The sequence below is a fragment of the Pseudomonas sp. Marseille-QA0332 genome (genome assembly GCF_054950175.1).
In genome coordinates this window covers 784934-841642 of the sequence record NZ_CM143106.1, presented here as the reverse complement: position 1 = coordinate 841642, position 56709 = coordinate 784934, and the positions used below count along the sequence as shown (strand labels likewise).

Genomic DNA, 56709 nt, shown 5'->3' with positions numbered 1-56709 from the left:
GTCCGCCCGGTCGACACTTCGTCATCAATCATGACGAGCGACCTCGCGCCTCGCATCATTTCAGCCAACCCCGGTTCGCTCGGCTCGTGGATCAGATGCAGATCGGCATGGCTATGCTCTTCCTCGAATCGTGCAAGCACCCGGTGGCCGACTGGATGGCGGGTACTCACGATGTACAGGGTGTCTGCGCGAGTTTCGCTGTACGCGCGATGCACGCCGGCACCCAGCCCTACCGCGGTCTCGGCCATGCCGACCATCAGGACCGGGCCCGGCAAATCCGCCGGGATCTTGGCCGCGAGCGTTTTGTAGGTGAACTGCATGACTGATGGCCTGACGGGAACATGCTTGCCCAGCACTCGCGAAACGAACAGAAAGGCTCGCTTTGGATTGCGACGTTCGGCAAAGCCAAACAGAGACTCGGCTGGCATCGACGCGGCCTGAACAGTTACTTCGAGCAGCCCGCGCTTCAACGCAGCACTCAATGTGGCCGGCCCATGCATCGCTATAGATTGCTTCATGCATCAGCCCTGCGAACAAGAACACTCAACTCACGCCGTGCATCGCCATATTCCACGATGAACCTCATCTATTTGCGCGCCTTACTTTTTGCATGACGGTCTTCCTGCGCGATTCAGTAAGGTTACGGATGAACCTTGAAGTTTCTTTAATTAGGACGCGCCACATACGAACGTCATCAAGCGCCTCATGCAAATGCCGTGACGGTGATCGATGCCTCGTCCCGCACTGCACTCACCTGGATTCATTTTCATACACCTGCCTGCCATGAAAGATGAAGGCGAGACTAGGCTCAGATCCACTCGCATGCAACAGCCCAAAAGGCCCGGAGATAACTTTCGGAAACGGACTACAGCTAACAAGGAAAATCCGTCGCACAAAAAGGATATTTCCTTATTTAATCTTAATCCTTAAAACTGTAACGAACTTCTTCACACCAGTCCGAAACCTGGCTCGTCCTGAAAATTTACTGTCAGGACTGCACCCCATGCGAGCCTGACCCAAAATGGAGCCAGCACCTCTACAACGATCGAACAGCCACGTCGCTCCGGTCTCGGCACGATGTGAGAAAGCCAAGCATCTGCAGCACGGATCGGGAGCGCTTCGAACACGAGAACGAAGATCGGCGTGATCGAGCGAATGTCCCGGATGTCGTCGGGTACCAGAAGTGGTGGAATGGAAAATGCCGGCCATGGCTGGACAGCGTGTCGCTGCTCATCAGGCCGGAGCAGGAGGTGAGCCGCTAGCGCAGCCCCACCCTGTCGACGAAGGCAAGGTCGACCTCACCAGCTCTATCAGGAGGCACTGTTGGAACGAAGTCCACGCAAACCGATCCGACACCGCTATGGGCGGCTTCGGCCTAGGACATCTTCCCATCCAGTCCTTGCAGCTTCCGAGCTTCACAAGTATTAATACCGGTTTTCTTGGCTGGTACAGAGGGATCATGCAGGTATTACTCACGATTTTCACCGTCGGTATAATGCCGATACCGTTAATCGCACTGGCCGTCTGGGCGCATCGACACAACGGGAAAAAGTGGCGCTCAAAGATTGATGCAGAGCTGCAGGAAGCCTTGCATGGACTGGGAGTCGATGACTACACATTGATCGTTGACAAACTGACCGCGCCAAGCACCGACACGACAGCTGATGTCTACCGCATTCTGCACAACAGTGAGGGCCGATACTTTTTGTTCATCAAGATCGGCAGTAGCCCTGGCGTGCTGAGGCCGCTGTCCAAGGACCGCGCATTGCTGGCAGCCCAGCTGAATGAATGAGCTGGATGAGCCCGGCCGGAACACCAGCGCCAGCTCGTCCTCCCCAGTACATCTCTAACCGAGTTCAGGACTTGAGCACGTCTTCAGCCGAAAGGCTTCCAGTGACCTGTGTAAGGAAGACCGAAAGGCGCTGCTGGATCACAAGAACGGCAGTATCACCAGTCATTATTCAGGCGCCGAACTCGGCCATCTGATCGAGGCTGCAAACATGGTATCAGCAACCGGTTCGCGTGGACCGGTTCTGACAATTCTGAAGAGGAAGCAGGCGTAACAATTGGAGAAGTCACGCAAAAGTCACGCACATGAAAAAGGCCATCCCTTGCGGAAATGGCCTAAGTCATTGAGGAATATGGTCGGGACGGAGTGATTCGAACACTCGACCCCTTGCACCCCATGCGCATATTTAATGTATTTCCGTGGAATACAATGTCTCGCCAAGGATCGCCTACAAGCTAGTAAATATAGGGCTTACAGGCTATATCATGTTCCATTGAGGCTCACCAGCATCCACCTCTAGCCAGGCGATTCGGTGGGGCAAAAGTGGGGCAAAATTCCAAGGTCATCGACCTTGGCTGGGGGTAGACATTGGCGAAGATCACCGCGAAGCAACTGGAAGCACTCATCCCCGACGATGATGGCAAAACGCTGCGCGAAGAGGGTGGCCTGACTGCAAAAGTTCGTGCTGGTGTGCGGGGCGTTACAGCGCTGTTCCGTTATGAGTTCAAAATGGGCGGAGTCAAACGTGATCACCGCCTAGGCAGTTGGCCAAAAAAATCGCTTGCGCAAATTCGTGCTGAGCGAGACGAAGTGAGAGCAAGCGTTACTAAAGGTATTGAACCCGCTGCCGCCCGAAAGGCCGCTAAGATCGAGGCGCAAGCGGCGATCACCGCAACCATTGCCGAAGCCGAACGTCAGGCTGCAGAAAGCAAGACTGTCACCGACCTTTTTGAAGAGTGGATGCGCGACGGGGTATCTCGTCAGGACGGTAACGCCGAGCTTCGCCGCAGCTTCTCCAAAGATGTGCTACCGGCTATCGGCGATAGACCACTGCGAACCCTGACTGAAAAAGATCTGCTTAATCTCCTGCGCTCGATCAAGGCTCGCGGGCTAAACCGTACCGTAGTTATCCGCAGCAAGGACATAGGTCAAATGCTGCGATGGGCCGAGAAACGTAAACCTTGGCGTACTTTGATGGTCGACGGCAACCCCGCCGACCTCGTTGACGTCAGCAAACTTCTCGATCATGACTACCAGGAGCAGCGCGATCGGCTTTTATCCAGCGGCGAAATCCAAGAGCTGCAGCAGATTTTCGAGCGCCTTGCGCGAGATTATGCTGCGCTGCCCGCTGGACAAAAATATTCCGGCATCCGACCTGTGAACTCCCGCGTGCAATGCGCAGTCTGGATATGCCTTAGCACACTCTGTCGCATTGGCGAACTTCTGAAATCCGAATGGCGACATGTAGATCTGGAAAAAGGCACTTGGTTCATCCCAGCAGAAGCTACTAAAGGGCATAGGGGTAAACGGCAGGATCACCATATATTCCTTTCTAAATTCGCAGTGAACCAGTTCAAGCGCCTGAGAGAAAAAACCGGCCACACCCCCTTCTGCTTTCCCAGCAAGGATGAAAGCGGTCATGTAGATACCAAGACAGTCAGCAAGCTGATCGGAGACCGGCAATGCTGCTTCAAGAGTCGGAGCAAGCCCCTATCTGGCCGTCATCATGACGACTCACTGGTTCTCAGCCTAGGTAAAAGGGAGAATGGACTCCGCATGATTTGCGTCGCACAGGAGCGACCATGATGCAGGAGCTGGGAGTGACACTGGAGATCACTGACCGTTGTCAGAATCACTTGCTGGGAGGCTCAAAGGTACGCCGACACTACCTGCATTATGACTATGCCAAGGAAAAAATTGAGGCATGGAACAAACTAGGGGCGCATCTTGAAACTATCCTTTCAGATCCAACGTTCGAATCTAATTAAAAACTAACCAGGAGGAGAAAACGAGACTCACATCCGCCCTACGAGACATTGAAAATTAAGCTTTTTAGCTATCCCTTAAACAAGGATAGTGGAAAGATGGGGGCGACGTCCAATGCGGGCTTGCTGCGTTCCGTGTGGCTCGCTGGCGGAGATCACCGGGGCTCAGGCGTTGGCGTAAGCCCCTGCGGCCACCCATGCTGGGTGGCCAGATTCGAGCCCCGCGCGCTGGCCTAGACCGAGAGCAGCAGAAACTCGCGCTCCCAAGAACTGATTACGCGCTTGTAGTTTTCGTGCTCGGATATCCGCATCGGGCGACATCTGCTCCGCAACCTTTATAGTCGGCGCGAAAAAAGTTCTGGGGTTAGCGATGAGCACTGGCTGCACCATCTGCGTGCGGCCAGTCGCCCGCAGGACGGATCATGGGATGCGGCCGGCGCACCCCGACGCATGCCAGCCACCCAGCGAGCGAAACTGATTCGCTGGGTCGCGGTCCATCCTGGGGCCTGTTCGCCGGCCAAGCGCATGGCGGGCAGACAATCACTTGCGCTACTCAACCCGCTTCAATGGAGTCTGTTTTTGAGTTTTCAACTTCCACTCGAACTGCTGCGCCTGACTTCCACCCGCTGCGCAGCACGACACGCGGCCAAGTGTCTGGTGCTTGCGCTGGCGTTACCCGTTACGACAATGGCCGGCACCGAGTCGACGCCATGCGCGGAGCAAGTTGCTGGTCAGCCGGTGCAAGTCGACTCCATCTGCGTCGATCCTGACTATGCAAAGCCCGTCATCGACAAAGTCGTCGATCTGTCGTCGCCCCTGGAGTTTCGCCACGTGAGTGGGCACTTCGCAGGCACCGAGGTGACTTTCAACTTCTACCTTCCGCCAAAGCCGTTGTGGGCCGGGCGATTCTTCCATCATGTCTACCCGTTTACCGATGGCCTCGGTACCCAGCAGGAACTCACGTTCGCCTATGAAAGTGGCGCCTACCTGGTGAAGACTGGAGGGAGTTCGGGCTACAGGGCCGACGCTGCAGCCGCAAAATTTTCACGTCAGGTAGCCCGGGACTACTACGCCGGCAGCCGCCCGAAGGTCTATGGCTATGTCTACGGCGGAAGCGGTGGGTCCTACCAGACGATCGCCGCCATGGAAAACAGCGTGGGTGTGTGGGACGGCGCTGTGCCGTATGTGATTGGCACGCCCACTTCCATACCCAACAATTTCTTCGCTCGGGTATTTGCCAGGGTAGTGCTGTCGAACAAGGCAGCAGCCATTTCAGATGCGATGAAACCAGGAGGCTCGGGCGACCCCTATGGGGCCCTGAACGAGGTGGAACGCGCCGCGCTACGTGAGGTAAGCACGCTCGGCGTGCCTTTGAAGGGGTGGGCCGACCCTGCTTATCTGCTAGGGCTCGGAGATCCAAAAGGCCTGATGGGCTTTCGCGACACGGTGAAGCAATTCGATCCCGGATACGCGGCAGATTTCTGGTCCAAACCCGGTTATCTGGGCACAGAGAAGTCTCCGCTTGGTGAGCTCATGCGCAACGCCCTGGTGGAATACGTCACGCCGATCACAGCGCTTGCAGATGCGCCTGATAAAGTGCAGCTGCAGCAATTGCCAAAGCGTGGCTTCACACCTGAGTACGAGTACACCTTTCTCGATCGTAATCGCAACGCTCTCGCCGTGCTGCCGGCAACGCTGGATGTCGGCACACGCGTACTGACGGTCGATGCTGACGCGGCCAAGCTCGGCGAAGTGCTCTCAAAGGCGCGCTTCGTCCGTATGGATAACCGCTGGGCGCTGGCGCTGGCGGCGCTGCACCGCCATCAGGTGCCCGCCGACAAGAGCTTTGCTGCCTGGAACCAATACCGCCGCGCGGATGGTACTGCCGTTTATCCGCAGCGAAGCGAAATCGGCCCGATGATCAGCCAGGGCGCGGCGGGCGGCGGCCCCTTCACTGGCGACTTCAAGGGCAAGATGATCATCGTCGGCAACCTGCTTGATCTCGATGCTTACCCTTGGGATGCAGATTGGTATGCAGGCAGGGTCAAGCAGCACCTGGGCGAGCATGCCAACTCTCGATTCAGGGTCTGGTACAACGAAAATGCCGACCACCACGACGGAAGTGTCATCGTTTCCGGCAAGACTCGGACCCATGAGATCCACCTGGTCAGCTATGTCGGGATGCTGGAGCAGGCCCTCCGGGACCTCAGCGCCTGGGTCGAAAGCGATACTGCACCGCCAGCGTCCACCAGCTACTCAGTCGTACAGGGCCAGGTCGAAATCGCAGCGCAGACGAGGCAACGGCACGGCATTCAGCCGGCCGTGCGTCTGGCCGTGGCAGGCCGGAGCGCCGTGAAGGTGGCGCCAGGGCAAGCCCTGACCCTGCAAGGCACGATCAATACGCCGCCTGGCACCGGCCAGCTGGTGGCCGTCGAATGGAGTGCCGACGGCAGCGACGAATTCGTCGCCAAATCCGTGCCGGCTTCTTCCCATGACCAGACCGAAGTCACGAATACGCTCCGATATGACGTGCCGGGGATCTACTATCCGGTACTGAGGGTCACCACCGAACGCTCGGGCAATGCTCGCACTTCAGTGGCACGGGTGCAGAACCTGGCAAGGGTTCGGGTGGAAGTCAGCCAGCGTGCGCAGGGTAGCGATTAGCGCCCCTGGAGCAGATGCTGTTCAAGCTTCGGCATCGATGGAAGCCTTGAAACGATCGGTACTACCTCCCAGCGCCGCCGCACGGGGCGGATCTGCTCGGCGTTGAACCTGTCGGCCGGGCCAGAAAAGATCAAAGCGCCGGTGAACACGTCCCCGGCGACGAACACCGGTGCGCAGATCCCGGCAGTACCGGGGTCGCGCTCGCCATATGACTCGGCCCAGTACTGCTCACGCCTCCCTCAGCACCCATCGGTTGGGCCGTGACCACGACGACATTATCAACGCCATCGCGGCGCGCGACCCTGATGCGGCGGAAGCCGCAGCGCATGAACACACGATGCTGTTCCAGCGGCGCTTCCTGGCCTACATGCAGCAGAACCTTACGGCCCGCATGTCCGTAGCGTGAGCGGGAGAACTGGCGTAATGGCAGGCACAATGTGATGCGGCTCGTCGAGATCGACAGCCGCATCACTTGGCTTGAGCGCCACTTGGCCCGCGGTACGTGCAATGCTCAAAGCACTACATGTAAGCCAACAAATCTCCGCTGGAATTTGGAACCGCCGGGTTCCGTAACCACCGAACAACTTCCGCACTTAAAATCAGTGAAGCAGTGCATCACGGTTTCATGACATCACCCTCGTATAACATCTCGTAATGCTGTTGATTACTGGCCCTGAACGGCCCGAACCCGTTCTGCAAGAATGCGGAAGCCAAGTTTCCAATAGCCATCATGACGAACAAGATTGTCGCGAAGCGGGCAATTTTATTCTTCCTGCCTGGTAACGGCATCTTCTCTCGCTGAGGCTCCAGCGCGTAACAGGCCAGCGCCAAAAGGCAGAACATGATCGCCATCATGAAGAACACGAAAGTCCAGTTATACATGTGGAAGCCTAGAATGGCCGATCCTGTTGGACGCGTACCTGGCAATGCTTTGGCAAACATGAACAACAGGCTGATCAGGCTACCAATCAAGGCGCCAAATGCCGACAATACGTAGTTCCAAGGATGCGTACCAAAACGCAGGTTAAGAAATAACCCAGACCCCAACAGCAAGAAAGCGACCCGAATCAGGTTACACAATGCACACGGCAATTCGTGGAGAACGATTTGGAAGTAAAAGGCGGCCAACAGCAGCAGGCTGATCGCCAGAAGGCCGAGTTCATCGAGCCTGAGTAAAATGGCACAGGTATTCGATCTTTTCATTACCAGGCCCCCAGCTTTTGCAGATCGGGGATATGATGGCTGCCGTGAAATGTTGTCCAGCATACGACAAGCATTGCGCAGACACTCCACAGCGCCCTGGCGACCACTACATTTCGTCGTCCGCTTACAATTGCAAGCACGGCGAACAACACCGGAATAAACCCTATGAACATAAGAACCTCCTGTAGAAACACCTACAGAAGTTTTACACACTCACCACGATGAAAATATCGATGAGCTGCCAGATATCACCTGTGTAGCGACAGATCACTGGGTATGTTCGTAACCAAGGGTGCACATCCGCACCCTTGGCCCGAGCGAAGTCAGGCGGCCCCGTTCAGCCGTTCGAAACCACACGCCAGATCCTGGATCAGATCCTGGACATCTTCCAGACCAATCTGCAGGCGCAATGTGTAACCGCCTGGCTGCCACTGGGTGGCAGTTCGATAATCGGCGCAATTGAACGGGATGATCAAGCTCTCATAGCCTCCCCAGGAGAATCCCATGCCAAAGATCGACATATTATCCAACATTCTGGCCACATCGGCTTTGACGTAGCGTTGATCCAGGACGATCGAAAATAGCCCCGACGCGCCTTTGAAATCACGCTTCCAGTATTCGTGGCCCGGGCAACTGGGGAACGCAGGGTGCAACAACCTCGAAACCTCGGGACGCGATTGCAACCAGGTGGCAATCTCCATGGCACGCACCTCTGCCTCCCTCAAGCGAAGGTGCATGGTGCGCAGACCGCGTAGCGCCAAGAAACAATCTTCTGGCCCAGGCAGCATGGCCATCGCATCATACGCCTGGCGTAACGCTGGCCAGGTCTCGGCATTTGCGGAGATCATTCCCAGGAGCAAGTCCGAATGGCCGCCGAGATACTTTGTGCCCGCCTCCAGTGAAATGTCGACGCCATGTTCATGCGCTTGGAAAAACAGCGGCGTCGCCCAGGTGTTATCAATAATGGTCTTGATACCGTGCCTGCGCGCAACGCTGACAATTGCAGGCACATCCTGAACCTCGAAACTTTGCGAGCCGGGCGCCTCGAGAAAAATGACACTGGTATTGGGCTTGATCAGCCGTTCAATGTCGGCACCGATCATCGGGTCGTAGAAGCTGATTTCCACACCGTAACGTGCGAGTAAGTTGTCGCAGAAATTACGCGCAGGACGATAGGCGCAATCTGCGATAAGCACGTGATCGCCCGCCTTGGTCGTGGCAAAGAAGGCCAAGGCGATAGCGCCCAAGCCAGAAGGCGCCATCACCGTACCGGCAGCGCCTGTCAGTTGAGTCCAGGCATTTTCGAGGTTCTCGATGGTTGGAGACCCCGCGGTACCGTAGGAAAAGCGCGAGCGTTTGTGCTCGATGTCATCCACTGTCTTGTAGACAATGGTGGAACCCCTGTATATGGGCGCATTGACGAAACCAGCCTGCTCATCAGGGTCCCGTCCCAACATAGTCAGCTGGGTGCTTATATGGTGACGATTACCAATTTTATTCATAACGTTTACCAAACTACGCAAAAAATTGATTACTCACCTCTCAAGCAACTTGAGAAAAGGTGAGATACACAGTAAGACGCCAAAGAAGGCAATGTAGTAAATTCTCCAACTTTTGTATACGTTGAGGGCCGGAACCTTGTACACAAGGTAACACGGTATGAGGCAAGAAACGATGCCGTAGACCGGGGCACCCACCTGCTGCAGAAGCAATATCGAGAACTTGGTCATGACCCAGCACCAGAGCATGGCAACGATAGCCACTGCCACGGCAAATGTCAGAACCCGAGGAGAGATAGCTCGTGCATCCATGAACCGGTTGATGATGTTCACTGCCATGCCTTTGAGCACTTCTTGGAAGCCCAGGTAGATACCGAAGAAAGCTGTCATGATCGCAAAAACATTCAGCGCAATCGACATGGTGGCCACCACCTTTCCAGGCAAGACCTGCGAAGCAACTGCCAGTACTGACACATTGTTCTTCGCTGCTTCTACCGCCTGCTCATGACTCAACGAAAACGTAAAGGACAGGACGAAGAAAATCACCGAGGTTGCCAGGATAACATAAGCGATCCGACTGGCTCGAATGGCTTTGTAGACAGCCATCTGGCTATCAGCCTCGCGCTTCCTGTATGCAATGTTCATGGGGCTCAATACTTGTACAAACAAGATTGAAATCAATGTAAACGGCAACGTTAGAACAGCATCGCGTACGAGCACTGTAAAATCCGGCAGCGAATCAATGTTTGACAGCGTCCATTTAGGAATCATTGCCAAACCCAGCGCGATGACGATAAGCAACTTCATCACGACCATAGGACCCGATACCTTGAACAGGATCTTTTCGCCTTGAGCGGCTATCAGCACGAGACCGATCAACACTACCAGCGGGTACCAAGGCTCGTTTGCCAGGCTCTCGCTAGTAACCCCGTAGCTCTGCAAGTATGAGGCGCTGTCGAACGTAACGGCCAGTGAATAGGTAAACATACCTTTCAAAAGCATCAGAAAGTAAGCAACGCTGAGTACGAACCCCCAATTACTACCTAAGTAATGAGTAATGATCCCTGTATAATCGTCGCAATGGGCACTTTTTGAAAGCGTTTTCAGGTACAGCTCCTGCAACATATACAGTGCGGGGTAGGCCAGGACCAGTGACAAAGCGAACACCCAGATGCCCTTGAGCCCAACCTGAATAGGTAGGAAGACCACCCCTCCGCCAATGGCCATACCGATACACAGGATGACCCACCCGGCGTCGTAACGGGTAAAAGGGATAGACGACTTATCAATTGTCCGCGTGTGCTGCGTTGTCATGACAGACATATAAGGTTCCATTATTTTTATTGGAGAGGTGTAGGCCTACCGACCAGAATTTCTTAGCGGGGTATTGGCGTTACTCCTACCACACCTTATAATCGTACTCGCCCTGCAAGACCAGCGATAGTATTTCATTACAGTTGTGAGGATCAGTCATAAATGCTTCCAAATAATCTCACACTAAAACAAATGATCATATTCGTTAAAGTTGTAGAGTGCGGAGGCCTGACAGAGGCCGCCGTCAAAATAAACCTGACCCCTTCTGCGGTCAGCAAGAGCCTTGCGCTGCTGGAAGAAAGCCTTGACACCAAGTTGCTGCAGCGCACCACCCGAAGTGTTTTCCTGACAGATGAAGGAAAATTGCTATACCAACAGTTCAGTGAAACCATCAGTGCGCTGGAATCCACGATCGACAGCCTTTCGTCCGATCTCACGGCGCCTAAAGGTCTACTCCGAGTCTCTACCCCCGTCGCTTTCGGCGCCCGCCACCTGATGCCCATTTTCTCGGCCTATCGTCAGCGCTACCCCAATGTCTCGTTGCAACTGGATGTTACCGACAAACAAGTCAATCTGAATGATGGCGATTGTGATGTGGCGCTTCGGATCGCCAGAAGTGCCCCAGACAATTATAAGGCCACGCCTATAGCCACCATGCACTGGTTTTTCTGTGCGTCACCGAACTACCTCGCGGCAGCAGGTACGCCAGATTGCATCCATGACCTTAAAGACCATACTTGCCTACTCTATCCCAATATTGACGAGACTTGGCACGCCTTCAGCAGCGAGGGTGAAAAGAAACTAATCACTTACGGCGAAATTCTCATTAAAGCCAATAGCAGCCTAGTGCTGCTGGAAGCCGCTCTCGAAGGACTGGGCGTCGCTTACCTTCCGTCCTATCTGATGGACACTCATGTGAAAACAGGTAGGCTGGTGCCACTGTTCAGGAACATTACACCAGACATGTCGAGAAAACTGTTCGCTCTGCACCTGCCTGATCGTGGCCGCAATAGCGCAATCCACTCCTTCGTAGCATTCCTGAGCGAATGGGCCAGCCCTACCGCCCCTTGGGACTCATGGCTGTCGGGCTATCCACAACTGCTTGACTGCTAGAGGGGCGCTGCTTGGTCATTGAGTAGCATAACGGCTTTCGGCCTGATGCCGACCCAAACGGAGAATAAACAGCAAGAGCGTTCCCAACGTAAGCGCGGCTCCTGTGATTAACAGTGAGTCGCTATAGCCACCATAGCGAGCTGCCAGGTAACCCGCGGCCGCAGGCGCAATGATCTGGGCCACACCGTAACTGATCGTTAACTTGGCCATGGCCTTTGCTGGGTTGTCCGGAAAACTGCGACCAACCAGAGCGAGAGTAAGACTCACGATACCCACGAAGGTACTGCCGAACAACAGCGCGCCGACGATATTGATTGACGTGCTATCGGTGAACCGGGGTATCAAAATCGCAAGCGTTTCAAGGATGTTTGCCACAATCAATGCGGTCACCGTGCTGGTCGAGCGCGCCACCCTGTCCCAAAGAAAGCTGGAAGGTATTGCAGCGGCGCCGACAATGATCCACACAACGCTACCGATCTGCGCGAAAAACTCGAATTTCCCAAGAATCGCGACGATGAATGTTGCACCAATGGCGTAGCCAAAGCCGGTGCAGAAATAGAAGGCGATCAGCACCTTCATCCAGCCTGACGACATATGGCTCGAATCGTTGGAAGCTGTCATCGCTTTGCGTGACACCTTCACCGGCTTTGGCATCCACCTCCAGGCCATTGGCAAAAAGAGCAACGCGATGGTGGCCATCCAGTACCATTGCTGATACCACGCGAAATATTTTGACATGAGGATGATCGCCACCCCCGAAACAATGATTCCCAAACCCAGCCCGGTAAAGTGCAAGCCGAGCTCCTGGCTCAGGCCTTTGCGCAATAGCCAGTTCATAATCAACCCCGATGCGATCAACATGCCAGCGACGCTGGCCGCCCCGCTGACAAAGCGCAAGATCGCCCACAGATACAAATCGTTAGTCATACCCATTGCCGCGGTGCTCGCAACACTCACTATCAAGCACACTTTGTAAAGCCTGTACTTCACGGAAAGGTCGCTCATATTGGCCGCGACCAGGGCGCCGACGATATAGCCAATGTAATTGAATGTCGCCAACCACCCGCCCGCCAGAAGCGAAAGCCCCGCTTCTTTATTCATGATCGGCAACAACGGTGTGTAGGCGAAACGGGCCAAACCAACCGTAATGATAAGCGCACAAATACCCGCGATGACTACCTGTGGTTTACTCAATGACAATGCGTCATCAGCGGTTTGCATTACTTCGCTCCTTGAGAGGCTGCACAGAGCACTGCGCACTGTGGAATACCGAAATTTAAGGGGTGACAGTTGAAGACGTTTATCTTAAGGTGCCTCGCTGATGTCCCTCTCTATATGCCCAGCCATTTTGTATCGACGAGATGCCACTGCATGCCCAGATTCTCCGAAACCTGGCAATATCTCCCTCGCCTAGGTAACGATATCGACCGCCAACCGGCTCCGGTACGCCTGCGCGCTCAGCACATGCCCGCACGTAGCAAGTTCGAGCCCCATGCACACGACTGGAACCAACTCACGTTTGCAACTGAAGGGGTGTTGAGTGTGATGATCGATAACGCCTGCTATGTCATAGCCCCAGGACAAGCCTTGTGGATCCCAAGAGGCGTTCTCCATACGACCGGCACCGCGCTAGGCGCTACGCTATCGAGCTTGTACGTCAACGAAAGCACCGAGACCCCCGCACAGACCAGAGCTTTCATGGTTTCCAACTTGCTCAGGGCATTGATCGTCGAAGTAGGCAGCTTCGATCAATGCACCCCGAGCGATTATTCGGCGCTCGTCACGGCGCTGATGAGTAAACAACTGGACAGGATGAAGCCGATACACTCGCCCCTTCCCTGGCCGACGCAAGGTGTCACGCTGGAGCTTTGCGAAGCGCTTTACAACGACCCTTGCTCTGAACGTGATGCAGAGGCCTGGGCGGTACATTTCAAAATGTCAAAGCGTACATTGGCCCGGCATTTTGAAAGAGAAACCGGCATGTCCATGCGTATATGGACGCAGAAACTGAGATCTCTTAAGGCATTGGAGCTTCTGGCAAGTGGTAGCACGATCACCCAAGTTGCCCTGTCCTTGGGCTATTCATCGACCTCTGCTTTTACCTTCATGTTTCGCTCGGAGTTCGGCCTCAGCCCAAGCGCTTACATGAAGCGCCCCTGAAACGCTCTAACGACCACTACAAAAAAGGAACTCTTCATGTCCGCTATTCAAGACTTATACCCTGCCAAGTTTGCACACTGCTACGGGTGCGGCGTGAACAATCTTCATGGTCACAAACTAAAGAGTCACCTCAATGGCGACATCGTTGAGGCACGTTTCACAGTGGATCCGATTTATTCCGGCGGCGTTCCTTACCACGCCTACGGCGGCCTTCTCGCCTCACTTCTGGACTGCCACGGTGCCGCATCTGCGGCGGCCTTCGCCTATCGCGCTGCGGGACGGGAAATGGCGGATGACGCCCACCCGATGCGCTTTGTGACGGGCACCTTGACATTGAGGTTTCACAAGCCAACGCCACTCAATGTCGAGTTGCTTCTGCAAGGCACGCTCAACTCGCTGACCGATCGGAAAGCCATCATCAATCTCACTTTAAGCGCCGACGGCGAGCTGCATGTTAGCGCTGAAATGATCGCGATTCTTCTTGTCGAGTCTGACAAGAGGACATGAGGGTGATCGTTTAATCAGCGCAGCAGTCGCCCGACGAGCGCCCTTCAGCGCAGCGCTCGTCGCAGCATCCAGTAGTGGCCGACTTAGGCAACTCCGCCACGCTTTTCAAACTTCCTGGGGTACGCGTAAAGCCGACGGTGTACGTCAACCAGAAGGTCACCGACGTTGTTCGGCTCGCAGCACGCACTGGCCGCTGGCCGCCAGTGTGCCTGGGATCATGCGCTCAAGGCTTGATGCGCCGCTTCGTATTCGGCTTTGAGCAAACGCTTCATAAGCTTCCCGGTGGGCTCACGCGGCAGTTCATTTCGAAAATCGAACTGTTGCGGGCATTTGACTCCGCCCAAGGCATCGCGAACGAATCTGCGAAGCGCCTCCGCCAGCTGAGCGTCACCTTCGACACCCGGACGTGGCTGAATCACCGCAACGACTCGCTCCCCCATTTCATCGTCAGGTGCACCAAACACGGCAGCGTCTTCTACCTGAGGATGCGTAATCAATAGATTTTCGATTTCCTGAGGGTAAATATTGACGCCGCCCGAAATGATCATGAAACTCTTGCGATCGGTCAGGAACAGGTATCCATCCTCATCGACCCAGCCGATGTCGTTGAGCGTGGCCCAGCCCTTGGCGTTGTAGGCTTGTCGGGTTTTTTCCGGGTCATTGTGATACTCGAACTTCGGGCCGTCTGCGAAGTAGACATCACCTTGTGTACCAGCCGGGACCTCTTCGCCATCCGGGCCGAGGATTTTCACCTGCCCCAACACCGCGCGCCCTACCGAACCCGGTTTGCTCAGCCATTGCGCCGAATCCAAGGCGGTGATTCCACAGGTTTCGGTGCCCGAGTAGTACTCATGAATGATTGGCCCCCACCATTCGATCATGGCATGCTTCACCGGTACCGGACACGGCGCAGCGGCGTGAATGACTGCCTTGAGTGATCGGTAGTCGTGCTGTTGCCGCACTTGGCTGTCCAGCTTGAGCATGCGCACGAAGTGAGTCGGTACGAAGGTCGCGTGGGTGATGCGATGCTGCTCGATCAGAGCCAGCGACTGCTGCGCGTCGAAGCGCTCCATGACTACTACAGTACCGCCGAAGCGATGAATGACCATGGCCCAACGCAGGGGGGCCGCGTGATACAGCGGCGAGGTCGAAAGGTAACGACTGGCACTGTCCATGCCGTACAAGCCTGAACCTAACTGCATGAGCGGCGTCTTCGTCTCGATCGGCCCCGCGGGCAACTGGGGTTTCACCCCTTTGGGGCGCCCGGTCATACCCGATGAATACAGCATGTCAGAGCCCGCGCTAGGGTCGCTGACCATCGTGACCGGCATCCCCTCGCAGGCCTTCAGGAACGGCGTACGGCCTGGGGCATGGCTGAAGACGCTTAACGCCGGAGACGCCACTTGGCCAGCAGCCTGCTCGGCGACTTGGGAGTAGTCCTGGCCAGCGATGAGTACCTTGGTTTCGGAGTTTTCCAGCACATAGGCCAGATCACCGGCGGAGGTCTTGGTCGAGACGGCCGTGAAGTATAGCCCAATACGCTGGGTGGCCCATGCCACCACAAAAATTTCGAAATCATTGCCCAACACCACCGCAACGGTGTCGCCGCGCTTGAGATCCAGATTTCTCAGTAGATGCGCGCCTTGGTTGGCAAGTGCATCGAGTTCCCCATAAGTCAGCACTTCATTGCTCGATGCCAGGATGCAGGCTGGCTGATCAGGGCAGGTTCTGGCGTGAATCGACGGGTGCATGGCGTGTCCTCTTATTGTGATTGTCGGGGTGCGCTACAAGTGCCACTCAGCGGCCCTGCCACCTTGGCGGACGCTTCTCGGCGAAGGCCTTCGGTCCTTCGATGGCATCCCGGGACTTGAGCATGGCCTGCACTTGCGGGTAGTCCCATTGCTCAGCCAACGCCTGTGCCACAGGCACATCCAGCCCACGCATCACTGCCTCCTTGGTCGCACGCACGGACAACGGACTGCACGACAGGATATCGTCCGCCCAGCGGCGCGCAGCAGCCATGACGTCACCATCCACGACTTCGTTCACAAAGCCCAGTTGAAGTCCTTCGGTGGCGCTGACCCGACGCCCGGTCAGCAGCATGCCCATGCTACGCTTCAAGCCGATCAGGCTGGGAAGACGCTGCATGCCTCCGGCAAGCGCCGCGAGACCAACCTTGGCCTCGGGTAATGCGAACGAAGCGTTGGAGGCAGCCACGATGATGTCGCATGCCAATGCCAGCTCGAAACCACCGCCCATAGCCACACCGTTGACGGCGGCAATCACCGGTTTGTGCAGATCGAAGCGTGAGGCGAGCCCGCCGAACCCTTTGTCAGGCGTGCCCAGGTTGGCTTCATCGACCTGTTGCTTGAGGTCATGCCCTGCGCAAAACGCCTTGGCCCCGCTGCCCGTCAAAATGGCCACCCACTGCTCGTCATCGTTGGCGAAATCATCGAAGGCCTGCTGCAGCTCTTCATGGGCCTTGTAGTTCAGGGCGTTGTACGCTTCCGGCCGCTGCAGGGTGACGACGGTCAAGCGACCTTCACGCTCCACACTGATAAATCGATAGTCCATCACACGGTCTCCAGCGATTGGGCAAGCATGCCGCTGAGGCGGCGATCGATGATGTTGCGCGCGTCACTGACCATGCGCTCAATCAGCACCTCGCAGGTCGGGATATCTCGGATTAGCCCCTGAACCTGCCCGGCCCAGACCAGCCCCGCGTCTAGATTCCCAGTCTCCAAGGCTTCTCGCCCTTTGGCGCCCGAGACATAACCGCGGATATCTTCGAAAGTTGCACCCGCCGCTTGCGACAAACGCACTACTTCATCGGAAACGCTGTTGCGCGCCACTCGGCCGGTGTTGTGGAAACGTCGAAAGATCAGGTTGGTCGAGCGTTCGTCGTTGTTCACAAGGAAGGCTTTGATCGCATCGTGGATGGGGGCTTCCTGGGTCGCGCAGAAGCGCGTGCCCATGTTCACGCCTTCGGCACCCAATGCCATGGCCGCTGCCAGACCACGGCCATCGCCGATACCGCCACTGGCGATGATCGGGATGCTGACCTGATCGGCAGTAGCGGGTATCAACACCAGCCCGGGAATGTCGTCCTCCCCCGGGTGCCCCGCGCATTCGAAGCCGTCGATGGAAATAATGTCGACGCCCATGCGCTGTGCCGAAACGGCATGTCGCACCGCCGTACATTTGTGGATCACGGTCAAGCCGTGAGACTTTAAGGCTTCCACGTGCTCTTGCGGCTTGTTACCCGCCGTTTCAACAATCCGCACCCCAGACTCGATGATCGCCTGCCGGTACTCGGCGTAAGGTGGCGGATTGACCGAGGGCAGAATGGTCAGGTTCACCGCAAACGGTTTGTCGGTCATGCTGCGGCAGCGGTCGATTTCCCGGCGCAGGTCGTCCGGTGTGGGCTGCGTGAGCGCAGTGAGGGTGCCCAGGCCACCGGCGTTGGACACTGCACTGGCCAGCTCGGCACGCCCCACCCACATCATGCCGCCCTGTACGATGGGATGGCGAATGCCCAGCAGCTCGGTCACACGGTTGCGAAAGGCCATTACAGTATCTCCAGGATCGTCACGTTGCTGACGCCACCGCCTTCGCACATGGTTTGCAAGCCATAGCGCTTGCCGCGGGCCTTCAGGGCATGGATCAGGGTTGTCATCAGTTTGCTGCCCGACGAACCCAGCGGGTGGCCAAGGGCGATGGCACCCCCGTTCACGTTCAGGCGTTCAGGATCTGCTTCAAGGGCGTCGAGCCAGGCCAGTGGTACCGGTGCGAACGCTTCATTGACTTCGTACAGATCGATGTCGGCGATGCTCATGCAAGCCTTCTTCAGTGCCTTTTTGGTGGTGAAGATAGGTTCCTCGAGCATGATCACAGGGTCACCTGCAGTCACGGTCATGTCGACGATACGGGCAATGGGTGTCAAACCATGGGCCTTCAGGGCTCGCTCGCTGACCACCAGCACGCCAGAGGCGCCGTCGCACACCTGGCTGGCATTTGCGGCGGTTACCACACCGCCTTCCTGCAACGGCTTGACCGCGCCGATGCCCTCCAACGAGGCATCGAAGCGAATACCTTCATCCACCAGATGCAGGCCATCGCCGACGGCCAGGCCGATGATTTCGTCCTTGAAGGCTCCAGATTGGGTAGCTTGAGCAGCCCGCTGATGGCTCTGCAAGGCAAACCGGTCCAGCGTAAGACGGTCATAGCCATACTTCTCGGCCAGCATTTGCGCGCCACCAAACTGGCTGAAGGTGTTGACGCCGAAGCGCTGTTTGATGCGCTCACTGAATGGGCCAATGCCGATGCCCTCTTTTTCGTGAAAGGACATGTTGGAGAACATCGGCACGCGGCTCATGCTTTCCACGCCGCCGGCAATCACCACATCCTGCATGCCTGACATCACCGCTTGCGCGGCGAACTGCACGGCCTGCTGCGAACTGCCACACTGGCGATCGACGGTAACCGCCGGCACGCTCTGGGGCAGCTTCGAGGCCAGCACCACATTGCGCGCAAAGGCAAATGCCTGCTCACCCGCCTGGGTTACGCAACCGATGATGACATCGTCTACCGCTGCCGGATCGATGCCCGTGCGATCCACCAATGCATTGAGAATCTCACCGCCCATGTCGGCCGGATGCCACCCGGCCAACTTGCCGTTACGGCGCCCACCAGCCGTACGCACCGCCGCAACTATGTATGCATCAGCCATGACTCAACTCCTTCTTGTTCTTCTGAGTTCGTTGCGCGACAAATGCGCCGACCTTGTCGCGGACATAAGCCTGAGTCGCCAGCGTGGAAATACTGCGCGCTTCCTGTTCGAGCTGTGTTTCAAGGGGCGTCCCCAGGGTATCGAGCAGAAGCCTGCGGACCCCACCCAGCGCTGGAACATGCATCGCCGCCAGGCTAAGAGCCACCGCCATGCCTTCGATATGCAGCTGCCCCGCCGCGACTACCCGTGTGATCAGGCCAAGCGCCTTGGCCTGGTCCGCACCCACGCGTTGATTGAGCATGATGATTTCCTGGGCGCTGCGCAGCCCCACCAACCGGGGCAGCAGCCAGCTGAGGCCGCCGTCAGGGCTCAAGCCGATGGCGCCATAGGCCGGCGTGAACGATGAGCCCGCCTCGGCCAGCACGATATCGCCCACAAGCGAAAGGCTCATACCCGCACCCGCCGCAGCGCCGTTGACCAGCACGACCAAGGGTTTTTCCATCCTCATCAACCTGGAGACCGCCAAGTGCAAGGTGCCCGCGAGCTCACTGAGGAACCCCGGTATACCGTTGCCGGCGGCCACGAATGCATCCAGGTCGCCGCCGGCGCAGAACAGCTTGCCGCTGCCGGTCAACACTACGCACTGTACTTCGGTTGCCTGATCGCACGTAATGACGGCCTTGAGCAGCGCCTGGGCCAACGGCAGGTCTATAGCATTGCCTTGCTGCGGCCGGTTCAAGGTGATGGTGGCTATACCTTGTTCTATGTTGAGCAGTACGCAGTCGTTCATCGGCAACCCTCCAGGGCGCGATAGGCCAGTTCGGCCAGCACGGGAAAACTTTTTCCCCGTTCACGCGCATGCGCTGATGCGGCGGTACCACGAATGACCCGGCCTTTGATGCCGTGGAAAATGGCAGCCATGCGGAATAGGTTGAAGGCGATATAGAACGACCAATCCGGGATTGAATCGCGTCCGGTACGTTCGCAGTACGCCTGCACGTACTGCGCTTGCGAAGGTATGTTCAAGCGCTGCAAGTCCGCCCCCCCCAGCCCTGCAACGATATCGGGCGGCATCTGGTACATCATCGCGTGGTTGGCGAAGTCCGCCAGTGGGTGCCCAAGGGTGGACAACTCCCAATCCAGCACAGCCACTACTTTCGGCTCGGTGGGGTGGAAAATCATGTTGTCGCAGCGAAAGTCGCCATGCACGATACGGGTCTCGTCGCCTGCCGGAATGTGCTTGGGTAACCACTTCACCAGCCAGTCCATGTTCGGGTCCCGCCCTGCCGCTTCATCCTCCAGGTACTGGCGACTCCAGCGACTGATCTGCCGGGCGAAGTAGTTGCCGGTCCTGCCGTAATCCTGCAACCCGACTTGCGCCGGGTCGATGCGGTGCAAGGCAGCAAGTGTCCGGTTCATCGCATCGAAGTAGCTGGGGCGCTCATCGTGGCGGACATCCGGCAAGGTAGCATCCCAGAAGATTCTGCCTTCGACCTTCTCCATTACGTAGAATGGCGTTCCCAGAACCGACGTATCTTCGCAAAGGGCAAAAATCCTCGGCACATTGAAGCCGACCTTACCCAGCGCCTGCTGTACCTGAGCTTCCCGCTCGATCGAGTGAGCACCTTTGAGCAAAACACCCGATGGCTTGCGTCGCAGCACATAGCTGCCGGCCGGCGTGGTGATCTGGTAAGTAGGAATGGACTGTCCACCCTTGAATTGCAGCACGGTCATAGGCCCACTGAAGCTATCGACGTTGGCCCGCATCCAGCGTGCAAGGGCCTGCTCATCGATGACCATTTCAGGCCGCACAGCATCCGCACCGGCATTGGCTTGCTGTTCCAGAATATTCATTCCTTGGCCCTCGCCCGCTCGCGCTTGATTGTTTTCGCCAGCGACCACTTGTGAACTTCTGTGGGGCCGTCGTAGATGCGGAATGCCCGTATTTCTCGGAACACCTGTTCAACAATGGAGTCTTCGGTGAGACCGCTGCCACCCATGACTTGTACGCAGCGATCAGCCACCCGCATCAGGGCCTCACTGACCGCTACCTTGGCCATGGAGCTTTCGGTGCCGCCTACGGCTCCGCTGTCCAGCACACTGGCGCACCACTGAATCATCAACTCGACCTGTTTGAGGTCGATCAGGTTCTCGGCCAGGCTGAAGCCTGTTCCTTCGTGATCGATCAACAGTTTGCCGAAAGCCATGCGGCGGTTGGCGTAATCGGTGGCGATTTCGTTGGCCCGCAGGCAAGCCCCGTACCAGCGCATGCAGTGAGACAGTCGGGCAGGCGCTAGCCTGACCTGGGCATAGCGAAAACCTTCACCTGCGTTACCGAGCATCTGCTCGGCGGGCACCCGCAGGTTGTCCAGGGTGACCACCGCATGGCCACCCGGCATCGAGCTGTCGATTGTGCGAGGAATCCGTTCGATGCGAATGGCCGGGTCCGGCAGCGACACCAGGAACATGCACGCACCTTCCTGGGCCTTGGCCATGACGATGCCGATTTTTGCACCTTGGGCGCCGGTGATGAACGCCTTGCGCCCATTGATCACCCAGCTATCACCCTCACGGTGACAATGAGTACGCATCATAGATGGATCAGATCCGGCGCCGCCGTCTTCGGCTGGCTCGGTCATGAAGAACGCCGATCGCGCCCTGCCAGTCACCATTGGCTCCAGGAAATGCTGCTTGATGTAGTCACTGCCGATTTTACCCAACAGGTACATGTTGCCTTCATCTGGCGCGCAAGTGTTGCAGGCCAGCGGCCCCAACGGCGACAGGCCGGTACGTGCGAGCACCAATGCGGTACCTTGTTGGCTCAGGTGACCACCGTCAGCGAGGATATGTGGCGTGAGCACACCCGCCTCGCGCGCTTTTTCGCGCAGCTCCAGCACCAGTTCGTCTGTCGGGCAGTCGTGGTGGTCGCGGCGGCGGTCCTTTTCGTAGGGCACCACGACTTCACGGACAAACTGCTCGACACGTTCGGCAATCGCTGACGCCAGCTTCAGGTCACTGACGCTCATCGGGCTGCCATCCTGATCGCGCCGTCCAGACGAATGACTTCACCGTTGAGCATCGGATTCTCGACGATCGACTGGACCATCTGGGCAAACTCGTCGGGTTGCCCCAAACGACGCGGGAATGGCACCTGCTGACCGAGTGACTGCTGGGCGTCTTGTGGCAGCGAAGCCAGCAGTGGCGTGAGGAAGATGCCAGGCGCGATGGTCATTACACGGATGCCGTAGCGGGCAAACTCACGGGCCAATGGCAAGGTCATGCCCACGATTGCGGCTTTGGAGGCGGCATAGGCAGGCTGTCCGATCTGCCCATCGAACGCGGCAACGCTTGCGGTGTTGATGATGACACCACGCTCCTCGCCCTCCTGCTCGGACGCGTGCAAGCGGGCCGCAAACTTGGACAAGACGTTGAAGCTGCCGTTGAGGTTGATGTTGACGATGCGTGCAAAGTCGCTCAACGCCAGCGCCTTACCGTCACGATTGAGCGCTTTGGCGGGCGGACCGATGCCTGCGCAGTTGACCAGGATTCGCGCTTTGCCATGCACGCCCTCGGCGGTTTCAAGCGCGTGCTCCACCGCAGCCTCATCGGTGACATCGGCCTGGATGAACAAGCCGCCAATAGCGGCTGCATGGCTTTCACCCAACGCCGGGTTGAGGTCAATGATCGTCACCTTGGCACCCGCCGCAGCCAGGCGAGCGGCAACCGCACCACCAAGCCCGGACGCGCCGCCGGTAATCACTGCTGGCACATCTTGAATCTTCATCGAGCACATCCTCTTGCTTGTTCTTATCGGGATAGACATCGGTGGAGCGTGCAGGGGGAAACACTTAAAACCAGAAAGTAGACCACCTACTCATGGGTAGGCTAGAATTCTCACTATGGCCCTGTCAAGGTTGTGCACGATGAAAAAACGGCGGGCCGCAAGCTACAAGCCGTATTCGATACCGCGAACTGGATGACCAACGTGACTGAAGCCTCACCTTTTCAAACTGCAAGTCAGAAACAGAACGAACGGGAGGCGAAGCGCCAGGCTGTGCTGCGCGCCGCCGTGCGCATTTTCAACGAGCGAGGGTTTCATGCCACCTTGCTGGAGGATGTCGCGGTCAGCCTGGGCATTTCCAAACCCACTATCTATCACTATCTGGGTAACAAGGAGCAGGTCCTGCTCCAATGCGTTCTGCATGGTTTGGAGCAATTGATCGAAGCCGCGGGCTCTGCCCGACAGGAGCCTGGCCGCGGCATCGACCGGTTGCGCAACTACCTGAAGCGCTACGCCGAGATCAACATGGATGACTTTGGCCGCTGCGTGATTCGCACCGGAGATGAAGCCCTCTCCGAGGAAGGCCGCAGGCAGTTCAGGGCATTGAAAGGGGAGATCGATCTGGCCATGCGCGCACTGATCGAAGAGGCCATCAGCGACGGCTCGATCGCCCCCTGCAATTCCAAATTGCTAGCGTTCACCCTGGCGGGTGCGCTCAACTGGCCCGCTCGCTGGTTTTCTCCAGAGGGCAAGCAAACCAGGGAAGAGGTGGCGGCGCAGATGGTCGACCTGCTAACGGTCGGTTTCGCACCGCGCTGAAGGCCTATTGCGACAGGGAAAGTACGTGGAGACAAAGGAGAAGATCATGCTCACCCTGCACAGCGATCCGGATCCAACCTTCACCGGCCCCATGGTGTTGTCCACGCAAGTCAACCGCTCCCACCTGCTGCCGCTGATTTCCCGGGCAGCAGGAACACTGACGCTCCTGTGTGCACCCGCCGGTTTCGGCAAAACCACAACCCTGGCGCAAGCCTTCGAACAATTTACTCAGGCAGGTATTGCAACTGCATGGCTCAGTGCAAAGCCCACTGACAACGACTTGTCGCGGTTTCTCAATTGCCTGGACAGGATCGCCAGGCATCTGCGCATCGCGCAAGCGGGTTGCGATGCCATTACTAGCCTGACGAGCCACAAAGCGCCCTTTGCCCTGTTCGTAGACGAACTGGAAAATATCCAGGAGGCATCCGTCTTGGCACTGCTTCAGGAAATCGCGCTGCATCTTCCACACCGCGCCTACCTGATTGTGGCGACACGCTCGACCCCGCCCATGGCGCTTTCCCGGCTGCGGGTCAGCGGCCGACTCACTGAAATCAGCGCCAGTGAGCTGCGCTTCGATCTCGATGAGAGCAAGGCACTTTTCACCACCCAACTCAACGTGGGCAACCTCTCGCTCGCAGATGTCGAGCACTTGCATGGCAAGACTGAAGGCTGGCCAGCCGCCTTATGGCTGGCAGCGATTGCCCTTAAACGCAGCGAGTCGCGGATGGACTTCATCGACCAGTTCTCCGGCTCGACGGGCACTGTGGCCCAGTATTTGAGTGAAGTGGTCCTGGCCGAACAGCCCGCAGCTGTCCGAGTTTTTCTTTTGCGCATCAGCGTGCTGAGGTCATTCAACCTGGCATTGTGCGAGGCCCTCAATCAGCAGGCTAACAGCCGGGAGATGATCGAACAGCTTCAAGCTCAGGGCCTGGTACTCTCCATAGAAACGAAGTGCGGATATTGGCGATTCCATGGCCTTTTCGCTGAGTTTCTGCGCGACCAGTTGATCAACGAAACGCCCAGCCTGTGGCAAACCCTGCACTTGCAGGCATCGCAGTGTTACGAGGCCCTGGGGCACGCTGTGCTGGCCATCGATCATGCTGTTCAGGGACAGGCATTCGAACAGGCCATCGGGCTGCTTGAGCGGCACACCGAGTCGCTTCTGGAACAAGGTCGTATGCGCCTGCTGCGCCACTGGTTCACATCGATTCCGCAAGACCTGATTGAAGCGCGTCCGGCCTTGTACACGATGTCCATCTGGGCAACCGCTCTGACCGAGGGCGCCCATGTCGCAGGTGAACAACTGGCACGCATCGACTGGCGCGACAGCTCGGACTTGGTTGTACGCAACCATGGCGCCGCACTCTATCCCACATTGCTCGGCATGCAGGATCGCTGCGAAGAGGCTGTCACTGCCGGCAAACACGCCCTGGAAAACATGCAGGCTGGGCACAACTTCGCCAGCGCCACGCTACTCAATGCGATCGCACACCAGACCCTGATCATCGGCGATGCCAGGGATGCACAGTTGATGCTCGATACGGCCCGCCGGCTGCATGGGGGTAAAAGCCTGTTCAACCGGATGTATTCGGAGACCACCGAAGGGTTGATTGACCTGCTTCACGGTCGCCTGCGCCATGCTTCTGCCCGCTTCCGGCTGGCCATCGAGGCCACCCGTGCCACACGCAACAAACATACGCATGGCAATGCCTGGGCGGGAGTGCTCTACACCGCGACCACCTACGAGGCCAATGATCTCGACACAACGCGGCACCTGATCAACGTCTATCTGCCGCTGGCCCGTGAGGTCGGCGTGCCTGACCATCTGATCCTTATCTACTTGCTCAAATGCAGGCTCGCCTTTGCTGAAAACGATCTCGATACTGCGCTGCAGGCGATGACCGATCTGGAGTACCTCGGCCACAGCCGAATGCTGCCCCGCGCGGCAGCGGCTGCGCAACTTGAGCGCGCCAAGATGCTGCTGATCCTAGGCAAGGCAGCCGCCTCGAAGGATGAGTTGACACGTGCGGACGACCCGGCAATCTGGGCGCGCGAATGCCGCCAGCGCTTACTGGCACACGACATTCATTACCTACGACTGGCCAGGCTGAGGTGGGACATACATTTCGCTGATCCCGTTGCAGCACTACAGCAGGTTAACGTTGACCTCGACGAAGCCTACGCATCGGGGCGGCGCCATCGTGCGTTGGTTCTGCAATTGCTCAAGGTGCTTGCGTTGCACCGTTGCGACAATATTCTTGCTGCTCACAAGGAACTCGAGGAGGCGCTGATTTTTGCCGCCCAGGAGGGCTATGTGCGCACACTCATTGATGAGGGGCCTTTGCTTACCAGCATTGTTGCAGAGTTCAAGCACGCCTATGAAGCGCGAAAATCCAGGGACCCCCTCCTCTCGGACTACTTGCGCGGCCTCGCCCTTGGCTTCGGCGCAGTGGATGTGGACGAACACTGCCACACCGCACTACCGCCATCGTTGGCAGAACCGCTGACGCGCAAGGAAATCGAAGTACTCAAACTGCTGACCGAAGGTTGCTCGAACCTCGACCTGGCTGACCGGCTGCACGTGTCCAACAGTACCGTTCGCACTCACTTGCGCAACATCAACGCCAAGCTCGACACCAACAGCCGCACCCAGGCATTAGCCGTGGCTCGCAGGCTGGGCCTGGTGTCCTGACGCCATCGGGAAAATCGTCTTTTACGACGATTTTCCTCGCCCCCCTTCTCCATAGACTGGACCTAGACACTCGCGGTTTGCACACAGAGGCAAACCTGGCGTCCGGCTATGCAGTTTCGCCGATCCAACAACAATAATTAATGGGATTACGCAATGAACGAGCAGAGTACGTCCTTCACCTATGGCGACAGTAAAGTGCACCCTGGCCGCTGGTACGCGGTAGGTTGCCTGATCATCTTCTACGCCATCTCGATGGTCGACCGCTTCATCCTTTCCGCCGTCGCTCAACCCGTCAGTCAAAGCCTGGGTTTGACGAACACACAGATCGGCCTGCTGCTGGGGGCAGGGTTTGCCATTCTGTATTCTGTTGCAGGCATACCGGTCGCCTACCTCATAGATAGAGGCAACCGCACACGCATCATCCTCATCGGCGTGTCGCTGTGGTCGCTGATGACCGCTGCATCGGCGTTTACCGCCGACTTCAGCACGCTGCTCATCTGCCGCGCGGGTGTCGCCATCGGCGAAGCCGTGCTGACACCTGCCGCAATGTCCCTGATCGGCGATATGTACCTGCGCAAGGAAAGAGCGTTGCCAACCAGCCTGTACATGGCGACCGGCAATATCATGGCTACGGGCGCATTTCTTATTGGCGGAGCCGTGTACCAATACGCAGGTACGCAACAGCTGATGCCTGCAATGGAAGCTTGGCGCTTCACCCTGTTCGCAGTGAGTTTGCCTGGGTTCCTGATGGTGGTGTTGTTTGCACTGAGCGTGCGTGAGCCTGCACGGGTTACATCGCAACCCACCGAACAGAAAACCACGGTTGATGCGCTGTTGCCATTCCTCGTCGGTAACAAAGCGATGTTCATCCCATTCTTCCTTGCGACCGGGATGATTTCATCGTTGACGCTCGGGATCATTTCCTGGGCTCCAACACTGTTGATCCGCCTGCATGAACTCACCGCCTCCCATGCCAGCTATGTGTTCGGATCTGTGGGGCTGCCCACCTCGGTTTTCGGCACCCTGTGCCTGCCCTGGCTGGCCGGCAAACTACAGAAAGCTGGCAGGCCAGATGGCATCATCCTGATTCTGATGCTCTCGGTTGCCATTCCGGTACCCGCCATCATTGCGGGCCTGTTGTCGGGCCAATACTGGCTGTTGGTCACGGCATTCGCCATTTGCATGATGTTCCTGCCCAGCATCTCGGTGATGACCTGCCTGGGCATGCAGATGATCAGCCCCTCTCGCCTCAGGGCACGCACCGTTGCGGTGAATCTGCTGGTGATCAACCTGTTCGGCTACACCGTTGGCCCATTCCTGAGCGGCCTGCTCGCTGACAGGGTATTCAGCGGCCCTGCCGCCATCGCCTTTGCGCTGGCCACCATGGCCGCAGTCATCGGGCCCGTCGCGATTCTGGGCTTCCTGTTCGCGCGCCGTCACTTTGGCCAGATGATGAGCACGCAGAAAGACTAAGCGCGCTTTTCACGCAGGCCAACAGTATGGCATGACTCCAAACAAAAATAAGACTGGAGCCTTTATATGACTTTTCGCACCGCAGCGCTGCTGATCTCCACGTTGCCAATGTCGATTGCCGCCCAAGCACAAAGTCCATTCTTCACCGAAAGCTCGGCCAGCGTTCTGCTACACAACTACTACATGGATCGTGATTATAAGGACCCGCAAAACCCTGCTCTCAAACGCGAACTGCGCGAGTGGGCGCAGGGCGTGACGCTTGACTTCAAGTCAGGCTACACCGAAGGGCCAGTAGGCTTCGGGCTGGACCTGAGCAGTATGACCGGCATAAAGCTCGACTCCTCCCCGGACAGGGCGGGTACGCAACTCTTACCCGTTGACTCGAAAGGACGTGCCGAAGATGACTTCAGTACCTTCGGTGGCATTGCCAAAATGCGTGTTGGCCAGTCGAAGCTAAACAGCGGTCGAATGGTACTTCTCCTGCCTGTTGCATACTCGAGCCCCGGGAGGCTGCTGCCACAAACTTTCCAGGGTACAACGTTCCAGTCGGAAGACATCGACAACCTGACACTGATGGCTGGCTACCTGGACCGGATCAAGTTCAGGGACTCAAGCAACTACGAGAACATTCGGGTCACGGCGCAGAATGGCCGCTTCCTCGACGTGGACTCCAGCGGTTTCACCTATGTTGGCGCGAAGTACAAGGCAAGCCCGAACCTCACTGCCAGTTATTACCACGCGACCTTGAACGATATCTATCGCCAGGATTATGTGTGGCTGGTGCATGACTTGCCGCTGGGACCCGGTAGCCTAAAGACCGACTTTCGCTGGGTAAAGTCGAGAGAGGACGGCGCGGCCAATGCCGGTAAGGTCGACAACGACAACTACGGCGTCGTGTTCCGCTATTCCTTGGGCGGCCACACGTTCAGCACCGGTTACATGGCCCTGTTCGGTGACACCGCCCAGCCCTACATGGGGCGCAGCGAACCCTCCCCAACCGTGGAGGGTGCCATCGCCACCGACTTCCTGAATGCCAAGGAACGCACCTGGCAAATACGTTATGACTACAACTTCGCCGCCGCCGGCATTCCTGGCCTGACCGCCATGCTCTGGCACATGCGTGGCGACAACATCGAATTGCCAGACCGCATGGGCGGTAGCGGCCGCTATGAACGCGAAAGCCAGGCCCAAGTGGCCTATGTGATCCAGTCCGGCCCCCTGCAAGGCCTTGGCTTCAAGGTCCGCCATGCCTGGTACCGCAACGACTTCACCCAGGCGGCGACCTTCCGCGACAACAACGATCTGCGTGTGAACATCCTTTACACCTGGAAACTCTGGTGAGACCGGTCAGGGCGCCGCTTGGATACGCCCTCAACAGGAGACTGTATGCAACGTTTCGGCTTCAGTACTGAACATGACATTTTCCGCGAGAGCTACAGGGCGTTCCTGCAAAAAGAGGTATTGCCCCACAAGCAATCGTGGCGTGAGGCAGGCATCGTTCCGCGAGAGATGTTCAAGAAGATGGGCGAACTTGGCTATCTGCTGGTCTGGGCCGACGAAGAACACGGCGGGCTGGGGATGTGGGATTTCCGTTACCAGCAGATCATGATCGAGGAAGATAACCGCTTCGGTGAAGTGGGCTTCTATCACACCTTGCACAGCCGACTGGTGGCCCCCTACATCAAGCACTTCGGCAGCCCGGCACAGCAAGCCCGCTACCTGCCGGCATGCGCTACCGGTGAGAGCATTCTGGCTATTGCAATGACCGAGCCGGATGCCGGTAGCGATCTCGCAGGCATGAAGACCCGCGCCCAAGAGCGGGATGATCACTGGCTGCTCAACGGTGCGAAGACCTATATTTCCAACGGTATCAATGCCGATGTGGTGCTGGTCGCCGCCAAGACCTCCCCGGACAACCCTCGGCAGATTGGCCTGTTTCTGGTTGAGCGCGACATGCCAGGTTTTGCCCGCGGCAAGCGCCTGGAGAAAATGGGCCTTCATGCACAGGACACTGCCGAGCTGTTCTTCAATGACGTACGAGTCCCCAAGCAAAATGTGCTGGGCGACGTCGCATCGGGCCTGCAGTATCTGAAAACATCGCTGGTCGAGGAACGACTGATCTCCGCGGCGGGCTCGCTGGCCAATGCTCAATGCGGATTCGACCTGACGCGCGACTATGTGACGGAGCGCAAGGCGTTCGGCAAGAAAGTTGCCGACTTCCAGAACACCCGCTTCATCATGGCCGACCTGGCTGCAGATCTTGAGGTCGCTCAAGTCTATGTCGATCATTGTGTGGCCCAACACAATGCTGGTGAGCTTTCAGTGCAGTCGGCCGCCAAAGCCAAGCTGGTCACCAGCGAGCTGGAGTCGCGGGTCATGGATGCGGGCGTACAGCTGCACGGTGGCGCCGGCTACATGCAGGAATATGAGATCTGCCAGCGCTTCCAGGACGCTCGTGTCTCTCGCATCTTTGCCGGCAGCTCGGAAATCATGAAAGAAATCATCGCACGCGCGGTCTTTGCCTGACCAACGCCAAAGGAGGAAACATGGGGCCGCTCAATGGGATCAAAGTCGTGGAGTTTTCCGGGATCGGGCCAGCCCCCTTCGCGGCAATGGTGCTGGCCGACCTCGGCGCAGACGTCGTGCGCATCGTACGCCCCGGTACTCCAGTCGACCCCGCAGATGTGCTGAGTCGAAACCGACCTACTGTGGAGGTCGACATACGAAGCGCTCAGGGGCAGGCCGACGTGCTTACCCTTGCTGCCAAGGCTGACATCTTGATCGAAGGCTTTCGGCCGGGGGTAATGGAAAAGAACCATCTTGGGCCACTTGAATGCCACGCCGTCAATCCGCGCCTGGTGTACGGGCGCATGACAGGCTGGGGGCAGACCGGTCCACTGGCGCCTGTAGCGGGACATGACATCAACTACATCGCCCTCACCGGTGCATTGCACAGTATTGGCCGACCGGGCGAAGCGCCACCTCCTCCCGTGAACTATGTGGGTGATTTCGGCGGCGGTGGCATGCTGCTGCTCGTCGGAGTGCTGGCCGCCCTTCATGAAGTCACGCGCTCCGGAGCCGGGCAGGTGATCGACGCGGCCATGACCGACGGAACCTCACTGCTGACCAGCTTCATTCATGGTTTGCGAGCAATGGGGCATTGGGGCAACGAACCGGGCAGTAACCTGCTCGATGGCGCAGCGCCCTTCTATGATACCTACCGGTGCGCCGACGGCCGGTTCGTAGCGATCGGGGCGATCGAGCCGCAGTTCTATCAGCAGCTGCGCACACTGTGCGGCCTCGAGGACAGCCTGTTCGCCGAGCAGATGAACTGTTCGAAATGGCCATCGCAAAAGCAGGCCATGACAGAAATCATCGCCACCCGCAGCCGTGACGAATGGTGCACGCTGCTCGAAGGGACCGACGTCTGTTTCGCACCCGTGCTTGATTGGGAGGAGGCGCCACAGCACGCCCACAACCAGGCCAGGGAAACGTTCCTGACTGTCGGGGGTGTGGTTCAACCCGCCCCGGCGCCTAGATTCTCTCGCACCTCGCCAGCCACACCGCAACCCGCCCGTGCCTCAAGCCTTGAGCAGGTTCTGCAAAGCTGGAGCAGCTGAGGCGCAAATCGCTTAAAGCTGAAACGAACAAGGGGGCCCGGATCGGGCCCCCTTGTTCGTTTCAGCCGAGATTCAGCCCTCGGCCACTTGCACCACCGTTTTACCAAGGCCTTTGCCAGAGAGTACAAACTCAAGCGCCGGCGCGAATGCATCAAAACCGAATACTTTGCCAATGGGGGGCGCCAACCGCCCTGCCGCCACCCAGGCCAGTAATTCCTGTACATGGCCGGCGCTCTTTTGTGCTTCGTAGATCTGGAACTGCCGCACATCGACGCCCACCAGCGAAGCGCCTTTGAGCAGCGGCAGGTTGGCACGAAGCGACGGGATGGGGCCACCGGCAAAGCCCACGACCAGATGGCGGCCACCCCAGGTCAGGGATCGGAAAGCTGGCTCGAACAGCGGACCGCAGACGGGATCGAACACCACATTGGGCCCTTTTTGATCACACAGTTCCTTGACCTGATCACGGAAGTTCTCTGCAACCGAGTCAATCACATGATCGGCCCCCAAGCGCTTCACGAACGCGCGCTTCTCGTCTGACGATGCGACGGCGATTACCCGGGCGCCCAGGCATTTGCCAATCTGCACGGCAGCGCAGCCAACCCCACCGGCAGCACCGATGACAAGCAAGGTATCCCCTGCCTGCAGATGGGCTCGATCACGCAATCCGTGCAGTACGGTCAGGTAATTGATCTTGAAGCCAGCTGCCTGGGCAAAATCCATGTTCGCCGGAATACGGGTGACCGTCGACGCCGGGGCAACTGCCAACTCCGCCAAACCTCCGTGGATCTGGGTGATAACACGATCACCAGCGGCAAACCCTTCGACACCTTCGCCGACCGCCTCGACCCAGCCGCTGACTTCTTGCCCTGGAACATAAGGCAAGGGCGGCTTGACCTGATAACGCCCAAGCGACTCCAGCGCGTCGACATAACCGAGGCCGCAGGCGGCTATGCGCAGCAGCAGCTCGCCTGCCGCGGGCAGCGGATCAGGTGCGTGTACCATCCGGTAATTATCAATCGACTCCAGATTGTTCGTTTCTACCCGTTTCATCTGTCTCTCCGGTCTAGGTGTTTACAGGTCGTTAAAGGGACATCCGCTCAGTTGAAGCCTCTAAACTCGGCAATGGCCGAAAGCGGCTCACGCTCGGTGCGCAGGGTATTGATGGGATGCTCGGGGTCGGCATAACCCAGGGAAATCCCACAGAACACCATCAACTCTTCAGGGAGATCCAGTTGCCGCTCCACCGTTTCATGCACGAGCGTCCAGCAGGCCTGCGCACAGGTAGCCAACCCCCGCTCCTGGGCAAGCAGCATCAGCGTCTGCAGAAACATGCCGAGATCCGCCCACTGCCCTTGGCCCATGCTGCGATCGACAGCGAGCAGCATGCCAACCGGGGCATCAAAGAAGGTGAAGTTGCGAGCGAACTGTTTGCCACGGCCAATGCGGTCATCGCGCGCGACATTCAAGGTGGCATAGAGGTCTTCACCACACTTGACCCGCCGTGCCTGGTAATCGGATTTGAGATCTGGCGGATAGATTGGATAGCCCATTCCCTCACCACGAGGATGACGGGCGAGCGTGTCAGCAACCTCACCCTTGAGCCGGAACAGGCTTGACCCGGCGAGCACATACAACTTCCAGGGCTGAAGGTTACCGCTGGAGGGAGAGTAACGGGCCGTATCGACGATCTCCCGCACTAACGCCTCGTCTACTTCACGTGGCAAGAAGGCACGGATTGAGTGCCTGTTCATCACTGCATGCTTTACCGCGGACATGGCGCCTCGCCTTTTCTTCTCAGACCTGGAAGAATCCTATCCTTGCGAAATGCGGATTAAAATAGTAGAAAATCGATTTCACTAATGCGTTTTGTCGATGAAGATAACCTCCCTTGCCGAAGTAGAAGCGTTCCTTGCTGTGGCCCAGTGCAAGAGTTTTGGTGGCGCTGCACGTGACCTGGGCATCGCTCAATCAACCGTCAGCCGCCGTATCACCAATCTGGAGGAGCGCCTCGGACATCAGCTCCTTGTCAGAACCACTCGCAAAGTCGCACTCACCGACGCCGGCATTGGTTACGCGGCCGACTTACGCACCGTGTTGACCGAACTGGAGAATGCTGACGCCCGCCTGCAGCAAGGCCTGCTATGTGCCGAAGGGGTATTGCGCGTGACAATGCCCACTGCCTTTGGCCGTGCATTTGTGCTCCCCAGGATCGCTCGCCTCAACGCCCAGTACCCGCGTCTGCGTTTCGAGATTGATCTTTCTGACCGCTATGTGGATCTGCTCGATGGGGAGTACGATGTGGCCATTCGCATGGCCTCACCTGCTCAGTCGGGAGTGCGCTACGAAAAAATCCACCATTTCACCTTGGCGCTCTGTGCAGCGCCTGCTTATTTGCACGAGCACGGTACGCCCGCCGATATCTCCGATCTGGCCGATCACTGGTGCCTGGCACAGCGCGTCTATGCGCCTGTCAACAGCTTCCCGGTCACCTGGGAAGGCCATCGGACACAATTGCAGATCAATCCGAGGATCAGTGTGAGTGACTCGACATCACTGCGCGCACTGTGCTTGGCTGGAGCCGGGCTGGCGGTATTGCCGAACTACCTGGCAAATGCCCCCCTCGCCTCAGGAACGCTCACGCGTGTGCTGCCCGCGCTGAAATTTGCCGATCACGATGTTTTTGCGAGTTACCTTCGGCACCGGGACGAAGCAGAAAAGGTGAAGGTATTTTTGAAGGCCCTGCGTCGTTGAAAATGCGCTATGAGAGATTACCAACGCTATTTTTAACGTTTGGCGTTCAAACGGTAGAACGATGCCTGGCCACGCTGCTTTAAAAACGGCGCTCCATGCCGTGGGGTCAGAAGCGCCCGAACGCCATCAGCCCATGTGGATGACGGCCTCAATTTCAACTTCGCTGCCCAACGGCAGCGCTGCCACGCCAATAGCGGCCCGCGCCGGATAGGGAGCGTTGAAGTACCGCGCCATTACTTCGTTCACTAGCGGGAAACACGAAAGGTCCGTGAGGAAGATATTTACCTTGAGGGTATTCTCAAGCTTTCCACCGGCAGCCTCGACGATGGTCTTGACGTTTTCGAATGCCTGCACGATCTGACGCTCCGTACCTTCGACGATTTTCATGGTGGCGGGGTCCAGCGGCACTTGACCAGAAAGGTACAGGGTGTCACCTGCCCGTACCGCGTGCGAATAAGTACCAATGGCGGCAGGTGCTTGCTGGGCAATGATGTGTTGCATAGCCTGAATGCTCTCCAGTTCAGTGTAAGAATTTCCAACTACCACTCGACGGCTGATAGACCGTAAGCGCTGGTTTTCATTCTACGAATCGATCCTCCTGGGGACTCACAATGTCTGGACACATTGTGTAGACGACACGTCAATCGCCACCTGATACCCAGAAAATTTGTGCCTCCTAAAGATAATGTGGCTGGTGCATCTCCCTGCGGGCGGCAATCATGAGGACAGCCGCACATCGCCAGGCACAACGTGAACAGCGAGTAACCGCTCATGCAGAGCCTTCTGAACAGCAACCTACAGACAACCGTGCTGATGCACGCTGACGAGCAACCCTGGATCGCCAGCCCACAGGCTGGCGTGGTACGGCGCCTGCTATTTCGTATTGGGGAAGAGCAGGCCAGGGCCACATCATTGGTTCAGTACAGCGCTGGCAGCCAGTTCACCCCCCATGTGCATACCGGTGGTGAAGAGTTTATGGTGCTATCCGGCGTGTTCGAGGATGAGTGGGGCAGTTACCCGCAAGGCAGCTATGTCCGTAACCCTCCAGGCAGCCAACACACGCCCCATTCGCCCTTGGGCTGCACGATTTTTGTCAAACTGCGCCAGTTTCATGCAGACGATGATCAACGCGTTGTCGCCCACCTGCCCACGGAAGGCAGTCAGATGCTCTGGCACGACGCGAACGAAGAGGTCTGGTTGCATGATGTACCGCCTGGCGTTGCCCTGAACGTCGACAACATCCAAGGCCTGGAAGTGTTCGTCCTGAATGGCACGTTGCATGGCGACGGTTTCACATTACGCCCCTGGAGCTGGATGCGGCTACCGCCGGCAACCCCGTTGCACCTTGAGGGAGGCGAGCAAGGGGGCAAGGTTTGGGTCAAGCACGCCGCCTTGGACCTAGGATACTGAAACGAAGACACCGGCCTCGGCCATCAACCAGTCGCGAAATACCCGCACGTTAGACAAATCGCCACGCTCGGGTCGGTAGACAATGTAATAGGCCTGCTGCAGCGGCCACTCCACTTCCCTTTCAAGCAACGGCCGGATCAACCGGCCCGCATTGAGGTCATCCTGTACCATCACGCTACGCGCCAGCGCTAACCCCTGCCGCTCCACAGCAGCTTGCAGCACCGCTGCGGAATTGTTGATACGCAGGCCATGATCGGCACTTACTGGCGTGTATCCCTTCCGAGATAGCCAACCAGCTAGGTGCAAGGGCGGCGACTGAAGCCCATGACGTCCCAAACCGTTGGTTCTGTCTGCAACCCAAGGGCAATCACCATTACAAAAACAAAAGGTGACCACACATGTACAACCCACCTGTCGACGCCAGCGTCGACGTCAAAGACTGGATTGACAGCCGCCCGGTCTCGGTTTACCAGTGGTTGATCCTTGCGCTGTGTTTCCTGATCGTGCTGTTCGACGGTTTCGACGTTACAGTCATGGGCTTCATTGCTCCGTCGCTGATGCAGGACTGGGGGGGCGTGCGCTGCTTTTGGCCCGGTGATGAGTGCTCGCAATCCGCATCCTTGGCCGCATCTTCATGGAAAATCCGGCCAGATGGCGGTCGCCCAGGGTGCCGATGACGCACTGAACGCACGCCTGGAGTCGATCCGCTTGCAGATGGGACCGCGCATGAACCTTGATGACGTCAGCCAGCGCAACGTGCCAAAGCTGTGCCTGGTGTCAGCCCCGAGCCAGGGCGGCACGCTTGGCACCCGCTCGCTCATCCCGCACCGCTGCCACGCCTCGATCGGCGTGTGCGGTGCCGTCTGCGCCGCCACCGCCTGCCTGATCGAAGGCACGGTGGCGCAAGAAATTGCAGTGGTCGGTGCTGGCGACCATCAGCGCTTGTCCGTTGAGCACCCCATTGGTGAATTCAGTAGCGACGTGCGCTTGGATAATGGGGCATTGGCCAGCTGCGGGCTGGTTCGCACGGCACGTCTGCTATTTGACGGCTACGTCTGTATCCCCACGGCGCTATGGACCGGACGCTGAGGATCAGCTGACTAGGCGGCCCGCGTAATCACGAGCGAATTGAGCAGCGATCCGCCCTGAGCGCGACCCGCGCTGAGTCGCCCATCGAATTGCGTGGACATGGGCTTCTTCGAAGGCCTCTTCGGCTACGCCGTAGGTCGCCAGCCACTGATTGACAGCATTGATGTACTCATCGGGCGAGAACCCGTAGAACGAGATCCACAGCCCGAAGCGCTCAGAGAGCGAGACCTTCTCTTCGATCTCCTCACCTGGGTGAAGCACACCATCATCCCCGCGTGTTCTTGAGAGGTTATCCGATGCTCGCTCAGCGATCAGATGCCTACGGTTGGAGGTGGCATAGATCAGAGAGTTAGACGCCTGTCCCGCAATCGATCCATCCAACACAGTTTTGAGCCTCTTGTAGCCGATGTCACCTTCTTCAAAGGACAGGTCGTCGCAGAACAGAATGAAACGTCCAGGCTCTCGGCTCACAATATCGATTACCTCCGGCAAGTCGCCAATATTTTCCTTATCGATCTCGACTAACTTCAGCCCATGCTGATGGAATTCATCGAGGCATGCCTTCACCAGAGATGATTTACCAGTTCCGCGAGATCCGGTCAGCAGGACATTGTTGGCGGGTTTACCATCTACGAACCGCTGGGTGTTTTGCCTGATGAGCTGCTTCTGCCGGTCGATATTCTTAAGCTGATCAAACGAGATCAGGCCTGGATGAGGAACCGGTAACAGGAGTGCTTGGCTGGTGCCTTGCCTCATCCGATATTGCCACTGGTAGGCGATGACACCAGGATCAAGCTGACAGCTCGGAGCGGGTGGAAACGCCCTCTCCAAAGAATCTGCAATCCGGCGCAGCTGGGTAAGGACATCGAGCGTGATATCAGTAGGGTTTGGTAAAGGGCTATTCATGGCAGAGGCGCACGCGTGGCAGTGAAGTCCGTGGATGATGCTAAGCTGCGCCATTACCGTCTAACCACTGAAGGGCACCGATCGTCGAATTATGGACAGCTTGCCTTCCATTGAAGCCGCACGGCACCAACCTGGCAAAAATATGTTCACCTTGGCACTCGACCTTTCGAGCGGAACGAGCATTCCTGTCCATCACCACCGCGAAGGGCAGCTGCTATATGCCAGCTCAGGTGTGCTCGCTATTACGACAGATCAGGGATGCTGGGTGGTACCGAGCAACCATGGCCTATGGATTCCCCCCAACGTACCGCACTGGACACGAAGCATAGGGGTATCCGCTATCCGAACTCTCTACATAAGTGCGAGTCAAGCCACGCATCTTCATAGCGAGTGTGCCCTGATCGAAGTATCCCCCCTGCTGAGGGAACTCGTCATCGCAGCGCTAAAGATCAAGACAGAATGTGGCTTAACGGGTAGAAACGCCAAGCTGATCGACCTTCTCATGGACGAGGTCATAGCAGCACCGGTCAGCCCCATGTACTTACCAAGTCCCAAGAGGGAGCGATTAAAGGGCCTCTGCCGCGAAATCTTTGTTAACGGCACCCTCAACTGGGGCCTCAAAGAATGCGCCTCTTACCTCAACGTCAACGCAAAGACAGTTCAGCGTTGGTTCATCACAGATTTAGGGATGAGCTTCGGTTCTTGGCGTAAACAAGCGCGTTTACTGGTAGCACTGGAATGGTTGGCCTTGGGGAAAAATATCCTGGAGGTTTCCCTGGAAGCCGGGTACTCCAGCCCCAGCGCATTCTCTGCGATGTTCCGAAAAGAGTTTGGCGTGCCACCCAGCACCTTCCAAACGCCGTGACCCGGTGATGCTCAATCGCTCAGAAAGATAACCGGACGTTGGCCCAGCGTGACCTGGTGCCTAACGAATCAGCCACGACGAAAGCCTTCGGCTACACACTGAAACACCGTGCAGCGGCGACGCGCTACCTGGAAGATGGCGCTGTGCCCATCGACGACAATCAAGTCGAAAAACAGATACGGCCTGGTCACTCGGCCGCTCGAACTGCTTATTTGCCGGGTCGTTACGCAGCGGTAAACGGGCGGTTGCGATCATGAGCCCGATCCAATTGGCGCGGATGAGTGGGCATGATCGGTATACCTCTCTCAAGGAGGTGCTGACGTGCTGCCGAGACCGGGGGCAGTGAGATCGGACTGTAGTGGTCAACTAATCCCGGACACAGTTTTGAGTTTTTCCTCAGCTTTGGCCGGAGCCAGCCCATCGTTGAACTGATGGGGTCTTATCAGGTACTGGCTAATGTCTCGCTGAGCTTGCTGTCCGGTCAGGTAGCCCGTGACCGGTATCCACTCTGTTTTCAAGCTGCGAAACACCCGCTCCATCGGCGCATTATACCAGCAGTTGCCTCGGCGGCTCATGCTCTGGCGCATGCGGTAGCGCCACAATCGCTGGCGGAACTGACGGCTACCACATTGCGATCCCTGATCGGAGTGAAACAGCAGCCCTTGGGGCTTTCCGCGTTGTTCGTACGCCACGTCCAGCGCCCTGATGACCAAATCTGCATCCGGTCTTTCTGACAAAGCCCAGCCCACCACGCGCCGCGCATAGAGATCGAGGACAACCGCCAGATAGTGCCATTTACCCTGCGCCCAAATGTAAGTGATGTCGCCACACCAGACCTGATTTGGCGCGTCGACATCAAACGCTCGGTTCAACACATTCGGAATGTCCGGCCGCTCCACCGTTGCTTCTTGTAAGCGTGTGACCCTGGCTGCTTGCTGACCAGCGACAGCTCACGCATCAGGCTGCGCACCTTGAATCGTCCGATTTTCTCGCCTTCATCTTGCAGCATTAACTTGATGCTGCGGTTGCCGGGTGCACCTCGACCTTGTGTGAACAACTCATTCACTCGACTGCGCAACTTCAGGCGCTCAACGTCAGGCGTCCGCCTTTTGTGGCGATGCGCGTAATAAGTTGAGCGAGTGATTTCAAACACTTCGCACAGGAAATCAACGGGTTCATGGGCGCTAAGCTGACGGATCAGCGTATGCGCTCGAGATCTTCCGACATCAAGAGCGCCGTAGCCTTTTTTAGTATCGATTTCTCGCGCTCCAGGCGCGTGATCCGAGCTTCCAACTCTTGGATTTTTTGCTGCTCTGGCGTCAACGCTTGGCTGGTCGGCGTGATGCCGCCACGCTCCTGCTGAAGCTGGTTGACCCAACGGCGCAGGGCCGACTCGACCAAACCGAGCGAGCGGGCTGCTTCAGCATGGCTGTAGCCTTGGTCGAGCACCAAGCAGGCAGCTTCGCGCTTGAACTCAGGGGTAAAGGTACGACGTTGCTTGGTCATCAGACACCTCTCTGTGGCGAGCACTCTCGCCTAAATGGGTGTCCGGTTTCATTAGACCACTACAGGCACAATCGATGGTTTGATGTGTCGCGACCTGCGCAAGTTCGGAGCGGGCCGCGAGAGCAGCTTTTTCTACCACCGAGCGAAGCGAGCTTTATTGCCTTTGATGGTTAGCCCCTGGGTTATTTACCTCTCCTTACCCTGCTCGGTAAATCCCATTTGGGTGCTGCTGCCATGCGCTGCGGTGCTTGGATGGATGGTGGCCATAACAACGTCGACATTCAAGAAGTATCTATAGCAGCCCCACTCAGTAATCTGCTCGCCAATAGTATGACTTCGTATCGTCCGAATCCGGCTAAAATTTGTCTTCCATTAAAAAATCAATAAGTGACCTCGCAGCATTGCTCAGGTCTACGCCACGGCGTGTAACGATCTCATAAGGTTCACTACGCGATTTTATCTGCAAAGGCAGTCTCAGTAGAGTCCCGCACTCAATGTCCAATCTGACCACATCGAAAGGCATGACAGCCAATAGCTGCGGATCTTGGCGCAGCATCGCCAACGTAGTAAAGGTCGAAGATGTTTCAATCGGGTATTGCGGAAAGCTGAGCCCCGCCTCTCGAAACTCCCGCTCAAGGGTCAATCGCATAGGCATATTAACTGGAAACACAATCCAGCGGAAACCCACAAGTTGCATCAACTTCAGGCATTGGCTATCGGCAAGGGAATGTCTTGGATTAGCTACCAGCACGAGTTGTTCCTGGTGCTTGGCTCTACTCTCGTATAAATCCGGTCGACGGCTGACGCTTGTTCTACAGATCACTACGTCCATGCGGCCCTCATCCAGCATGCTCAGTAAACGATCACTAGTGTCTTCGACTACCGTGACTGACAAGTCGGGTTGTTCTGCTCTTAACAGAGCCAGGCCCTCCACTAGCATGGGCACTGCGCCCATTATAGTGCCGACAGAAATTCGCCCGCCGTGGCCTTGGAGGATACCTATCATCTCTTCGCGAAGATGAGCCAAGTCTGTGTTGATGAGTCTTGCATATCGCACAACGCAGCGGCCGAGATCATTAGCTTCCAGGCCTTTCGTGGTGCGCTCGAAAAGCACAGCACCCAAGGTCGACTCGATCTCGTTCAGGGCCTTGGTGGCGCCTGGCTGGGTGATGGACATGGCCTCAGCGGCCTTGTGAATTGAGCCGAGCTCGTCGAGGCTGATCAACAAGCGCAGCTGGCGCAAACGTAGGCGAGAAGCCATGGAGCTCAAGGGTGGCAGCATAGGGAATCACTAAAAGTTATCACGAGAAGAACAGCTGTCATTAGGCAGCACCGCGCGGGAAATTTAAAGTGGCCTCCATTGATCCCCAAAAGAACAACAAGGAGCCCGCATGCGCCTGATCCAATTCGAAACCGCAACCGCTCAACGTCACGTGGGCCTTGTCGAAGGCGAGCAGATCCAGACAGTCCGCCATACCACTCATATGCGCGAACTGGCCCTGGCCGCCATCCGCAACCGCCGCAGCCTCAGTGCTGAAGTGCTGGAACGCGGCCTGGACAGCAGTACTGAAAGTTATCCCCTCGCCCTGGCCGAATGCCGCGTGCTGCCGCCACTGGATCACGAAGACCCGGCCCACTGCCTGATCACCGGCACCGGCCTGACGCACTTGGGCAGCGCCTCGACCCGCGACAAGATGCACCAGCAGAAAGCCACCGACAGCGTCGCCCAGACTGACACTTCGCGGATGTTCCAGTGGGGCATCGAGGGCGGCAGGCCGGCCGCAGGATCCGTCGGTGCCCAACCGGAGTGGTTCTACAAGGGCGATGGCTCCATCGTCGCACGCCCCGGCCAGGCCTTGCAGAGCCCTTCCTTCGCCGAAGACGCAGGGGAGGAACCGGAGCTGGCGGGGCTCTACGTGATCGGTGATGATGGCCTGCCATACCGCCTGGGCTTCGCCATCGGCAATGAGTTTTCCGACCATGTGATGGAGCGCCGCAGCTACCTGTACCTGGCCCATTCCAAACTGCGCAATTGCGCCTACGGCCCGGAACTACGGGTGGGTGACCTGCCCCGCCACCTCGAAGGGACCAGCCGTATCCGCCGTGGCAACGCCGTGCTGTGGGAGAAACCCTTCCTTAGCGGCGAGGACAACATGTGCCACTCCCTAGAAAACCTAGAGTACCACCACTTCAAATATTCACAGTTCCTGCGCCCCGGCGATGTGCATATCCACTTCTTCGGCACCGCCACCCTATCGTTCGCTGACCAGATCAAGACCGTCCCTGGCGACGTGTTCGAGATAAGCCTGAACGACTTCGGTGCGCCTCTGTGCAACTCCGTAGGCCTCGCCCGGGAACCGTTGGAACCGGGAGCCGTACAACCGCTCTGAGCCGATTCATCCACTGAACTGAGGCGCAAGGAGGCGCCGCCCGGCATTTCATAACAAACATAAGAGTGAGATGAGCATGAAGAACAGCCCTTATCCGGCGGCGCCCTCGCCCGCCCTCACAGCCTCCGACAGCGCCCGCCCGACCACTGTGCGCTGGCGCATCTTCCTGATCCTGCTGTTGTTGGCAGCGATCAACTACATCGACCGCGCCTCGCTGTCGGTAGCCCTACCGTTGATTTCCACCGAGTTCGAACTGACGCCGGCCCTGGAAGGGCTTATTCTCAGCGCCTTCTTCTGGTCTTATGCGCTGATGCAAATTCCTGGCGGCATGCTGCTGGACCGCTTCCAGGTTCGCAATATCGTCGGGGTCGCCACCATCGGCTGGGGCGCGTTCCAGGCCTTGGGCGGGTTCGCCCACAACTGGATCACGCTGCTGATCACTCGCGTCGGCCTGGGTGTCGCCGAGTCGCCGATCATGCCGGCTGGCGCCAAGCTCAACGGCTCCTGGCTAACCCCCAACGAGCGCGGCCGCGGCGCAACCCTGGTGGACGGCGGCGCACCACTGGGCACCGCCTTTGGCGCGATCATCATCGCCGGCCTGATCACCTGGTTCGACTCCTGGCGCATCGCGTTCATCATCGCCGGTGTCGGCACTGTGGTCGTTGGCATCTGGGCCTGGTGGTACATCCGCAACCACCCGAGCGAACACCCACTGGTGAACAAGGCCGAGCTGGACTACATCACCCAGGCCAACGACGCCGCGAGCAAGTCCAACGGCAATCGCAAGGCCGTGCTCAAGGAATTGCTCAAAAGCCGGTCGGTGCTGTGCATGTTCGCCGGCTACGCCTGCTACAACAGCGTGTTCTATGGCCTGCTGACCTGGATGCCGAGCTACCTGCACCAGACCCACAACCTGGATATAAAGGCCATGGGAGGTGCCACCTTCCTGATCTTCATGTGCGGTTTCGTCGGCGAGCTGATCGGCGGGTGGACCGCCGACAAATGGCGCACCAACGGCGGCCAGCCAAACACCGTGATGCGCACCATGTTCGCCGGATCCGCCGCCGTGGCCGCGCTGTGCATCCTGCTGGTGGCCTATACGCCGAATGCCGCGCTGGTCATCAGCCTGCTCTGCGTCGCCCTGTTCTTCATCCGCTGGTGCGGCATGTACTGGTGCTTGCCAGCCATCCTCGGCGGCAAGTCCAAGGCCGGCGTGCTCGGTGGCAGCATGAACTTCTGCGGCAACATGGTCGGCGTCATCGTACCAATCCTGATCGGCCTGATCGTGCAGTTCACCGGCTCCTACTTCCTCGCCCTGATCTTCTTCGTGGTCATGGCTTTTGGCCTGATGCTGTTCTCCGGCCTGATCGACTATCGTGAGCGCGGGCTTGCCTGAACCTCACTTGGTATAAGCCCCCCGTTTTTTGAGGTAACCGTGATGCAACTTATTACAAGTACAGGCAGTGAAAACGCTGCCTTGGCCGTGATCCGACTCAACCCGCTGGACGATGTGCTGATCGCGCGCCAGCCACTTACCGAAGGCCTGCAATTGCCTGAAGGCATCCTGGTGCGCGAGCCGATTCCGGCCGGCCACAAGGTCGCTGCCCGCGATATCGCCGCCGGTGAAGCGCTGCGCCGCTATGGCCAGATCATCGGTTTTGCCAGCCAGGCCATTGCTGTCGGCCAGCATGTCCACGTACATAACGTGGCGATGGGCGACTTCAGCCGCGACTATGCCTTCGGCGTCGATGCCAAAGGCATCAAGCATCCCGTGGAAGACACCTTCATGGGCATTGTCCGAGCCAATGGCCGAGTGGCCACCCGCAACTACATCGGCATCCTCACCTCGGTGAACTGCTCCGCCACCGTGGCCCGGGCCATAGCCGACCACTTCCGCCGCGACATCCATCCCGAAGCCCTCGCGGCCTACCCCAATGTAGATGGCGTGGTTGCCCTGACCCACGGCGTCGGCTGCGCGGTCGACCCGGGTGGTGAAGCCCTGGCCATGCTGCAACGCACCCTCGGCGGCTACGCGGTACACGCCAACTTCCACTCTGTACTGATGATCGGCCTAGGCTGCGAAACCAACCAGATTCCCGACCTACTGGCGGCACAAGGCCTGGAACGCTGCAACACCCTGCGCACATTCACCATCCAGGGCACTGGCGGTACCTCCAAGACCATCGCCAGCGGCATCGCCCAGATCAAGACGCTGCTGGCCGAGGCTAATGCCGTGCAGCGCGAACCGGTGAGTGTTCGCCATCTAACCGTCGGCCTGCAGTGCGGCGGTTCGGACGGCTACTCTGGCATAACCGCCAACCCGGCGTTGGGCAATGCCGTGGACCGTTTGGTAGCGGCCGGCGGCACCGCAATTCTGTCGGAAACCCCAGAAGTCTATGGCGCCGAGCACTTGCTGACACGTCGCGCGGTGAGCCAGCAGGTCGGCGAAAAACTCATCGCCCGTATCCAATGGTGGGAAGCCTACTGTCAGCGCATGGGCGCAGAACTGAACAACAACCCATCGGCCGGCAACAAAGCCGGCGGCCTGACCACCATCCTCGAGAAATCCCTCGGCGCCGTGGCCAAGGCCGGCTCCAGCGACCTAATGGACGTCTATGAATACGCCGAGCCGGTCCGTGCCCACGGCCTGGTGTTCATGGACACGCCCGGCTACGACCCGATTTCCGCCACCGGCCAAGTCGCTGGAGGTGCCAATCTGATCGCCTTCACCACCGGACGCGGTTCTGCCTACGGCTGCGCCCCATCGCCTTCGATCAAACTGGCCACCAATACTCGCCTGTGGGAATCCCAGGAAGAAGACATGGACGTGAACTGCGGTGGTATCGCTGACGGCAGCACGACCATCGAAGAGCGCGGCGAGCACATCTACCGGCTGATGCTGGCCATCGCCTCAGGCGAGCGCAGCAAGAGCGAGCAGCACGGCTACGGCCAGAACGAATTCGTGCCGTGGCAGATCGGCGCTATCACCTGACACTTGTTCACCCGCTTACGGAGCCCTACATGACCCGCATCCTTGGTCACAACTACATCGGCGGACAGCGCTCGGCGCTGGGCGAGGTCCGCCTCAAAAGCCTTGACGCCGCAACGGGCGAAGAGCTGCCTGGCGCGTTCAGCCAAGCCACCGCAGCAGAAGTCGATGCCGCCGCCACAGCCGCAGCCAACGCCTTCCCGGTTTTCCGCAGCCTGCCTGCTGGCCGGCGCGCAGAGTTCCTCGACGCCATCGCTGACGAACTGGACGCTCTGGGTGATGATTTCATCGCCACTGTCTGCCGCGAAACCGCCCTGCCCGCTGGGCGTATCCTGGGCGAACGCGGCCGTACCAGCGGGCAAATGCGTCTGTTCGCCAAGGTGTTACGCCGTGGTGATTTCTATGGCGCGCGCATCGACCGCGCACTACCGGATCGACAGCCGCTACCGCGCCCGGACCTGCGCCAGTACCGCATCGGCGTCGGCCCTGTGGCAGTGTTCGGCGCCAGCAACTTCCCGCTGGCCTTCTCCACCGCTGGCGGTGACACTGCCTCGGCGCTGGCCGCCGGCTGCCCCGTGGTGGTCAAGGCCCACAGCGGCCACATGGCCACGGCCGAATGGGTGGCCGATGCCATCACTCGCGCCGCCGACCGCACCGGCATGCCGGTGGGGGTCTTCAACATGATCTACGGCGGTGGCGTAGGTGAATGGCTAGTCAAGCACCCGGCGATCCAGGCGGTGGGCTTTACCGGTTCCCTGAAGGGCGGCAATGCCCTGAGTCGCCTCGCTGCCGAACGGCCCCAGCCGATCCCGGTGTTCGCCGAGATGTCCAGCATCAACCCGGTGATCCTGCTACCGGGCGCCCTGCAAGCCCGCAGCGAGACCATCGCCCGCGAACTCAGTGCCTCGGTGAGCCTCGGCTGTGGCCAGTTCTGCACCAACCCCGGCCTTATCCTCGGTCTTCGTTCGCCGGCCTTTAGTGCGTTCGTCGAGCAGTTCAAGGCACAGATGGCCAACCAGCCGGCGCAAACCATGCTTAACCGTGGCACCCTCGCCAGCTACCTCAGAGGGCTGGGCCATCTGCACGAGCATCCGGGCATCCGCCATTTAGCAGGCGTTGAACAGGGCGACAACCAGGCTGCGCCACAGCTGTTCCAGGCCGATGTCAGCCTGTTGCTCAACGGTGATGAATTGCTGCAGGAAGAGGTATTCGGCCCTGCGACCTTGCTGATCGAGGTAGAAGATCAGCAGCAACTGGCGGCCGCCATCCAAGCCCTGCGCGGCCAACTGACAGCCACACTGATCGGCGAACCCGAGGAGTTGGTAGATTGGGGCTGGCTGGGCGAGCTATTGCAGGAGAAAGTCGGCCGAATACTAATTAATGGCTACCCGACCGGCGTGGAAGTCTGTGATGCCATGGTCCATGGCGGGCCCTATCCTGCGACTTCTGACTCCCGCGGCACATCTGTAGGTACTTTGGCCATCGACCGATACATGCGGCCAGTGTGTTTCCAAAATTACCCAGACCCATTGCTCCCACTTCCCCTCCAAAGCAGCAACCCCTTAAACCTGCTGCGGTTGGTTGATGGTGAAGCGACGCGAGCCTGCGCATAGTTGCCCAATTAAGCTTCGCGCCACCTGTATCTAGAAACATGCAGCTCGTCACGTCATCTGGCGAAGCCCTGACACTGCTCAGGGTTTCGCCATTTATTGCTCTATGACCCAGCTAATAAAGGGTTTCTGACAGAGCTGGCGTTGAAAGAGATTCCTGATCATCGTCATCTGGCGGAGCAATCTCGATTGACAAACTCATTATACGCGCTCGCAAACCAGCCACTGATATTATTAGTTTTTCTCCCGAATTATATAACCCCCCAAATAACCAGGCATTCTTCATAACCTGAAACTTACTCAAGGAGTATTAATGACATGCATTATTTACCGACTAACACGGAGTGAGCCAATTGAGGAACCGAGCGCTGCGCCTTCCAGCTATAAATCGAACGCCTCAGAATCTCTTTAGTCCATGCTAAAAGCGGCCTGATACTTCAGGGTGAATGCCAGCCACCCCTGCTGGATTCCACTATGAAGGCTACCTCTTCCTCTCTGCTCCTTTTTTGCCTTATGTCGCTTGGCGCCGCCGCCCAAGACGCGCGCGAGCGCCCCGACATGGGCCTGGTGCAGCGGCAGATCAGTTCCATCGAACTGTTGGCCGAACGCGCAACCACCGGCTCTGTCAATACCGCCGAGACCCGTTATCGCTTCGATTATCCGAGGTTCGTAGCGGACCTTGAGCGTGTGCGCCAAGGCATCCACAACTACCTATCAGCCTCCCGCGCGCAGCCTGCTGACCTCGTCGAACTGGCAGGTGATTACCGTGCTGCAGCACCCCAATCGAGTTCCCCCGATGAACATGACTGACGCCCAACTCAGCGCGTTCTCTGCCGTTGCCGGGTTCAACCCGCAACTCAGCTCAGTGTTGTGGCGCTCATCGGTGCTGGTGCTCGCCTTGCTCTGGTGCACCTGGGCGTTGTGGACCGGCTACCGCGGTTGGGCGGCCGACAATCTCAATTTTGGTGCGCTCGGGGGCAGTACGCTGCGCTTGGCTCTCGCCCTGATCGTACTGATGTTTTTCATGCTTTCGTAACCAGGAGACCTTGCCATGAATCTCTCCCGTCGTTGCCATCGCCCGCTCGCTCTGTTGCGGGAGTCCTGCTCCCGAGTTCTGTTCGGTGGCCTGGTGTTGCTGAGCTCGACTCTGGCTTGGGCTGACCTGCCGACCATGGAGGCGCCCTCCCGCGGCGAAGGGTCGGGACTGATCGACACCATCAAGAACTACGCCTACGACGGCGGCATCCTGCTCGGCCTGCTGATCGCCACCCTCGCGTTCCTCGGCGTGGCCTGGCATTCACTCACCGTCTACGCCGACGTGCAGAACCAACGCAAGACCTGGAAGGACCTCGGCGCCGTGGTCGGCGTCGGCGCGCTGTTGGTGGTAGTGATCTTGTGGTTCCTCACCAAAGCCGCGACGATCCTGTGAGGTCACCATGTCCGACGCCCCTGCCACCGTGCCTGACGGCACGCTCACCTTCCTCCCGGAGCGCCTCAACCGAGACCCGGCCGTTCTCCGTGGGCTCACCAACGACGAGATGTGGGTCGCGCTGGTCATCGGCGCAGGACTGGGTGTGATTCTCGGCGCGCCGCTGGCGGTGGCCACCGCCGCCATCGCTACCCTCCCCACCTGCATATTCATCTGCATGGCGCTGGTATTACTGTGCGGCGGCAAGCTGATGCGCCGAGCCAAGCGTGCTCGTCCCGAAACCTGGCTGTATCGTCGCCTGCAATGGCATCTGGCAGTGCACTGGGGCATCGGCACTCATCATTTGATCCTGCACTCAGGGCCTTGGACAGTGCGCCGCACGCGGCGACACGCGAGGTCTACGCCATGAGCCGCTTCCGTAACAAGGTGGATGCGCAGCAGGCGCATATCTTCAGCCTGCGTCTGGCCGTTTCGATTCTGGCACTGCTGTGCTGCGGGCTGTGGTATGGCTGGCAGTCCGCGCCCTCCGAGCTGACCATCCATGTGCCGCCCGATTTACGTTCCGGCAGCACGCGCAAATGGTGGGACGTCCCACCGGAGAACATCTACGCCTTCGCCCTGTACATTTTTGGCCAACTCAACCGCTGGCCCACCGACGGTGGATGGACACCGCTGCCACCTGCCGAGCGTTGCCCATGAACGTGACCACCCACACCCAAAGCAGATCGCCAAAGCCCAGCAAGGCTGGTCGTAATCGTGCCTTGGCTGCGGCGGTGCTGCTCGTCGCCGCCGAAAAGTGCCTGGCATTGACCACCCCAACCATCATCGCCTCCGTCACTTCGCTGTAGTGTCTGGAGTATCAGGTCGTCGGAATCTGCTACTGGCTGCTCTGCACGCCGTTCACTTGTACGGTGCGAACCTCACTGAAGATCGTCACTTCATTCCAGAGCTGGTGGTATTGAGCTATGCCGACACCGGCGCCAATCCCTGGAGCGAGATGTCGCCGCTGTCGGAGCCGACGCTAACGTCGCAAAGAAGTGGTACGTCAGCTGTTTCCACTTAGTCCGGCCAATTGCTCATAGTCGAGTATCAACAAAGCGCGACCCTTTCGTGCAAGGATGCCTTTGTCCTCCAACTGCCCTAGCACTTGAGAGACGCTGACCCGAGATAGGTGGCAAATGTCGGCCATTTCCTGCTGCGTGAAAAGCATATCCAGACTGAAGCCACTTGCTTGCCGGCAGCCATGACTGTTCACCAACGCCAGCAGGTTGAAGGCGACACGCTGCAGTGCACTGGCGCTGCGCAGCAGTTGGTAATGCTGCATCATAATGCTGAAGCGCAAGTCCGCTAACGCCAGCAATTGCTCACTGACTAGCGGGTGGTGCCGAAGCCTCAGCAATGTATCCACGCAGACCTGAGTGGCCTGTACATCCGTGGAGGCGATAGCGGAAGTTGCGTGTTTGCGAGTCGCGAACAGGCCCGCATCGCCAAAAAGGCCGCCACTGCCAAACACGATCAGATGCCCCTCATGGCCACTGTATGAATGGCTGACAAGGCGCACACGCCCTTCGTCAACAAGGTAAACCGACTGGCACGGAGAATTCTCTCGGTAAATCACCGCATTCTGCTTGAACGTGACTTTACGCCCCTCACTACGCAGTGAGCTCCAGTCGTGCTTCAACTGACTCTGCCATGGTGAAATGATGTTTGAAGCAGATGCTGGGGCAGTAGACATGATGGGACGAAAACTCAGCGGAAATCATTCATGAAACGTAAAGCGCTTTATATATCATGCGCCTCCTCGGGGTTACGGTTCAAGGGTCGAACACTACCGAGGAAATGCTCATGCAACACCCCTATCAGGCTCACCGCCAGTTGTTCCCCACGCTGTCCTCGAAGGTGCAACTTTCCAGCTGCTCTCAGAGCGCGCTGGCCACTCCTGTCAACGCTGCGGTCGGCGAATACCTTGCCAGCCTGACCCAGCGTGGCATGGACTGGGGCTTGTGGATGGACAAGGTGGGCGCGGCCAAAGCCGAATTCGCCAGAATGATAAATGCCGACGTCGAGGATATCGCAGTACTCTCGAGCGTCTCGGACTGCGCCTCGATAATCGGGTCCGCCCTGGACTTCAGCAGTGAGCGCAATGGTGTTGTCCTGGCTGAACTGGATTTTCCTTCCATCGGTCATGTCTGGATGGCGCACGGCAAGCGCGGCGCCCAGGTATCCATGGTCGACACTGAGAACTACTGCGCAAGCGCCGAGGCTTACAACCGGCTCGTCAATGAGCGCACCCGCCTGGTGTCGGTGTCGCAGGTGTCGTACTACAACGGCTTTCGCCAGGATGTCGAAGCAATCGTCCGCCATGCCCACGAGCAAGGTGCATTGGTCTTCGTCGACGCCTATCAAGCGGCTGGCAGTGAGCCCATCGATGTCAAGGCGAGCGGAGTAGACATGCTGGCCAGCGGCGTACAGAAGTACCTGCTGGGTGTACCCGGTATTGCGTTCATGTATGTTCGCCGTAATGTCGCCGTAACCCTGGAACCTACGTCGACGGGCTGGTTCGGTCGAGTCAATCCGTTTGCATTTGATATTCGAGGCCTGGATTACGCGCCTAACGCCTGCCGCTTTGACACCGGCACCCCCCCCATGATGGCCGCTTACGCCGCTCATGCCGGCATGAAATTGCTGAACGATGTCGGGATTGCGGGCATCCAGGCGTGGCAGACACATCTGTCGAACGTGGCACTCAAAACCGCACAGCACCTGGACCTATCCGTGGCCAGTCCAGTGGAGCTGACACGTAAGGCGGCCAATACGGCGATCCGCGTCAGTAATGCTTCGGTCCTGGAAGCCCAGATGGCCCAGGCGGGATTTATCGTTTCCGCCCGAAATGACGTGATACGCATCGCCCCTCACTTCTATAACACTGAGCAGGAAGTTCGCGATGCAATTACGCACCTCGCGTTTCTGACTAGAAAGTAAGTCTTAGAACTCTCCTTCCACAATAAAAATAGTAAACACCCTACGAACTCATAAGTTTACTTGTTTTAACACCTGCCCCCACCTGGCTGCAGATTGCTAGCAGACCGATAAAGACAAGAACAGAGGATACGCAGATGACCCATGAGGATTTGATTCAGCGAGAGCAAGGTTTAAGTCGCCGCCTCACCCAGGCGCAGTTAACCATGATCGCTATCGGTGGTGCGATAGGTACCGGTCTATTCATGGGCAGCGGTATTGCCATTGGCTATGCAGGGCCTGCGGTGTTGATCAGCTATATAATCGCCGCACTGATTGCCGTGATCATGATGTTCAGCCTTGCCGAAATGGCAGTAGCGCATCCTACCGCCGGTTCATTCGGTACCTACGCCGAGATGTACTTGAACCGCTGGTCGGGCTTTTTCCTCCGTTATACCTACTGGGCGGCGCAATCCATCGCAATCGGTAGTGAGGCCGTTGCAGTAGGGCATTACATGAACTACTGGTTCCCCGACATTCCAGTGTGGTACTTCACGCTTGGCTTTGGGTTTGCCATCATCTACATAAATACACGCTCCGTAGCACACTTTGGCAGCCTCGAGTACTGGTTCTCAATGATCAAGGTTGTGGCCATCTGTGCCTTTATCGTATTCGGCTCAGCCAGTATCCTCGGTATTGGCGCACCAGCAGTAGGCTTCGACAACTTCACCAATCAGCCTGGTGGTTTCATGCCCCATGGATGGAGTGGGGTCTGGATGGCGGTAATGATGGCGATTTTCTCGTTTTATGGCGTCGAGATCATCGCCGTCACCGCGGGCGAAGCGAAAGATCCACAGAAGGCGGTACCTCGCGCCATGCGTAGCCTGATCTTGAGGCTGTTCATCTTCTATGTGCTGGCCTTGGGTATCATCGTGGCAATCGTGCCCTGGATGAATGCCAGTACCCATGACGTCACCGAGAGCCCATTCGTCGCGGTCTTCTCCAACTACGGGCTGGCTTGGGCTGCCGGGGTAATGAATTTCGTGGTCCTCACCGCCGCTTTGTCGAGCATGAACGCCAACCTATACCTCACCTCCCGCATGCTGTTTTCGCTATCTCGCGCAGGGTATGCACCTAAGTCACTCGGCCAGCTCAACCGCAAGGGGGCTCCCGCCAAGGCCGCCATGGCATCAAGCATCGGCGTCTTGATTGCGGTGATTGCTTCGATGTACAGCCCCACGGCATTCAACTACCTGTTTGGTATTGCCTTGTTTGGGGGGATCATGGTGTGGCTGATGATCTTGATTTGCCACCTGTCGTTCCGACGTGCCTGGGAGCAGCAACAAGGTGCGACTCTGCCCGTGCGTTCGCCGTGGTTTCCCTGGCCGCAATACCTGGGGATCGCTCTCTTGCTGGCAATCCTGATCACCATGGGCTTTGACGACAGCTTCTGGCATACCGCGCTGGTGGTTGGCTGTGCCTGGACATTCCTGGTCAGCGCCTGTTACTTGCTATGGGGTAGGAAGTTGCAGCAGCTGGTCTTGCTCGACAAATCTTGATGACCCGCAAGTTGGGGCTGGGCTGCGCTTGCCGGCCACCAAATGCTAAGTGATCGCAACTGCCCGATATGCGCACTTTTGAACATGTAACTGCATCTTGCCAGCCTCCCCCAAGTGCACAGAATTGAAATACCGGCACACCTTGGATAGCGCCTGCTATCAGTGGATAACACGCACCGAGGCGACAGCGCGAAGATAATCCATCATCGACAACGTTCGTAGAGTCGCCCTTCTGATCGATCACTCACGTGGAGCAGGCACGATGGAAACCCAGGACAAGAAAAGACTTCACCACGTCGCAGCCCAACTGGCTGCCGGCGAGATCAAGGTCATCGACCTCACTCATACCCTTTCCGAACGCTTTCCAGCGCTGCAACTGCCCGCCGAATATGGCCAGGTGCAGTCCTTCAAGATTGAGAAAATCTCGAGGTATGACGAGGCTGGTCCTGCTTGGTACTGGAACAACTTCACCTGTGGCGAACATACCGGCACCCACTTCGACGCGCCGGCACACTGGATCACGGGACGTGATTACCCAGATAACAGTGTCGACCTGATACCGCCGTCGAACTTCATTGCACCAGCAGTCGTCATCGATGCCTGCGAGCAGGTTGCGAAGAACGAGGACTGGATTCTGACCGTCGACTTCCTGGAAAGCTGGGAAGCCCAGTACGGTCGGATTCCCAAAGGCGCCTGGGTCCTGCTGCGAACGGACTGGTCAAAGCGACTGCCTGACGCGAAGGCGTACCTGAACATGCGCGAAGATGGCGCGCATACCCCAGGTCCTTCGCAAGAGGCCATCGAGTGGCTCATTCAGGCGAGAGAGGTGCATGGGTTCGGTGTCGAAACCATCAATACCGATGCCGGCCAGTCTTACCTTTGGCCCGTGCCTTACCCCTGCCATACCTTGATGCACGGTGCAAACAAGTACGGTTTGCAGTGCTTGAACAATCTGGACCTGCTCCCCCCAGTTGGCGCACTTATCATTTCCGCCCCCCTGAAGATCGAAGCCGGCTCCGGTAGCCCTTTGCGCGTCCTGGCGCTGGTGGAGTAACCCATGGCCCGGTCAGGCGCACATGAGGTTATCTTCATCGGCAGCGGCATCAACTCCTTGGTAGGTGCTGCGCTGCTGGCCAAAAGAGGTAAGCGGGTGCTTGTTCTTGAGCGTAATGAACAGCTCGGCGGCTGCATCAGGACCGAAGAGCTGTTTCCCGGCTTTACTCATGAAGTGCTCTCCTCCTGGCACCCGCTGTTCGTGGGCAGCGCGGCGTATGGGGAGCTGAAGGCGGACCTCCACGTGCAAGGCGTGGAAGTGCTCTCCGGCGACTATTCGACCGGCTGGGTGAGACCGGATGGCAGTGGAATCGCCCTGAACCGGGATCTGGAAGACGTGTACAGGCGCCTGGAGTCATTGTCTCCAGGTGACGGCCTGGCACTGAAAAACTCGATCGGCCAGGTGCTGGGCGCCGATGGTACGCTGACGTTGAGCCTGCTCGGCAATGATCCCTACGGACCAGGGCTCATGAAACCGCTGTATCGTGCCTTGCGCGAACGAGGCATAGCCGGTCTGTTGGGTTATGCCAGCCAATCGTTGGAGACCTTTCGCCGCTGGTCCGAACGCACCTTCGCGTCGAGCGAAGTACGTGCATTGATTGCACCATGGGCTTTGCACTCCGGTCTCGGGCCGGACGATGCCTGCTCAGCGCTCATCGGTAAGCTCACGTTTGCCTCAGTGGTCAGCGGTGGGATGCCGGTCATCAAAGGCGGTGGGAGCAAGCTCGTCGACGCCCTCACTCGGATCATCGAATCCCGGGGTGGTAGCATGCGTACCCAAGTCGACGTACAGCGCGTGCTGCTCGACGGCGGACGACGCGCCCGGGCAACAGGCGTGGTCATAACCGATGGCACACAGTTCAGCGCCTCCGAGGCCGTCGTCTGCAATGTCACGCCTCAGCAACTCTACGATCGATTGCTGCCAGGCACGGAACCTGCCTTGCGCGCGCATGCGCGCACATACCGCTACGGACGCGGTTGCATGCAAATACACTTCGCACTTCGCGAAAAACCACAGTGGCTGACGGAGGAGCTCGGCCAAGTACCGCTGGTGCACCTAACCGAGAGCATGGAGCAAACGTGCTTGTCGGTTACCGAGGCGAACAACGGCCTTCTGCCATCAAGGCCGACCCTTGGGATAGGTCAGCCGATCACCGTCGATCGCTCACAAGCCCCGGACGGCTGCTGGATCTTGTGGATCCAGATGCAAGAGCTGCCGACGTACTTGCGTGGGGATGCCGCCGGCAAGATCCAAACACCGGCAGATGGTCGCTGGACCGAAGCCGTCCGTGAAGCCTTCGCCGACCGTGTCCAGACACGCCTTGAGGGCGTTATGCCAGGCTTGACTGACCTGGTCATCGGGCGCCGATGCTATTCGCCAGCAGACCTGGAGAATCTCAACTGTAACCTCGTTGGCGGCGACCCGTACTCGGGAATCTGTTCGCCCGATCAGTTTTTCTGGTTGCGCCCTTTCGCCCCTAGCCAAGGTGCGAAGGGCAATCGGACGCCCATCAGGAGTGTCTATCACATCGGCGCTGCGACACACCCTGGCCCTGGGCTCGGAGCGGGCTCCGGAACGCTCATCGCCAATCGGCTCGCCCCTCGATAGCCCGCATGGCCTGCGCTTGAACACCACTCCTCTTTGTGACGGGTAACGCTCCATGTGCGTGCCCGTCACCTTTTTCGCTCCCACAGCAAGGAAATAGCATGCTGTCCTCCATCCACAGCTACACGATCCATGACGGACATGGGCTCGCTCACGACCCTCTGCCGTCTATCTTGGGCCCCCGCCCGATAGGCTGGATTTCTACACGGAGCCCCAACGGTCAGGTGAATTTGGCTCCATACAGCTTTTTTAATGTCATCAACTACCAGCCTCCTCTGCTGGTGTTCTCCAGTGTCGGCATGAAGGACAGTGCGAGGAATGCGCTGGAAACCGGGTGCTTCGTCTACAACCTGGCCACCCGGCCTTTGGCCGATCAGGTCAATGCAACCAGCACACAACTTCCTGGAGTCGACGAATTCAAGGCTGCCGGACTGTCCCCCACCAGTTCCTTATGCGTTTCAGCGCCTAGAGTTGCCGAAAGCCCGGTCGCCCTGGAGTGCAAAGTAACGACCGTACAACAATTGAAGGCGCTGGACGGCTCTTCCCTCGACACCTGGATGGTTATCGGGCAAGTGGTGGCGGTGCACATCAACTCGGCGCTGATCTGTGACGGCATTTACGACACTGCGGCGGCGCAGCCGATCCTGCGAGGTGGAGGCCCATCGGACTACTTCCAGGTGTTAGCGTCGGGACGGTTCAACATGACCCGACCGGCCTGAGGATTAATGCCCTTGGTGCAGCTCCAGGGGCGTCTCAGGCTCTAGGGCGATGCTGCTCGATCAGTTCTTGAAGGATCTGCTTCAGGACTTCGGCCTTGTCCGCATCAATGCCGGAAAGGATCTCAGCCTCGTGCCGCTGTGCAAGTTCAATGAGTCCGGACACGAGACGTCGGCCGGAGCGTGTTACTCGCACCAGCGTGAAGCGCCGATCATCGAGGCTGGTGGAACGCTCGACAAGCCCCTGCTCCTCAAGTCTCAGGAGCAAGCGGGTCACCGTGGGCTGCTTGCTGACAGTCATCTGTACAAGGGCGGAGATCGACATGCCCCCCTGACTGGCCAGCGTGGAAAGCACGCGCCACTCGAGTACGGAGAGCCCATGCTGTTCAACAATGGCATGGAATTGCGTGGAAACCAGATACCAGGCCTGCCCGAGCAGCGCGGGAAGGTAGCTATCGACGAAATCCTTCGTTTTGGTCATGCAGCAGATAGCCTTAGACACGAGTCCGATTCCGTTCATT

49 protein-coding genes and 10 pseudogenes (1 of these 59 running past the window's edge) are annotated in these 56709 nt (G+C 58.1%); 36 read left to right on the top strand and 23 right to left on the bottom strand.

All coding sequences use genetic code 11. The annotated features are described in order from the left end of the window. A protein-coding gene (locus tag ACY8GK_RS04215) for a phosphoribosyltransferase domain-containing protein (protein ID WP_230375328.1) crosses the window boundary here: on the bottom strand, positions 1 to 518 show its start. The gene continues 619 nt to the left of window position 1, outside the view; the window shows 518 of its 1137 coding nt (coding positions 1–518); it begins with the start codon at positions 516 to 518; the stop codon falls past the left edge of the window. A gap of 689 nt (positions 519 to 1207) precedes the next feature. On the opposite strand from ACY8GK_RS04215, the gene ACY8GK_RS04210 reads away from it, so the two are divergent. The 3 genes and pseudogenes from ACY8GK_RS04210 (at position 1208) to ACY8GK_RS04200 (ending at position 3777) form a co-directional block, all read left to right on the top strand. Beyond that, complete coding sequence (locus ACY8GK_RS04210; RefSeq protein ID WP_462402413.1) at positions 1208 to 1792, top strand: hypothetical protein; 585 nt, start codon at positions 1208 to 1210, stop codon at positions 1790 to 1792. Positions 1793 to 1833: 41 nt separating this feature from the next. Further along, positions 1834 to 2063 (top strand): annotated as a pseudogene (locus ACY8GK_RS04205) (tyrosine-type recombinase/integrase); the annotation flags it as partial. Positions 2064 to 2377: 314 nt separating this feature from the next. Next, positions 2378 to 3777 (top strand): annotated as a pseudogene (locus ACY8GK_RS04200) (tyrosine-type recombinase/integrase). 230 nt (positions 3778 to 4007) lie between these two features. Here the strand turns inward: ACY8GK_RS04200 and ACY8GK_RS04195 are convergent. Next, positions 4008 to 4076: pseudogene (locus ACY8GK_RS04195) on the bottom strand (hypothetical protein); the annotation flags it as partial. Between the two features lie 277 nt (positions 4077 to 4353). Between ACY8GK_RS04195 and ACY8GK_RS04190 the strand changes: the two are divergent. Both ACY8GK_RS04190 and ACY8GK_RS04185 read left to right on the top strand, forming a co-directional pair. Continuing rightward, positions 4354 to 6438: a Tat pathway signal sequence domain protein gene (locus tag ACY8GK_RS04190; protein WP_462402412.1), complete on the top strand. Its 2085-nt coding sequence runs from the start codon at positions 4354 to 4356 to the stop codon at positions 6436 to 6438. 253 nt (positions 6439 to 6691) lie between these two features. Then, on the top strand, positions 6692 to 6844 hold the full coding sequence (locus ACY8GK_RS04185) for a hypothetical protein (protein WP_462402411.1): 153 nt from the start codon (positions 6692 to 6694) through the stop codon (positions 6842 to 6844). 209 nt (positions 6845 to 7053) lie between these two features. On the opposite strand, the gene ACY8GK_RS04180 is transcribed toward ACY8GK_RS04185, so the two are convergent. From ACY8GK_RS04180 to ACY8GK_RS04170, 3 genes are all read right to left on the bottom strand, one after another. Beyond that, positions 7054 to 7641, bottom strand: a complete 588-nt coding sequence (locus tag ACY8GK_RS04180) for a disulfide bond formation protein B (protein WP_462402410.1) — start codon at positions 7639 to 7641, stop codon at positions 7054 to 7056. Positions 7642 to 7964: 323 nt separating this feature from the next. Continuing rightward, positions 7965 to 9143: a cystathionine beta-lyase gene (gene metC, locus ACY8GK_RS04175; RefSeq protein WP_462402409.1), complete on the bottom strand. Its 1179-nt coding sequence runs from the start codon at positions 9141 to 9143 to the stop codon at positions 7965 to 7967. A gap of 33 nt (positions 9144 to 9176) precedes the next feature. Next, positions 9177 to 10463 (bottom strand): amino acid permease, encoded by a 1287-nt coding sequence (locus ACY8GK_RS04170; protein ID WP_462402408.1) that lies wholly within the window; start codon positions 10461 to 10463, stop codon positions 9177 to 9179. A gap of 153 nt (positions 10464 to 10616) precedes the next feature. Here ACY8GK_RS04170 and ACY8GK_RS04165 point away from each other — a divergent pair, with 153 nt between their 5' ends. Further along, positions 10617 to 11567 carry a LysR family transcriptional regulator gene (locus tag ACY8GK_RS04165; RefSeq protein ID WP_462402407.1) on the top strand — a complete coding sequence of 317 codons (951 nt, stop codon included), beginning with the start codon at positions 10617 to 10619 and terminating at the stop codon, positions 11565 to 11567. A 15-nt stretch (positions 11568 to 11582) separates the two neighbouring features. Here ACY8GK_RS04165 and ACY8GK_RS04160 read toward each other — a convergent pair whose 3' ends face one another. Continuing rightward, on the bottom strand, positions 11583 to 12788 hold the full coding sequence (locus ACY8GK_RS04160) for a YbfB/YjiJ family MFS transporter (protein WP_462402406.1): 1206 nt from the start codon (positions 12786 to 12788) through the stop codon (positions 11583 to 11585). Positions 12789 to 12938: 150 nt separating this feature from the next. On the opposite strand from ACY8GK_RS04160, the gene ACY8GK_RS04155 reads away from it, so the two are divergent. Both ACY8GK_RS04155 and ACY8GK_RS04150 read left to right on the top strand, forming a co-directional pair. Further along, complete coding sequence (locus tag ACY8GK_RS04155; RefSeq protein WP_462402405.1) at positions 12939 to 13727, top strand: AraC family transcriptional regulator; 789 nt, start codon at positions 12939 to 12941, stop codon at positions 13725 to 13727. Positions 13728 to 13763: 36 nt separating this feature from the next. Then, positions 13764 to 14234 carry a PaaI family thioesterase gene (locus ACY8GK_RS04150; protein WP_462402404.1) on the top strand — a complete coding sequence of 157 codons (471 nt, stop codon included), beginning with the start codon at positions 13764 to 13766 and terminating at the stop codon, positions 14232 to 14234. 215 nt (positions 14235 to 14449) lie between these two features. Here the strand turns inward: ACY8GK_RS04150 and ACY8GK_RS04145 are convergent, their stop codons facing one another. The 8 genes from ACY8GK_RS04145 to ACY8GK_RS04110 are packed head-to-tail and all read right to left on the bottom strand — an operon-like array spanning position 14450 to position 22747. Beyond that, a complete protein-coding gene (locus ACY8GK_RS04145) occupies positions 14450 to 15985 on the bottom strand; it encodes an acyl-CoA synthetase (RefSeq protein WP_462402403.1) in 1536 nt (511 codons plus the stop codon). A gap of 46 nt (positions 15986 to 16031) precedes the next feature. Next, positions 16032 to 16808, bottom strand: coding sequence for an enoyl-CoA hydratase-related protein (locus tag ACY8GK_RS04140; protein WP_462402402.1), 777 nt, complete (start codon positions 16806 to 16808; stop codon positions 16032 to 16034). Further along, positions 16808 to 17803: an NAD(P)H-dependent flavin oxidoreductase gene (locus ACY8GK_RS04135; protein ID WP_462402401.1), complete on the bottom strand. Its 996-nt coding sequence runs from the start codon at positions 17801 to 17803 to the stop codon at positions 16808 to 16810. Before ACY8GK_RS04135 ends, ACY8GK_RS04140 begins: the two co-directional genes overlap by 1 nt. Beyond that, a complete protein-coding gene (locus ACY8GK_RS04130) occupies positions 17803 to 18963 on the bottom strand; it encodes an acetyl-CoA C-acetyltransferase (protein WP_462402400.1) in 1161 nt (386 codons plus the stop codon). The genes ACY8GK_RS04135 and ACY8GK_RS04130 overlap by 1 nt, the downstream gene beginning before the upstream one ends. Continuing rightward, the gene (locus ACY8GK_RS04125; protein WP_462402399.1) at positions 18956 to 19753 is read right to left on the bottom strand and encodes an enoyl-CoA hydratase/isomerase family protein; all 798 of its coding nucleotides are present in this window, start codon (positions 19751 to 19753) and stop codon (positions 18956 to 18958) included. The genes ACY8GK_RS04130 and ACY8GK_RS04125 overlap by 8 nt, the downstream gene beginning before the upstream one ends. Continuing rightward, a complete protein-coding gene (locus ACY8GK_RS04120) occupies positions 19750 to 20817 on the bottom strand; it encodes a phosphotransferase (RefSeq protein ID WP_462402398.1) in 1068 nt (355 codons plus the stop codon). Before ACY8GK_RS04120 ends, ACY8GK_RS04125 begins: the two co-directional genes overlap by 4 nt. Then, positions 20814 to 21989 (bottom strand): acyl-CoA dehydrogenase family protein, encoded by a 1176-nt coding sequence (locus tag ACY8GK_RS04115; RefSeq protein WP_462402397.1) that lies wholly within the window; start codon positions 21987 to 21989, stop codon positions 20814 to 20816. The genes ACY8GK_RS04120 and ACY8GK_RS04115 overlap by 4 nt, the downstream gene beginning before the upstream one ends. Continuing rightward, the gene (locus ACY8GK_RS04110; RefSeq protein WP_462402978.1) at positions 21986 to 22747 is read right to left on the bottom strand and encodes an SDR family NAD(P)-dependent oxidoreductase; all 762 of its coding nucleotides are present in this window, start codon (positions 22745 to 22747) and stop codon (positions 21986 to 21988) included. Before ACY8GK_RS04110 ends, ACY8GK_RS04115 begins: the two co-directional genes overlap by 4 nt. A gap of 132 nt (positions 22748 to 22879) precedes the next feature. Here ACY8GK_RS04110 and ACY8GK_RS04105 point away from each other — a divergent pair, with 132 nt between their 5' ends. The 6 genes from ACY8GK_RS04105 (at position 22880) to ACY8GK_RS04080 (ending at position 31348) form a co-directional block, all read left to right on the top strand. Continuing rightward, complete coding sequence (locus tag ACY8GK_RS04105) at positions 22880 to 23563, top strand: TetR/AcrR family transcriptional regulator (protein WP_462402396.1); 684 nt, start codon at positions 22880 to 22882, stop codon at positions 23561 to 23563. A gap of 46 nt (positions 23564 to 23609) precedes the next feature. Further along, positions 23610 to 26255, top strand: a complete 2646-nt coding sequence (locus tag ACY8GK_RS04100; RefSeq protein ID WP_462402395.1) for a LuxR C-terminal-related transcriptional regulator — start codon at positions 23610 to 23612, stop codon at positions 26253 to 26255. Positions 26256 to 26408: 153 nt separating this feature from the next. Next, entirely contained in the window at positions 26409 to 27728 is a 1320-nt protein-coding gene (locus tag ACY8GK_RS04095; protein ID WP_462402394.1) for an MFS transporter, read from the top strand. Between the two features lie 66 nt (positions 27729 to 27794). Further along, positions 27795 to 29069 (top strand): OprD family porin, encoded by a 1275-nt coding sequence (locus tag ACY8GK_RS04090; RefSeq protein WP_462402393.1) that lies wholly within the window; start codon positions 27795 to 27797, stop codon positions 29067 to 29069. A gap of 45 nt (positions 29070 to 29114) precedes the next feature. Then, positions 29115 to 30254 carry an acyl-CoA dehydrogenase family protein gene (locus ACY8GK_RS04085; protein ID WP_462402392.1) on the top strand — a complete coding sequence of 380 codons (1140 nt, stop codon included), beginning with the start codon at positions 29115 to 29117 and terminating at the stop codon, positions 30252 to 30254. Between the two features lie 20 nt (positions 30255 to 30274). Further along, the gene (locus ACY8GK_RS04080) at positions 30275 to 31348 is read left to right on the top strand and encodes a CaiB/BaiF CoA transferase family protein (protein ID WP_462402391.1); all 1074 of its coding nucleotides are present in this window, start codon (positions 30275 to 30277) and stop codon (positions 31346 to 31348) included. Between the two features lie 72 nt (positions 31349 to 31420). Here ACY8GK_RS04080 and ACY8GK_RS04075 read toward each other — a convergent pair whose 3' ends face one another. Next, positions 31421 to 32401, bottom strand: a complete 981-nt coding sequence (locus ACY8GK_RS04075) for an NADPH:quinone oxidoreductase family protein (RefSeq protein ID WP_462402390.1) — start codon at positions 32399 to 32401, stop codon at positions 31421 to 31423. Between the two features lie 47 nt (positions 32402 to 32448). After that, complete coding sequence (locus ACY8GK_RS04070; protein ID WP_462402389.1) at positions 32449 to 33126, bottom strand: nitroreductase; 678 nt, start codon at positions 33124 to 33126, stop codon at positions 32449 to 32451. A 97-nt stretch (positions 33127 to 33223) separates the two neighbouring features. Here ACY8GK_RS04070 and ACY8GK_RS04065 point away from each other — a divergent pair, with 97 nt between their 5' ends. Next, the gene (locus tag ACY8GK_RS04065; protein ID WP_462402388.1) at positions 33224 to 34102 is read left to right on the top strand and encodes a LysR family transcriptional regulator; all 879 of its coding nucleotides are present in this window, start codon (positions 33224 to 33226) and stop codon (positions 34100 to 34102) included. Positions 34103 to 34228: 126 nt separating this feature from the next. Here ACY8GK_RS04065 and ACY8GK_RS04060 read toward each other — a convergent pair whose 3' ends face one another. Then, positions 34229 to 34603 carry a Rid family detoxifying hydrolase gene (locus ACY8GK_RS04060; RefSeq protein ID WP_462402387.1) on the bottom strand — a complete coding sequence of 125 codons (375 nt, stop codon included), beginning with the start codon at positions 34601 to 34603 and terminating at the stop codon, positions 34229 to 34231. 270 nt (positions 34604 to 34873) lie between these two features. Here ACY8GK_RS04060 and ACY8GK_RS04055 point away from each other — a divergent pair, with 270 nt between their 5' ends. Continuing rightward, positions 34874 to 35512, top strand: a complete 639-nt coding sequence (locus tag ACY8GK_RS04055) for a cupin domain-containing protein (protein ID WP_462402386.1) — start codon at positions 34874 to 34876, stop codon at positions 35510 to 35512. Here the strand turns inward: ACY8GK_RS04055 and ACY8GK_RS04050 are convergent. Then, positions 35501 to 35908, bottom strand: a complete 408-nt coding sequence (locus ACY8GK_RS04050; RefSeq protein ID WP_462402385.1) for a LysR substrate-binding domain-containing protein — start codon at positions 35906 to 35908, stop codon at positions 35501 to 35503. The two genes, ACY8GK_RS04055 and ACY8GK_RS04050, sit on opposite strands and share 12 nt — an antisense overlap. 2 nt (positions 35909 to 35910) lie before the next feature. Between ACY8GK_RS04050 and ACY8GK_RS04045 the strand changes: the two are divergent. After that, positions 35911 to 36118, top strand: a pseudogene (locus tag ACY8GK_RS04045) (aromatic acid/H+ symport family MFS transporter); the annotation flags it as partial. Between the two features lie 63 nt (positions 36119 to 36181). Next, positions 36182 to 36601: pseudogene (locus ACY8GK_RS04040) on the top strand (PrpF domain-containing protein); the annotation flags it as partial. Positions 36602 to 36604: 3 nt separating this feature from the next. Here the strand turns inward: ACY8GK_RS04040 and ACY8GK_RS04035 are convergent. Then, on the bottom strand, positions 36605 to 37507 hold the full coding sequence (locus tag ACY8GK_RS04035) for an ATP-binding protein (RefSeq protein ID WP_462402384.1): 903 nt from the start codon (positions 37505 to 37507) through the stop codon (positions 36605 to 36607). Between the two features lie 91 nt (positions 37508 to 37598). Between ACY8GK_RS04035 and ACY8GK_RS04030 the strand changes: the two genes are divergently transcribed. Both ACY8GK_RS04030 and ACY8GK_RS04025 read left to right on the top strand, forming a co-directional pair. Beyond that, complete coding sequence (locus ACY8GK_RS04030) at positions 37599 to 38372, top strand: AraC family transcriptional regulator (RefSeq protein WP_462402383.1); 774 nt, start codon at positions 37599 to 37601, stop codon at positions 38370 to 38372. A gap of 38 nt (positions 38373 to 38410) precedes the next feature. After that, positions 38411 to 38694, top strand: a pseudogene (locus ACY8GK_RS04025) (IS66 family transposase); the annotation flags it as partial. Positions 38695 to 38734: 40 nt separating this feature from the next. Here the strand turns inward: ACY8GK_RS04025 and ACY8GK_RS04020 are convergent. Further along, a pseudogene (locus tag ACY8GK_RS04020) lies at positions 38735 to 39878 on the bottom strand (IS3 family transposase). 61 nt (positions 39879 to 39939) lie between these two features. On the opposite strand from ACY8GK_RS04020, the pseudogene ACY8GK_RS04015 reads away from it, so the two are divergent. Next, positions 39940 to 40176 (top strand): annotated as a pseudogene (locus tag ACY8GK_RS04015) (TIGR03747 family integrating conjugative element membrane protein); the annotation flags it as partial. Positions 40177 to 40233: 57 nt separating this feature from the next. Here ACY8GK_RS04015 and ACY8GK_RS04010 read toward each other — a convergent pair. Continuing rightward, positions 40234 to 41160 carry a LysR family transcriptional regulator gene (locus tag ACY8GK_RS04010; RefSeq protein ID WP_462402382.1) on the bottom strand — a complete coding sequence of 309 codons (927 nt, stop codon included), beginning with the start codon at positions 41158 to 41160 and terminating at the stop codon, positions 40234 to 40236. Between the two features lie 109 nt (positions 41161 to 41269). On the opposite strand from ACY8GK_RS04010, the gene araD1 reads away from it, so the two are divergent. From araD1 to ACY8GK_RS03960, 10 genes and pseudogenes are all read left to right on the top strand, one after another. Continuing rightward, entirely contained in the window at positions 41270 to 42268 is a 999-nt protein-coding gene (gene araD1, locus ACY8GK_RS04005) for an AraD1 family protein (RefSeq protein ID WP_462402381.1), read from the top strand. Positions 42269 to 42344: 76 nt separating this feature from the next. Beyond that, positions 42345 to 43664 (top strand): MFS transporter, encoded by a 1320-nt coding sequence (locus tag ACY8GK_RS04000; protein ID WP_462402380.1) that lies wholly within the window; start codon positions 42345 to 42347, stop codon positions 43662 to 43664. 42 nt (positions 43665 to 43706) lie between these two features. After that, complete coding sequence (locus tag ACY8GK_RS03995; protein WP_462402379.1) at positions 43707 to 45260, top strand: UxaA family hydrolase; 1554 nt, start codon at positions 43707 to 43709, stop codon at positions 45258 to 45260. Between the two features lie 29 nt (positions 45261 to 45289). Next, positions 45290 to 46870, top strand: coding sequence for an aldehyde dehydrogenase (NADP(+)) (locus ACY8GK_RS03990; RefSeq protein WP_462402378.1), 1581 nt, complete (start codon positions 45290 to 45292; stop codon positions 46868 to 46870). Between the two features lie 471 nt (positions 46871 to 47341). After that, positions 47342 to 47677, top strand: a complete 336-nt coding sequence (locus ACY8GK_RS03985) for an integrative conjugative element protein, RAQPRD family (protein WP_462402377.1) — start codon at positions 47342 to 47344, stop codon at positions 47675 to 47677. Beyond that, positions 47664 to 47903, top strand: a complete 240-nt coding sequence (locus ACY8GK_RS03980; protein WP_462402376.1) for a TIGR03758 family integrating conjugative element protein — start codon at positions 47664 to 47666, stop codon at positions 47901 to 47903. The genes ACY8GK_RS03985 and ACY8GK_RS03980 overlap by 14 nt, the downstream gene beginning before the upstream one ends. A 15-nt stretch (positions 47904 to 47918) precedes the next feature. Beyond that, the gene (locus ACY8GK_RS03975) at positions 47919 to 48296 is read left to right on the top strand and encodes a TIGR03745 family integrating conjugative element membrane protein (RefSeq protein ID WP_462402375.1); all 378 of its coding nucleotides are present in this window, start codon (positions 47919 to 47921) and stop codon (positions 48294 to 48296) included. A 7-nt stretch (positions 48297 to 48303) separates the two neighbouring features. Beyond that, entirely contained in the window at positions 48304 to 48705 is a 402-nt protein-coding gene (locus ACY8GK_RS03970) for a TIGR03750 family conjugal transfer protein (RefSeq protein WP_462402374.1), read from the top strand. After that, positions 48702 to 48956: pseudogene (locus tag ACY8GK_RS03965) on the top strand (DUF2895 family protein); the annotation flags it as partial. The gene ACY8GK_RS03970 and the pseudogene ACY8GK_RS03965, both read left to right, overlap by 4 nt. Positions 48957 to 48991: 35 nt before the next feature. Further along, positions 48992 to 49338 (top strand): annotated as a pseudogene (locus ACY8GK_RS03960) (TIGR03756 family integrating conjugative element protein); the annotation flags it as partial. 3 nt (positions 49339 to 49341) lie between these two features. Here ACY8GK_RS03960 and ACY8GK_RS03955 read toward each other — a convergent pair. After that, a complete protein-coding gene (locus tag ACY8GK_RS03955; RefSeq protein ID WP_462402373.1) occupies positions 49342 to 50031 on the bottom strand; it encodes a Crp/Fnr family transcriptional regulator in 690 nt (229 codons plus the stop codon). A gap of 110 nt (positions 50032 to 50141) precedes the next feature. On the opposite strand from ACY8GK_RS03955, the gene ACY8GK_RS03950 reads away from it, so the two are divergent. From ACY8GK_RS03950 to ACY8GK_RS03930, 5 genes are all read left to right on the top strand, one after another. Further along, positions 50142 to 51278: an aminotransferase class V-fold PLP-dependent enzyme gene (locus tag ACY8GK_RS03950; protein ID WP_462402372.1), complete on the top strand. Its 1137-nt coding sequence runs from the start codon at positions 50142 to 50144 to the stop codon at positions 51276 to 51278. Between the two features lie 134 nt (positions 51279 to 51412). Continuing rightward, positions 51413 to 52813 (top strand): amino acid permease, encoded by a 1401-nt coding sequence (locus ACY8GK_RS03945; RefSeq protein WP_462402371.1) that lies wholly within the window; start codon positions 51413 to 51415, stop codon positions 52811 to 52813. Between the two features lie 262 nt (positions 52814 to 53075). Continuing rightward, positions 53076 to 53867, top strand: coding sequence for a cyclase family protein (locus tag ACY8GK_RS03940; RefSeq protein ID WP_462402370.1), 792 nt, complete (start codon positions 53076 to 53078; stop codon positions 53865 to 53867). 3 nt (positions 53868 to 53870) lie between these two features. Beyond that, positions 53871 to 55475 carry a phytoene desaturase family protein gene (locus ACY8GK_RS03935; protein WP_462402369.1) on the top strand — a complete coding sequence of 535 codons (1605 nt, stop codon included), beginning with the start codon at positions 53871 to 53873 and terminating at the stop codon, positions 55473 to 55475. Between the two features lie 98 nt (positions 55476 to 55573). Continuing rightward, positions 55574 to 56191 (top strand): flavin reductase family protein, encoded by a 618-nt coding sequence (locus tag ACY8GK_RS03930; RefSeq protein WP_462402368.1) that lies wholly within the window; start codon positions 55574 to 55576, stop codon positions 56189 to 56191. 34 nt (positions 56192 to 56225) lie between these two features. On the opposite strand, the gene ACY8GK_RS03925 is transcribed toward ACY8GK_RS03930, so the two are convergent. Continuing rightward, the gene (locus ACY8GK_RS03925; protein ID WP_462402367.1) at positions 56226 to 56669 is read right to left on the bottom strand and encodes a MarR family winged helix-turn-helix transcriptional regulator; all 444 of its coding nucleotides are present in this window, start codon (positions 56667 to 56669) and stop codon (positions 56226 to 56228) included. Between the last annotated feature and the right edge of the window lie 40 nt (positions 56670 to 56709).

Excerpts from the sequence above, each read along its gene's own strand:
- ACY8GK_RS04210 (WP_462402413.1), top strand. The coding sequence starts at position 1,208 with ATGGCTGGACAGCGTGTCGCTGCTCATCAGGCCGGAGCAGGAGGTGAG.
- ACY8GK_RS04180 (WP_462402410.1), bottom strand. The coding sequence starts at position 7,641 with ATGAAAAGATCGAATACCTGTGCCATTTTACTCAGGCTCGATGAACTC.
- metC (WP_462402409.1), bottom strand. The coding sequence starts at position 9,143 with ATGAATAAAATTGGTAATCGTCACCATATAAGCACCCAGCTGACTATG.
- ACY8GK_RS04170 (WP_462402408.1), bottom strand. The coding sequence starts at position 10,463 with ATGTCTGTCATGACAACGCAGCACACGCGGACAATTGATAAGTCGTCT.
- ACY8GK_RS04165 (WP_462402407.1), top strand. The coding sequence starts at position 10,617 with ATGCTTCCAAATAATCTCACACTAAAACAAATGATCATATTCGTTAAA.
- ACY8GK_RS04160 (WP_462402406.1), bottom strand. The coding sequence starts at position 12,788 with ATGCAAACCGCTGATGACGCATTGTCATTGAGTAAACCACAGGTAGTC.
- ACY8GK_RS04155 (WP_462402405.1), top strand. The coding sequence starts at position 12,939 with ATGCCCAGATTCTCCGAAACCTGGCAATATCTCCCTCGCCTAGGTAAC.
- ACY8GK_RS04150 (WP_462402404.1), top strand. The coding sequence starts at position 13,764 with ATGTCCGCTATTCAAGACTTATACCCTGCCAAGTTTGCACACTGCTAC.
- ACY8GK_RS04145 (WP_462402403.1), bottom strand. The coding sequence starts at position 15,985 with ATGCACCCGTCGATTCACGCCAGAACCTGCCCTGATCAGCCAGCCTGC.
- ACY8GK_RS04140 (WP_462402402.1), bottom strand. The coding sequence starts at position 16,808 with ATGGACTATCGATTTATCAGTGTGGAGCGTGAAGGTCGCTTGACCGTC.
- ACY8GK_RS04135 (WP_462402401.1), bottom strand. The coding sequence starts at position 17,803 with ATGGCCTTTCGCAACCGTGTGACCGAGCTGCTGGGCATTCGCCATCCC.
- ACY8GK_RS04130 (WP_462402400.1), bottom strand. The coding sequence starts at position 18,963 with ATGGCTGATGCATACATAGTTGCGGCGGTGCGTACGGCTGGTGGGCGC.
- ACY8GK_RS04125 (WP_462402399.1), bottom strand. The coding sequence starts at position 19,753 with ATGAACGACTGCGTACTGCTCAACATAGAACAAGGTATAGCCACCATC.
- ACY8GK_RS04120 (WP_462402398.1), bottom strand. The coding sequence starts at position 20,817 with ATGAATATTCTGGAACAGCAAGCCAATGCCGGTGCGGATGCTGTGCGG.
- ACY8GK_RS04115 (WP_462402397.1), bottom strand. The coding sequence starts at position 21,989 with ATGAGCGTCAGTGACCTGAAGCTGGCGTCAGCGATTGCCGAACGTGTC.
- ACY8GK_RS04110 (WP_462402978.1), bottom strand. The coding sequence starts at position 22,747 with ATGAAGATTCAAGATGTGCCAGCAGTGATTACCGGCGGCGCGTCCGGG.
- ACY8GK_RS04100 (WP_462402395.1), top strand. The coding sequence starts at position 23,610 with ATGCTCACCCTGCACAGCGATCCGGATCCAACCTTCACCGGCCCCATG.
- ACY8GK_RS04095 (WP_462402394.1), top strand. The coding sequence starts at position 26,409 with ATGAACGAGCAGAGTACGTCCTTCACCTATGGCGACAGTAAAGTGCAC.
- ACY8GK_RS04090 (WP_462402393.1), top strand. The coding sequence starts at position 27,795 with ATGACTTTTCGCACCGCAGCGCTGCTGATCTCCACGTTGCCAATGTCG.
- ACY8GK_RS04085 (WP_462402392.1), top strand. The coding sequence starts at position 29,115 with ATGCAACGTTTCGGCTTCAGTACTGAACATGACATTTTCCGCGAGAGC.
- ACY8GK_RS04080 (WP_462402391.1), top strand. The coding sequence starts at position 30,275 with ATGGGGCCGCTCAATGGGATCAAAGTCGTGGAGTTTTCCGGGATCGGG.
- ACY8GK_RS04075 (WP_462402390.1), bottom strand. The coding sequence starts at position 32,401 with ATGAAACGGGTAGAAACGAACAATCTGGAGTCGATTGATAATTACCGG.
- ACY8GK_RS04070 (WP_462402389.1), bottom strand. The coding sequence starts at position 33,126 with ATGTCCGCGGTAAAGCATGCAGTGATGAACAGGCACTCAATCCGTGCC.
- ACY8GK_RS04065 (WP_462402388.1), top strand. The coding sequence starts at position 33,224 with ATGAAGATAACCTCCCTTGCCGAAGTAGAAGCGTTCCTTGCTGTGGCC.
- ACY8GK_RS04060 (WP_462402387.1), bottom strand. The coding sequence starts at position 34,603 with ATGCAACACATCATTGCCCAGCAAGCACCTGCCGCCATTGGTACTTAT.
- ACY8GK_RS04055 (WP_462402386.1), top strand. The coding sequence starts at position 34,874 with ATGCAGAGCCTTCTGAACAGCAACCTACAGACAACCGTGCTGATGCAC.
- ACY8GK_RS04035 (WP_462402384.1), bottom strand. The coding sequence starts at position 37,507 with ATGAATAGCCCTTTACCAAACCCTACTGATATCACGCTCGATGTCCTT.
- ACY8GK_RS04030 (WP_462402383.1), top strand. The coding sequence starts at position 37,599 with ATGGACAGCTTGCCTTCCATTGAAGCCGCACGGCACCAACCTGGCAAA.
- ACY8GK_RS04010 (WP_462402382.1), bottom strand. The coding sequence starts at position 41,160 with ATGCTGCCACCCTTGAGCTCCATGGCTTCTCGCCTACGTTTGCGCCAG.
- araD1 (WP_462402381.1), top strand. The coding sequence starts at position 41,270 with ATGCGCCTGATCCAATTCGAAACCGCAACCGCTCAACGTCACGTGGGC.
- ACY8GK_RS04000 (WP_462402380.1), top strand. The coding sequence starts at position 42,345 with ATGAAGAACAGCCCTTATCCGGCGGCGCCCTCGCCCGCCCTCACAGCC.
- ACY8GK_RS03995 (WP_462402379.1), top strand. The coding sequence starts at position 43,707 with ATGCAACTTATTACAAGTACAGGCAGTGAAAACGCTGCCTTGGCCGTG.
- ACY8GK_RS03990 (WP_462402378.1), top strand. The coding sequence starts at position 45,290 with ATGACCCGCATCCTTGGTCACAACTACATCGGCGGACAGCGCTCGGCG.
- ACY8GK_RS03985 (WP_462402377.1), top strand. The coding sequence starts at position 47,342 with ATGAAGGCTACCTCTTCCTCTCTGCTCCTTTTTTGCCTTATGTCGCTT.
- ACY8GK_RS03980 (WP_462402376.1), top strand. The coding sequence starts at position 47,664 with ATGAACATGACTGACGCCCAACTCAGCGCGTTCTCTGCCGTTGCCGGG.
- ACY8GK_RS03975 (WP_462402375.1), top strand. The coding sequence starts at position 47,919 with ATGAATCTCTCCCGTCGTTGCCATCGCCCGCTCGCTCTGTTGCGGGAG.
- ACY8GK_RS03970 (WP_462402374.1), top strand. The coding sequence starts at position 48,304 with ATGTCCGACGCCCCTGCCACCGTGCCTGACGGCACGCTCACCTTCCTC.
- ACY8GK_RS03955 (WP_462402373.1), bottom strand. The coding sequence starts at position 50,031 with ATGTCTACTGCCCCAGCATCTGCTTCAAACATCATTTCACCATGGCAG.
- ACY8GK_RS03950 (WP_462402372.1), top strand. The coding sequence starts at position 50,142 with ATGCAACACCCCTATCAGGCTCACCGCCAGTTGTTCCCCACGCTGTCC.
- ACY8GK_RS03945 (WP_462402371.1), top strand. The coding sequence starts at position 51,413 with ATGACCCATGAGGATTTGATTCAGCGAGAGCAAGGTTTAAGTCGCCGC.
- ACY8GK_RS03940 (WP_462402370.1), top strand. The coding sequence starts at position 53,076 with ATGGAAACCCAGGACAAGAAAAGACTTCACCACGTCGCAGCCCAACTG.
- ACY8GK_RS03935 (WP_462402369.1), top strand. The coding sequence starts at position 53,871 with ATGGCCCGGTCAGGCGCACATGAGGTTATCTTCATCGGCAGCGGCATC.
- ACY8GK_RS03930 (WP_462402368.1), top strand. The coding sequence starts at position 55,574 with ATGCTGTCCTCCATCCACAGCTACACGATCCATGACGGACATGGGCTC.
- ACY8GK_RS03925 (WP_462402367.1), bottom strand. The coding sequence starts at position 56,669 with ATGACCAAAACGAAGGATTTCGTCGATAGCTACCTTCCCGCGCTGCTC.